Below are 57671 nucleotides of genomic sequence, written 5' to 3'. Positions count from 1 at the left end.
ACCGCAGCTTCGCCGGCGGCATCGTGCTGGACGCCGACGGCGCCATGGGCCAGATCGCCGGGCCGCACGCGGTGCAGCTTGGTCTGGATGCGCTGGCATCGAGCGCGTCCGTACTGGTTGCCGTGCAGTCGTGCGGCCACCTCGGCGCACTGGGCATCCATGCCCTGCTGGCCGCCGAGGCGGGCGCGTTCTGCCTGGTCGGTCAGCGCACGCCGCCGGTGCTGGGCATGCAGGGCTTCGCCCGCCCGGCCATCGGCCACAACCCCATCGCCTTCGGCTGCCCCCTGCCCGGCCATGCACCCATCGTGTTCGACGTGGCCTGCAGCGTCGCCGCGCGCGGCCATATACTGCTGGCCGCCCGCGAGGGCAAGGCCATTCCCGAGGGCTGGGCGCTCGACGCCGAGGGCCAGCCAACCACCGATGCGCAGCGTGCGCTGGCCGGTTCGCTGCTGCCCACCGGGGGGCACAAGGGCATCGGCATCGCCATGATGGTGGAGTGCCTGGCAGGCGCCCTCACCGCCACCGCCGACTCGCTCGCCCCCGAGCGCAATCACGTCGGCAGTGCCGGCGCCGTCGGCCGCCAGGGCGGCTTTGTCTGGCTCGTCAGGCCCGATGCCTTCGCCGGCCCGGGCCTGTTCGCCGACTACATGGCCCATTGGAGCGGCAACTACCTTGCCGCCGGCGGCGGCGATGCAAGGCTTCCGGGCCATCGCGGCAACGCCCTCGAGCGTGAAGGGCGCGAGCACGGCATCGCGTTGCCCGACGCCATCGCCTGCGAGCTGACCGCGCTGGGCAGGCAGCTCGCCATCCCGTTCCCGGCCTAGCCGAATCCACGACAACATCACAGAGAACCGGGCCACCGGCAGGCGCCGGCCGCCCCTACGCAACCCCATACTGGCTGATTCCGTCCTATGAACGCTCCAATACTCCCCGACGCAGCCCGGCAGGCCATGGAAGCCGTGTCGATCGACGACAAGTACGCGCTGGAATCCGGCCGCGCCTACATGAGCGGCGTGCAGGCCCTGGTGCGGCTGCCACTGCTGCAGCGGCGGCGCGACACGATGGCGGGCCACAACACCGCTGCCTTCATTTCCGGCTACCGCGGCTCGCCGCTAGGCACCTATGACCAGGCCATGTGGCAGGCCAAGAAGTATCTCGCCGACAATCATGTGGTCTTCAAGCCCGGCGTCAACGAAGAGCTTGGCGTGACCGCCGTGTGGGGATCGCAGCAACTCGACTTCGATTCGGCCAGCAAGAAGTACGACGGCGTGTTCGGCATCTGGTACGGCAAGGGCCCCGGCGTCGACCGCAGCGGCGACGCGCTCAAGCACGCCAACCTGGCTGGCACCTCGCGGCTGGGCGGCGTGATCGCGCTGGCCGGCGACGACCACGTGTCCAAGAGCAGCACGCTGGCGCACCAGAGCGACCACACCCTGATCGCCTGCGGCCTGCCGGTGTTCTTTCCGTCCAACGTGCAGGACATCCTGGACCTGGGCGTGCATGCCTTCGCCATGAGCCGGTTCAGCGGCCTGTGGTCCGGCATGAAGACCGTGCAGGAGGTGGTGGAGTCTGGCGCATCGGTGGTCACCGATTCGGACCGGGTCCGCATCCTGCTGCCAGAAGACTTCGCGATGCCCGCGGGCGGCCTGCATATCCGCTGGCCGGACGATCCGCTCGCGGCCGAGGCGCGCATGATGGAGTTCAAGTGGCCGGCGGCACTCGCCTACGTGCGCAGCAACCGCCTGAACCGCAACGTGGTCGAGGGTCCCAACGACCGGCTGGGCATCATTGCCAGCGGCAAGGCCTACAGCGATACGCGCCAGGCCCTGCTTGACCTCGGGCTCGATGACGCCGCCTGTCGCGCGCTCGGCATCCGGGTCCACAAGGTCAGCGTGGTGTGGCCGCTGGAATCGCTCAGCGTGCGCGAGTTCGCGCACGGCCTGCGCGAAGTGCTGGTGGTGGAGGAAAAGCGCCCGCTGATCGAGCAGCAGCTCAAGGACGAGCTGTACCACTATCCCCCAGACGCTCGCCCGGCCGTCTTTGGCAAGTACCACCACACCGACGGCGTGGGTGGCGAATGGAGCCATCCACGGCCGGCCGACGACTGGCTGCTGCGCGCCAAGGCCGACCTGTCGCCGGCGCTGGTGGCCAAGGCCATCGCCCAGCGCCTCAGGCTGCTCGGCGTGCCAGCCGATGTGGCGGCGCGCATGGACGTGCGTCTGAAGGAAATCGAGGCCAGGGAACGCGCCACCGCCCAGGGCGACTCGCGCGGCACCGACCGACTGCCATGGTTCTGCCCGGGCTGCCCGCACAACACCAGCACCCGCGTGCCGGAAGGCTCGGCCGCGACAGCCGGCATCGGCTGCCACGGCATGGTGGTGTGGATGGACCGTTCTACCACCTCGTGGTCGCAGATGGGCGGAGAAGGCGTGCACTGGATGGGCCAGGCACCCTTCAGCAAGCGCAACCACATGTTCGCCAACCTGGGCGACGGCACCTACAACCACTCCGGCCTGCTGGCGGTGCGCCAGTCCATCCATGCCGGCGTGAACATGACCTACAAGATCCTGTTCAACAGCGCCGTGGCGATGACCGGTGGCCAGCCGGTGGACGGGCAGCTTGACGTGCCGGCGATGTCGCGCGAGCTGGCCGCCGAGGGCGCCAGGCAGATCGTGGTGGTCACGGATGAACCGGACAAGTACAAAGGTGTCGCCAACCTGGCAACCGGGGTCACGGTGCGCCACCGCGACGAACTCGATGCCGTACAGCGCGAACTGCGCGACGTCAACGGCGTCACGGCGATCATCTACGACCAGGCCTGCGCCACCAAGAAGCGCCGCGAGCGCAAGCGCGGCACCATGGCCGATCCTGCGAAGCGCGTGGTCATCAATGAACTGGTGTGCGAAGGCTGCGGCGACTGCTCGGTAGAGAGCAACTGCCTGGCAGTGCAGCCGGTGGAAACGGAGTTTGGCCGCAAGCGCAAGATCAACCAGGATACCTGCAACAAGGATTTCTCCTGTACCAAGGGCTTTTGTCCCAGCTTCGTCACCGTCGAGGGCGGCCAGCTCAGGCAGCCGTCGACAGCAGCCAGGCGCCATCCGGCGCCGGGCGACATCCCGATGCCCGCCCTGCCCGACGCGGCGACGCCGCGACGCATCGTCGTGGCGGGCATTGGCGGTACCGGCATCGTGACGATCGGCGGCGTGCTTGGCATGGCCGCGCACCTCGAAGGCAAAGGCGTCATCACCCAGGACGCCACCGGCATGGCTCAGATGGGAGGTTCCACCTGGAGCCACATCCAGATCGCTGCCAGCCCGGATGCCCTGCATGCCAGCCGCGTGGATATCGCGATGGCCGACCTGGTGATTGGCTGCGACACGGTGGTGGCAGCCAGCAAGGCGACGCTTGCCGCCATGTCGCCTGAGCGCACCTATGTCGTGCTCAACAGCCATGTCACCCCCACCGCCGCCTTTGTCCGCAATCCGGACTGGGACGCACAGACCGCGGAGGCCGTGGGCCGCATTGCGCAGGTGGTCGGCGACGGCCAGCTTGGCAGCTTTGACGCCGAACAGGTGGCAAAGGGCGTGATGGGTCAGTCCATCTACGCCAACCTGATGATGCTGGGCTACGCCTGGCAGAAGGGCCGCGTGCCGCTGTCGCATGCCGCGCTGATGCGGGCCATCGAGCTCAACGGCGTGCAGGTGGACAGCAACCAGGCCGCCTTCGAATGGGGCCGGATGTGCGCGCACGACATGTCACGCGTCCCGGTGCGCGCCGCCGACGCACAAGTGATCCAGTTTGTGCGCAAGCTGCCCGTCGAGGAACTGTTGAAGCAGCACGCCGAGTTTCTGACCGGCTACCAGAACCGGGCTTATGCGGCGCAATACGAGTCGTTTGTCGGCCGCGTGAAAATGGTGGAATCGGTTGTGGGCGGCACCCGCATGACCGAAGCCGTGGCGCGCTCGCTGTTCAAGCTGATGGCCTACAAGGACGAGTACGAGGTAGCCCGCCTGCACACCGGGGCCGCATTCCGCAAGCAGATCGAGTCGATGTTCGAAGGCAAGGTCCGCCTGGTGCACCACCTCGCGCCGCCCCTGTTCGCCAAAAAGAACCAGGATGGGCAACCCGTCAAGGGCGCCTACGGCCCCTGGATGCGCACGGCCTTCGGGGTACTGGCACGCTTGCGCGGCCTGCGCGGCACGGCACTCGACCCGTTCGGCTATACCGCCGAGCGCAAGGCAGAGCGTGCGCTGATCGCCGAATACCGCCGTTGCATCGAGGGACTGCTGCAGAAACTGTCCGAGCAGAATCTGGACCTGGCGCTCGAGATCGCGCGCCTGCCGATGGAGATCCGCGGCTATGGCCACGTCAAGGTACGCAACCTGGCCGCCGTGCGCACCCGCTGGGACCGGCTGATGGGGCAATGGGAGAGCGGCGAGGTCGGGCACGAGGCAAGCGGGCCCGCCGTGGCTGCCTGAAGATAAATGGTGTAGAGGCCCCGCCCGTGGCGGCGCGGGGACCATCAGAGAAAACAAGGAGACAAACCATGAAATCCACACTGCATCGCGTCGGACACGCCCTGGGTGCCATTGCTCTTGCCGCCTGCGCCGCCAGCGCCCTGGCCCAGGGTGGCTACCCGAACCGCCCCGTGCGCATCATCGTGCCGTGGCCGGCTGGCGGTGGCGTCGATACCGTGACCCGGACCGTGGCCGAGAAGATGACCGCGAGCCTCGGCCAGCAGTTCGTGGTCGACAACCGGCCGGGCGCCACCGGGAACATCGGCGCCGGCATGGGTGCCAAGGCCGTGCCGGACGGCTACACGCTGCTGGTGGCCAGCGCGCCCATGGCCATCAATGCCAGCCTGCAGAAGAACCTGCCGTTCGACCTGGGCAGGGATTTCGCCCCGCTGGGACTGATGGCGAGCTCGCCCTACATGCTGGTGGTCAATCCATCGGTCGCCGGCTCGGTCAAGGAACTGGTGGCACGGGCGAAAGCCGAGCCCGGCAAGCTGAGCTATGCATCGGTCGGCCCCGGGACCCAGCAGAACGTGGTGAGCGAGGTCTTCAAGGAGATGGCCCACGTCAGCATCGTCCATGCTCCCTACAAGGGCGGCCCGCAGGCCTTGACCGACATGGTCGGCGGCCACATCCAGATGATGTTCCACGGCGTGCCGGCGGTAATGCCCTTCGTGAAGGGCGGCCAGCTCAGGGGGATTGCCGTGGCGAGCAAGCAGCGCCTGCCACTGTTCCCTGACATCCCGACCATGGCCGAGGCCGGCTTCCCGGGCATCGAGGCAAGCGAGTGGTACGGCCTGGTGGCGCCCGCCGGCACGCCGAAGGAGATCGTCGCGCTGCTGGGCAAGGAAATCGAGAAGGCACTGAATGCACCCGGCGTGCGCCAGCAACTCGCCAGCAAGGGCTACGACCCGGCCGGCAGCAGCTCTCCGGACCAGTTTGCTACCTTCATGGCCGCCGAGCAGAAGAAATGGGCGCTGGCCATCAAGCAGACCGGCTTCCGCCTGGAATAAGGCAGTGGGGATGGCGTGTGGCCTTTCGGATTGGCATCCTGGTGATCCCGGCCAGGTCATTCGGCGCCGCCCGGAGGAGCCGTTGGAACCGCCCCCGCCAACCCGCTCCGATGGACAACCGGCCCCGGATTGCCGGAGACTTCAGGCCTGATTCATGCGACGCCCCCTGGGATATGGACAAGCCTCCGCTGTCACCACACCCCTTGCTCGATACGACGCTGCGCGCCGTTCCGCGCCGCTATCGCTTACCGGAACTCGACGATGCCTTTTCGCCAGCCCTGGATGCCAGTCCGGCAACGACGCTCGCGCTGGTGATCGAACAAGCCCGCGCCGCGCTGGCGCGTCGCGAGACGCCGGATGCAGCCTTGAAAGATCGCTTCACCGGCGCGCTTGCGCGCATGGTGCGGGAAGCGATGCGCGCGGATGGCGGCGATCCGGTGTTCCAGGCGATGGTGCTGCGGCATCGGGCCGCGCCGGTGCGGGAGTATGCGTCGCTGTCCGCGCGCGCGGACCAGGACCGCCGCGCCATCCATGCAGCCGTCAATGCGGTCGCCCATCCCGGCAAGCAGCAACGCCTCGGCCCCGGCCCGCAACGCGAGGCGCTGGCGCGGCTGCATGCCTGCGCGGGGGCCGCCGCCTGGAACAAGCTACGCGACGCCGTGCAGCAGTTGCTGGAGATGCCACAGATGCCTGCACCGGCGGGCGAACCGCAGGCAGCACACGCCCTGACCCAACTGCTGGAGCATCCGGCCCTTGCACGTCTGCGGCGCCTGGATGCGCTGGCGTCGAACGCGCTCGTCGTGGAATACCGGACGCTCTGGGAACGATACGGTCCCCGATCAGGCAGCGCTTCCGCCGTCGCGCAGGGACGGTCCTCACGGCAGCGTGGCGATGCCGCGGAGGCGCAGGCCGCGCTGGCGCTCGAGGCGTTGGCGCAGCGGCTTAACGCCGCGCCGGATGCATCGGCACCCTACCGCGTGGTGACGTCGTTGCGCGTACCGGCTGCGATCCCGGCCGCGCATAAACACGCCAAGAGCGAATGGGATGTGGTGCTGCTCAGGCAATCTGCCGCGGCAAGCGACACCGCCGGCGGCACTCCGGCCTGGGACGTGTGCCTGCTGGTCGAGGTCAAGGCCTCCGTCGATGCTGCGACTACGGATTTTCCGCGGCTGCTGCGCGGCTTGCGGCTGCTTGCGCATGCGGACAAGGACGTCGTTTATCCGTTTGCGACCCGGCAAGGCACGGTGCCGCTGCGCGGCGCCGCGCTGTGCGCCCTGCCCTCGGCATCCGCGGCGCTGTCCCGCACGGTGCTCTATTGCTGCGACGCGCCTGCCGAGCCGACACCACGCCTGCTCAGCGCCGCCAGCCGGATGCAGTTGCTGTCGGCAACGCCGACGCTGGATTTCGCCGCCGCGCTGACGGCGGCACGGCCGGCGGATGAGCGCGAGCTCGAGCCGGTCTGGCATGCGTTGCTGGAAGCGCCCGGCTGGCGTGCCGTGCTCGACCAGTACGCGACGCTGCGGGAGGTCCGTGAACTGATGGTGCATACGGACGACTTGCTGGCTGCGGTGTAGGCAAGACCTGGCCAAGCCAGGCGCGCCAGCGTGATCGACCTACGATCCACTACCGGGACGCGGCGCCAACAGGTCTTCGAAGAAAAACGCCGCCAGCTGGTGACGTCCGTTGACCTTGGCCTTGGCATAAAGATTGGCGGCGTGCTGCCGCACGGTCTTCGCCCCGGTCTCGCGCACGCCGGCGATTTCTTCCAGCGACAAGCCCTTGACCAGCAGTAGCGCGACGTCCCTTTCGGCCGGAGTCAGGCCCCAGCGCTCGAACTGCTCCTGCATCGACTGCAAGAAGTCGCGTGTGGACCGTTGTGCGACCGCGTCGCGTTCGGCAGCTGCGCGCACTGCGGCATCGGCCGAATGCTTGAGCGTTTCGAACGCATGCAAGGCGCGTCGGCGCTCGCCGATCACGATCCCCAGGATCACCAGGAACGCAAACGTCGCCGCTGTTTCGGCATAAAAGTGGAACGACGGCCCGCTGCTGACCAGCTGGTACAGGTCCCATGCCTGATAGAGCGGGAAGACGGCAAGCATGAGCAGGAACTTTGGGGGCATAGGCGTTCGGTCTCGGGCCAGCCATGACAGGCCGGCCGGGAAAAAACGAGCATCACGGCGGACGCGTAATGTAACTGATTCTCAATAACAGGCCAAGACCCGTGGCGGCGAAATCGCGGCCATGAGTGCTCCAGCTAGCACAAAACCCGTATCGGACATATGTCCCGGCTGCGAAAATGTGCCTTAAAGGGCGCCTATATACGGGACAAACGGCCCGCTTGCCCGTGGCAAATGCCACTGACGGGCCGTTATCGCGTTGAGCCTGAGAATGAGTCGCATTAGCATGATTCAGCTGCTTCGTATCCCCCGCATTGCTCACTGCGCTCCCCCGCACTCCACCTGAGGCCCGACTCATGCAAGAGATTTTCGTACTCGCTCACGTACCGACCCCCGCCGTCAACGACGGATTCCTGCCAGCAGCGCGCGCGCTCGGGCGCTCCGTCGTCTTATTGACGGATTGTGCCGATGCCCATCGCGCACACTTTGCCGGCGCCGGCCTGCCCGCCTACCCGGACGACATCGTCCCGTGCGATGTCTTCAACCCGCTGGCGGTGATCGATGCCATCACGCGCCGCGGCGGCAGGCCCGCGGCCGTGTTTTCCAACAGCGATCACCTGCAGGCGGCCACGGCGATCGCCTCGGCGTACTTTGGCCTGCCTGGCAAGGACTGGCGCACCGCCTACGCCGCCAAGAACAAGGCAGAGATGCGGCGGCGCCTGCAACAGTCGGGCATCGACACACTCTGGCACGCGGTCGTTTGCGACAGCGCCGGCCTGGCCGCGCTGGCCGATGTGCCGATGCCGTGCATCGTCAAGCCGCGCGAAGGCGTGGCCAGCCAGCAGGTCAGCCTGGCGCGCAGCCACGCCGAGCTGGCCGAGCATTGCGGCGCGATCTGGGCGCGGCACCCGGGCCAGGTATTGCTGCTCGAAGAATACCTGGAGGGCCCCCTGTACACGCTCGAAACGCTGGGCGATGGCAAGGAGTTGCGCGCGCTGGGCGGCTTCCGCGTGACCCTGTCGCCGCCGCCGTACTTTGTTGAGCTGGAAGCGGTATGGGGCACCGGCCTGCCGGCCTCGGTCGAAGCCGAAGTCCTGGACACCATCCGCCGCTTCGGCATCGGCTTCGGCGCCTGTCATACCGAGTACGTCCTGACCGCGAAAGGCCCGCGGCTTATCGAGATCAACTACCGCAGCATCGGGGACTACCGCGAGTTCCTGCTGTCCGACACCCTGCAGTTCCCGCTGTTCGAGCAGGTCTTGCGCCTGCACCTGGGCGAGGCGCTGCCGGCGCTCGAGGTGCCGAGGCGGGCGGCGTGGATCCGCTACTTCACCGCGCAGGCGGAAGGCACGCTGCGGCACGCGCCGGCACACAGCCAGCATGAAGGCGACGGGCTCCGGCTGACCTACCAGCCCCTGCGCAAGGTGGGCGACGCCATCCAGCTGACCAACTCCAACAAGGATTACCTGGGCGTGCTGCGCGGCAGCGGTCCGGACAGCGCGGGTCTTGCCGCCGCGGTCGAACTGGCCAGCAGCAAGCTCGCGTGGGAGATCGCGCAATGAGCGCCCGCATGCAAGAGCAGCCGTCCCGGTCCGCCACTGCTGCCGAAGCCGATGTCGACTACATCTGCGTGCGCGTCGTCGACGCCCTGCTGCGCGAGGACGTGCGCGCCTGCGCCAGCCGCGGCGAGTTGTACGGCGCTGATGCGGTACCGGGTGCCGCGCATGGTTTCGACGCGGGCCAGCAGTGGCTGCGTGTCCCGCGCCTTGGCGCCGGCACGCTGTGGCTTCCGGTAACACCAACGCGCTACATGCAGGAATGGCGCCTGACCCGCCTGCCCGTGCTGCACGAAGCCGACGGCGCGTTCTCCGCGCTGCTTCGGGTCGACACCATCCTGGCCGCCTTTGCGGACGGATTGCCCGAGGCAGATGCGCGCCTGTTCACCGCCTACGCCGAGGAGTGCCGTGCCGCGGCCGAGCATCGCGCCGTCTCGATGGCCGAGCGCGCACGCTGGTTCGCGCAGGCCGACAGCGCTGGCGGACACGCGCTGCCCGCCTGGAACCAGCGCATGCTGCACTACGATCGCGTGGCGGGCTTTCTCGACCACCCCTACTACCCCACCGCACGCGCCAAGCTGGGCTTTGCCGCCGATGACCTGGCCCGCTACGCGCCCGAGTTCCAGCCAGCATTCGCGCTGAACTGGCTCGCGGTCCCGCGCCAGCGCCATCACGCCAGCGGCGACGCGCTGCCGCCGCACTGGCCGGATTTCGCCGAAGTCGGCCTCGATCCCGCGCTGGCCCGCTCGCATGCGCTGGTGCCGGTGCATCCCTTCGTCTGGCAGCATCATCTCGATGGCTTCCTGGCCGATGCCGGGCTTGAGGGCCAGGTCATACGCGCGCCGCGCGCCTGCCTGCGCGTGTCGCCGACCTTGTCGGTGCGCTCGCTGGTCGTACTCGACACGCCCGCGTGGCACATCAAGCTGCCGCTGACGATCCGCACGCTGGGCGCCAAGAACATCCGCACCATCAAGCCCAGCACCATCGGCGACGGCCATCGCATCCAGACACTGCTTGGCGACATAGTCCGCCAGGAACCCGGCCTGCACGGGCAGGTGCTGCTGACCGACGAAGCCAACGGCGCCCATGTCGACCAGCGCCCGTTCCTGGGCTATATCCTGCGCCGCTACTCCGAGCCGCAGCTGGCGGACAAGACGGTGGTCCCGGTCGCGGGCCTGCTGGCGGAAACCGCCGGTGGCCAGTGCGTGGCCGAGGAACTGGCCGGCCGCTATCACGGCGGGGATCTCGATGCCTGGCTCGATGCCTACCTGGCGCTGACCCTGCAGCTGCACCTGACGCTGTGGCTGCGTTATGGCGTGGCGCTGGAATCGAACCAGCAGAACTCGATGCTGGTCTACGGCGACGACGGCCTGCGCCTGATGCTCAAGGACAACGATGCCGCGCGCATCGACCGCGCCATGCTCGCGCGCCGCTGGCCGGAACTGGCGGCCCGCCTCGACGGGCTGGAAGACCAGCGCATCGGCGTCGACGCGGCGTTGCCGCTGGCGCAGATGTTCGTCACCATCACGCTGCAGCTGAATATCGCAGCGCTGGTGGAGGGCCTGGCGCAGCGTCGCGGCACCGACCCTGCGGTTGGCTACGCGCGCGTGCGGCGCCACGTGGAGGCCGTCCTTGCCGACCTGGCCGCCGCGGGCGAAGACACCGCCTTCGCCCGCCAGGTGCTGCTCGACGACGAGCGGCTGCACCTGAAGTACCTGCTGACCGCCGCGTCGCTCGCGGAAAAGGCGCGGACCGGCGCCACCGACGTCAACAAGTTCTACGGCAAGCGGGCCCCCAATTTCCTCAGGGTGGCCGCATGAGCGCCGGCACGCGGCGGGTGGTCGCGGTGGTGATGCTGTGCCATTTCATCGCCGCATTTGCGGCGCTGGGCATGCCGCCGTTCTTCGCCCTGATTCTGCAGCGCTCGCTGCACAACGACGTGCCGTGGCTTGCGGGCGCGTTCTACGTGGTGCCAACCCTGCTGGCGGCGATCTCGGCGCCATGGTGGGGCCGGCTCGCCGACCGCTTCGGCAAGAAGCCGCTGCTGATGCGTGCGCAACTGGGGCTGGCGGCAAGCTTCCTGCTCGCCGGCTACGCGACCAGCTCGTTTGCCTTCCTGGCGGCGCTGGTGCTGCAAGGCGTGCTGGGCGGGACCTTCTCGGCCTCCAACGCCTACCTGGCCACGGTCGCCAGCGGTACCACGCTCACGCGCAGCCTGACGGCGATGCAGTGGTCGGCGCGCGCCGCGCTGGTGGCGGCGCCGGCCTGCCTCGGCCTGTGGATGGCCGCCGAATCGCCGATCGTGCTGTACCGCTGGCTGGCGCTGCTGCCGCTGGCCGCCGCGGCGCTGATCGCGTGGCTGCCCGCGGGCGACGCCAACGGCACGGCGCAGCGGCCGGCGGCACGCCCCACCGGCGCCGGCACGGCGGCACCGGCGACGCCGCGGCAGATCTATGTGCTGCAGTTCGCGTTCGTGTTTGCCACCGTGGCGACGTTCCCCTACTTCATCCCGGACCTGCAGCAGCGCATGCCGGCCCTGTCCGCGGCCACCGCCGGGCTGCTGTTCGGCCTGCCGCACCTGGTGTACCTGGCGGCGGCGCCGCTGCTGTCGCGGCGGCTCGGGCTGGCACCTTCGCTGACGCTGCTGGCCTCCGCCTACGGCACGCTGGCGGTCGCGCTGCTGGCCCAGGCCGCGCCGCTCGAACTGCCCGCGCTGGTGGCCTGGCGCCTGCTGATGGGCATCGCCATGACGGTCGGCTTTATCGCGCTGCATGCGCTGGTGGCCAGCGTGGTGCACGCGGGCAACGCCGGCCGCACCTTCGGCTGGTTCGAAAGCAGTTCCAAATGGGGTGGCGTCGCGGCCGGGCTTGGCGCCGGCGCTGCGGCCAGCGTGGCCGGCCAGCGCGCGCCCTACCTGCTTGGCGCGGCGTTGCTGGCGCCGGCCGTCGCCTACCTGGTCCTTACCGCCCGCCAGCGGATGAGCCCGCTCTGATCCCTCCCGAGAACGAGGTCACAAGACAATGCAAACGCAAAACAAGTTGGAACCTGCCGGCACGCGCCGCCCCCTGGCTGAACTGGCCGCCGCGCGGCGCTGCCAGGAAACGCTGCTGAACTGCTACTGTCGCGAAGTCGCGGCTCCCGCCGGCCAGTTGCGCGTTGGCCCGCCCGCCGGGCAGAACGACTGGCCCGCCGCCATCGCCATGACCCTGCAGCGCGAGCCGGCGCAGGTGCTGGAAGTGCAACTGCCGCATATCCACGACCGCTTGCTGGCCGTGGTCGGAGGTGCCTGGCTGACCGGCAACTACCGCTATCTGTCGCAGGTATTCCACAAGGCCGAGAACAAGCCGTGGGCGCTGCTCGGCTGGGAAGCGCTGGCTGCGCTGCTGTTGCGCGAGATGGCGCAGCAGCATGAGCTGCCGCCCAACACCGAGCTGATGGAGCAGATCCGCAACAGCGTCGCCGTCAGCACCGAAGTCCTGTCGGTGCCGGTATCCGAGACCATCCCGGCCGATCCGGTCGACGCCTATATCGACTCCGAACAATCGCTGACCTTCGGCCACCCCTTCCATCCCACGCCCAAAAGCCGTCAGGGCTTTTCCGACGAGGACCTGCTGCGCTACTCGCCGGAACTGCGTACGCGCTTTGCGCTGGCCTGGTTCGCGTTGGCGCGCGATGACATCGCGCAGCAGTCGCTGCTCGACGCCAGCTGCGACCAGCTGATCGCGGCGAATGCCCCGTCAGTGTCTGCCGACCGCGTCGCGGTGCCGGTCCATCCGTGGCAGGCGGGCTACCTGCGCGAGCATCCGCTGGTGCGCGCTGCCCTGGCAAGCGGACGCATGCAGGACCTGGGGACGCAGGGCGCAGACTTTTTCCCGACTTCGTCGATCCGGACTCTGTACCAGCCCGGCAATCCGTACTTCTACAAGCTGTCGCTGAACATCCGCATTACCAACTGCGTGCGCAAGAACGCATGGTATGAACTGGAGAGCGCGATGCATGTCAACCGCGTGCTGCGACCGCTGCTGCCGGAGCTGGCGCGGGAGTTCCCCGGCCTGGCGCTGATGGAGGAGCCGGCGTTCCTGTCGGTCGACCTCCGGCACGCCGACATCGAGCAGAACCGCCAGGTCATCGAAGGCTTCGGCCTGATCCTGCGCCAGAGCGTGGATACGCTGCGCGCGCCCGACTGCGTGCCGCTGCTGGCCGGCTCGCTGTTCGGCAACCACTATTACGGCGATGCGCGCATGCAGCGTCTGCTCACGGCGCTCGCCGCGCAGGAAAGGACCACGGTGGATGCCATGACCGAGCGCTGGTTTTCCGCCTATGTCGAGCAGTTGATTTACCCGGTGTTCCACCTCTTCTTCGCGCACGGCATCATCTTCGAGCCGCACCTGCAGAACGTGGTGGTGGGGCTGCGCCAGGACATGCCGGCGCAGCTGTTCCTGCGCGACTTCGAGGGGGTCAAGCTGACGCCTTCGCGCCATCCCGCGTGGTCGATGCCCGGGCTCAGCGAGCGCGCCCGGTCGTCGCTATGGTATGACGAAGAGCAGGGCTGGAACCGCGTCGCCTATTGCCTGTTCGTCAATAACCTGTGCGAAGTGATCGCACAGCTCGGTGCCGGCAGGCAGGCCCTGAGCGCGCGGCTGTGGTCGGTGGTGCGCCATCACCTGCATACCTACCAGCATCGCCACGGCAATGCCGCGTCGGCGCGCCGCATCAACGGCCTGCTGGCCGGCAGCCCGTTTCCGGCCAAGACCAATTTCAGCAACCGCTTCTTCCAGCGCGCCGACCGCGCCTCGACCTACGTGCCGGTCGCCAATCCGATTCCGTTCGCCGGCATGGAGGCGGCATGGCAATGACCGCCCCCGTACTGCGCTGGTCGAACGTCACCGACCACCTGCACCAGGCGCTCGCCGATGCGGGCGCCCCGCTCAGCGCCTACGTCTACGACCTCGAGGCGCTGCGGGCGCACGCCGCCACCATTGCTGGCAGCCTGCCGCCGGGTTTCGAGCTGTTCTACGCCATCAAGGCCAACTCCGACCTGCCGATCCTGCAGACCCTGGCGCCGCTGGCGCATGGCTTCGAGATTTCATCCGGCGGCGAGCTGGCCTGGGTGCGCGAGCACTTCGCCGAGGTGCCGCTGATCTTCAGCGGCCCCGGCAAGACCGATGCGGAACTGGCCGGCGCGCTGGAACTCGGGGTCGAGGCGCTGCATGTGGAAAGCCTGCATGAGCTGGAACGGCTGGCCTGGCTCGCGCGTGAGCGCGGCACCACTGCGCCGGTCCTGCTGCGCGTCAACCTGGCGGTCGACGGGCTGCAGGCTACCACGCTGATGATGGGCGGCAAGCCCACGCCGTTCGGCATCGCCGGCGACCAGCTTCCCGCATGCCTGGCATGGCTGCGCGCGCACCCCGAAATCCGGCTGCGCGGCTTCCATTTCCACCTGATGTCCCACCAGCTCGACGCCGCCGCCCACCTGCGCCTGCTCGATGCCTACCTGCAGCAGGTCAGGCGCTGGCGCACGGAATACGGGCTCGACACGCTGGACCAGGTCAACGTCGGCGGCGGCATCGGCGTCAACTACCGCGAGCCCGAACGGCAGTTCGACTGGGCCCGCTTTGCCGAAGGCCTGCCGGCGCTGTCGGCACAGCGCGACGGGCAGACCGTGCGCTTCGAATGCGGGCGCTATATCACCGCGTTCTGCGGCTACTACGCCATGGAGGTGATCGACGTCAAGCACGCCTTCGACCAGACCTTCGCCGTGGCCAGCGGCGGCACGCACCACTTCCGCACGCCCTATGCGCAGGGGCACAGCCACCCGTTCCGGGTGCTGCCGGTGGCGTCCTGGCGCTACCCGTTCGCCCGCCCCGGCGTGCAGGAGGCGCGCGTCAGCGTGGTCGGGCAGCTTTGCACGCCCAAGGACATCCTGGCGCGGGACGCGTACGTCGACAGCGTGCGCGCCGGCGACCTGATGGTGTTCCCGTATGCCGGCGCCTATGCCTGGCATATCTCGCACCACGACTTCCTGCGCCACCCGCACCCGCGGCACTGCTATCTGCCGGTGGAGGATGCCAATGCTGCAGGCTAACCGTCTCAAGGCCGCGCTCGCGGACGGGTGCGATGTGTTCGGGCTGATCAACTCGCTGCCGTTGCCGCTGATGACAGAGATGATCGGCTACGCCGGCTTCGACTTCGTGATCCTGGATCTCGAGCATGTCGGCGTGAATCCGCAAACGCTCGAGAACATGATCCGCGCGGCGGAGTGCGCCGGCACCACGGCGCTGGTGAGGGTGCCGGGGGCAGCGCCTGACATCATCCTGCGGGTGCTGGATGCCGGCGCGCAGGGCATCGTGGTGCCGCACGTATGCAGCCGTGCGACCGCTGAACTGGCGGTCCACAGCGCGCGCTACCACCCGCTCGGCAAGCGCGGCATCGCCGGAGGCCGGACCACCGGCTTCGGTACGCTGACATTGCCCGAGTACATGGACCGGGCCAATCGCGAGCTGATGGTGGTGGCCATGATCGAGGACCGCGCCGGCGTCGACGCGATCGAAGAGATTGTGGCCGTGCCGGGCATCGACATGGTGCTGGAGGGGGCGATCGACCTGTCGCAAAGCCTGGGCGTTCCCGCCGACGCGCAGCATCCGGCCGTGCAGGCTGCGATCCGCCGCATCGCGCAGGCCTGCCAGGCCCGCGGCGTGCCGTTCTGCGCCATCCCGCGCGCGGCCGGACAATGCGAGCAATGGCGCGAACAAGGCGTGCACGCCTTCCTGCTGGGAGACGATCGCGCCACGGCCTTCCGCGCGATGAAGCAGCTGGTGGCGGGCTATCGGCGTGAGCGTCAGCCCGAATAACAGGGACAGCCGACATCGCCGGGATAGCGGGCGCACGGCAGAAAACCCGACGCCCCGGTGTGGTGGCATCGGCACGCCGGGTTTGCGGCAGCATCCGGTATTCCCCACCTCTTCTTGCAGTCCTGCGCGTAATTTCTGCACCGGCCCCGCCCCCATCGCTCTGGCTGGGGCCGGCGCCGCGCCATGCGTCTGGAACGGGATTTGCACCGGTTCGCCCGCCTTTTGAAAAAAGGAGGTGCTATGTCAACCATCGAAGAGTCGATTGACGTCCGAGTGCCGGTGCAAGTCGCGTATCAGCAATGGTGCCGGTTTGAGGAGTTTCCGCGGTTCATGGAGGGCGTCGAGGAGGTCAGGCAGCTCGATGACCGCCGTCTGCACTGGCGCGCCGAGATCGGCGGCAAGCAGAAGGAGTGGGATGCCGAGATAACGCAGAATGTCGCCGACCAGTGCATCGCTTGGCGCAGCGTCGCCGGGGCGGAGAACTCGGGCCAGGTGAATTTTTCTCCGCTGGATGCGGGCGCCACCCGGGTGTCGGTGCGCATGAATTACGAAACCGAAGGCGTGGTCGAGGCGGTCGGCGATGCCGCCGGCGTGCTGAAACGCAAGGTCGAGGGCGACCTGAAGCGCTTCAAGGACTTCATCGAGGCGCGGGCGTGAGGGCGTCGGTCTGACCTCGCGACCTTTCATGGTGCGCGACGCCTGCATCCATTGCCGCGCCAGGCTGACGCGGCAACAGGCGATCTGAACGCGATGCGCCGGTTTTGCCGCTACGCAGCCACTGCGAACCGCTCGGCCAGGAACGCTGCGCATGCCGCCCACGAGCGCCGGTCGGCCGCGGCGTCATAGACAATGCCGCGCTCCGGGAAGTTGGCGCCCTCGAACGTAAACGCATGCCGCGCATGACCATAGGCATGCAGTTGCCAATCGGCGCCGGCCTGCGTCAGCTCCGTGGCAATGCCGAGCACGTCCGCGGGCGGTGCCACGGGATCTTGCCAGCCATGCAGCAGCAGCACGCTGGCGTCGATGGGGACCTGCGTGCCGATGCGCGGCGGCTGCAACACGCCGTGGAAGCTGACCGCGGCTACCAGGCCCGGGGCGGCGGCGCGCGCCAGGTCCAGCGCGCACAGGCCACCGAAGCAGTACCCCACCGCGGCCATCCGCAGCGGATCCACGCCAGGCAACCGCGTGGCCGCTGCAAACCCGGCCAGCAGCCGCCGGCGCAGCAAGCGGCGGTCGGCCAGCATCGGGTTCATCAGGTGCGCGTTGTCGCCCTGCTCGTCGCCGCGCACGCCCTTGCCGTACACGTCGGCGGCAAAGCAGGAGTAGCCCAGAGCCGCGAAGCGATCGGCGCAGCGGCGCATCGCCGCGTTCAGGCCGCTCCACTCATGGGCCAGCACCACGCACGGCGTGCGTGACGCGGCCATACCGGCAGGCCTGGCGAGGTAGCCCTCGAAGACCGTGGTGCCATCCGTGTAGGAGATAAAGCCGCGCTCCGGCGGCAGGCTTGCAGCGTTCATGGTTCCCTCCGTTCAGGCCGCCAGCATGCGGCGGCGCGGGAACGCTGTATTGAACGTTTGGGACGTGCGTGGCCCACTCACAGGTAGAAGGCCGGCGCGCCGGCCGGACGCTGCCCGAAGGACACCGCCAGCGCTGACTGGCCGCTGCGCGCATACGTGCCCGGCGTCTGCGCCACGCGGCGGCGCCATGCGCGGATCTGGTGGGCCTGGTCGCTGTAGCCGTCCAGCGCATCGCCCGTGCCGCGCTGCAGTGCCTGGATGCTGTGCTGCAGGCGTTCCAGCTCCATCAGCTGCTTTGGCCCCAGCCCCAGCTGCTGCGCGAACCAGCGGTTCAGCTGGCGCCGGCTGACCGCCATCAGGCTGGCGACTTCCTGTACCTGCCGCCCCTCGCGCAACAGCGCGTGGGCCGTGCGCATCGATTGCAGCACCGCCGGCTCCCGCAGCGCCGCGAGCCGCCGCAGCAGCCACGCATCGAGCCGGGCAACGATCCGTGCCGGCATCCAGGCGGCGCTAAGGTCGGCGCTGAGCGCATGGCTGGCCCGGTCGCCCAGGTACCCCGCGAGGTCCAGCAACTGGTCCTTGCACTCAGGCCCGACGCCGGGAAACAGCCGCGCCAGCCCGGCGCCGCTGAGCATGGCCATGACGAAATACGTATCGGACCACGACCGCCAGCGCCGGCTAGCCGACTGCAAGCCCAGCAGCGACACCGTCGGCACGGCAGGGCCGCCCACCATCGCGTTCGGACGGCCGAAGTTGACCGACAGCACCGCACCCGGGTACGGACAGGTGGTGATATCGCTGCCGGCGCAGGCGCCTTCCAGGTCCTGTACGAACCAGTAGCCGTCGACATAGGGCGTCAGGGATGGGCACGGGGCGAGGATCTGGAACATGACGGCGGCGCGTATGGGAGGCGCTGGGGTGGGCACGGGCATACCTTTATCACAGGCGCCCCGCTCCCGTCGCAAACACCCGGCCCCATGAAAAAAGCGGGCTTCCGAAAAAGCCCGCCTTTTGTTGCTGCGAAAGCCCTGCAATGACTGGCGTCGCCGCCGTCATCCCCGCTCAGGCCGGTACCTGCGATCCGGCTGCCGCCGCCTCCTTCGAGAACAGGCTTCTGGCGGTGGCAACGTGGCTCTTCAGCACCGGCCGCAGCACCATGATCGCCAGGAAGGCCGCGGTCAGGTCCATCGCGGCCACCGTGTAGAGCACGGTGGACCAGGTGCCGGTCGCTTCCATCATCAGGTTGCCGATCGGCACGAACAGCGCGCCGATGCCCTTGGCGGTGTAGAGCACGCCGTAGATCTTGCCGATGTGCTTGGTGCCGAAGGCGTCGCCGGCGAGCGCCGAGAACAGCGAGTAGACCTCGCCCCAGGCCAGGAACACCACGCCGGACAGGATCAGGAACGCGTACGGGTTGCTGCCGAAGTAGCCCAGCGCGATGATGCCCAGCCCTTCCAGCGTGAAGGCGATCACCATGGTCTTTTCGCGGCCGATATTGTCCGAGATCCAGCCGAACAGCGGGCGCGAGATCCCGTTCATGATCCGGTCCAGCATCAGCGCCAGCGGCAGCGCGGCCATCACGAAGAAGTGCAGGTCGACCTTGAACTCCTTCACGCCAAGGTCCTTGGCGATCACGCCCAGCTGCGCCACGGCCATCATGCCGCCGGTGACGACCAGCACGAACATGACCAGCATCAGCCAGAACAGCTTGGTGCACAGCGCTTCCTTGAGCGTGTAGTCGCGCGTGGCCTGGACCAGCTTGGCCGACGCCTTGACTTCATGCGATTTGGGCGAACGCAGGAACCACGCTGCGACGAAGGCGAGCGAACCCTGCAGCAGGCCAAAGAACAGGAAGGTGTGCTGGAAGCCCTGCGACTCGATCATCGCCGCGATCGGCAGGATGGTCGCCGCCGAGCCCGCGCCATAGCCGCCGGCGGTCAGGCCCACGGCCAGGCCGCGGCGGTCCGGGAACCACTTGAGGGCGTTGTTGATGCAGGTGGCGTAGATCGAGCCCACGCCCAGCCCGCCCACCGCCGCGCCGACGTAGAAGCCCATCAGCGTGGTCGCCTGCGAGTTGATGCACCAGGCCGCGCCGATGAACACCGCGCCGAACGCCACCATCATGCGTGGCCCGAACTTGTCGATAAAGTAGCCTTCGATCGGTGCCAGCCAGGTCTGCACCAGCACGAACACGGTAAACGCGACCTGGATGCTGGCGCGGGACCAGCCGTAGGTGTCCTGGATCTCCGGGACGAACAGGGTCCATGCGTACTGGATGTTGGCGGTGGCGATCATGCAGACCACCCCCACGATCAGCTGCATCCAGCGTGTGCCTTCCGGGACCTGGTGATTGACGCCCATCCCCATTGCCGATGGATTACTCATTGCGCGCTCCTTGAATAGATTGGCCATTAACTCGCGACAGGGCGGAGGAATATACGGTCGCGCTGCGCCTCAGCTTAGGGGTGGCTGCTGGCATTTCATGTCTCCTAATGTCATTGGCATTTTTGCCTCTTATCTCGACGCGACCTGAGGTCTCCGCCCTCACCTCTCTCTCAAACTTAGGAGCGGCGATGGGATACACAGTATGTGATATATCAACGAAGTCAAGCGAAAGCCGGGGCAGGGTTTTCACTGAATTAATGCGAGCCCTGGCTGGGCGCCGGATATTCACGACAAAATCGCATCAGAAGCTGTATGCAAAATCACGCCGCGGTGCCGGCTGATGGTCGCAATCCGTTTGCTGGAGCGGAAATCCGGCGCCCGCTCCGGGATCGATGAGTACTTTTTCTGAATCCACCGCGATTACAATGGCGCATTATCATTACAATATTGTCATGATGACAGCGGCGTCATGATTACAGAATTGTCATGATTATCTAGCCGCCACCCCAGGCGAATCAGGCTAAATGCCTTTTATCAATCTCGCGCCGACATAAAAAAAATGCCCGCAGGCGGACCTGGCGGGCTGAGGCATGGTGCGTGACATCGGCCGCAACATGTAGCTGCAGTTATAGGCGATAAATGACGCCGGTCAAATACCGGAAATGGATTTTACGCGGGTTAATCCACAAACTCAGAGAAAACCCTGAGCATGTCCTTCAGCCGCGCCGTCGATTATGTGGAAAACCCAGCCGATTATGACAAGCCTGTCATTTTGAATCGGCGCACCGAACCCGCGGCGTTGGCGCGGCGCTGGCTGCCGCATGTAGACGAAAACGTCAGCGCCGGTGCCTGGAATAGACAAAACAGCAAGCGCAGTAGAGCGCCTCGTAAAGCCGACCTGCTGGCTGACCGGCCTGCCCCGTTGTGCGCGTGCATCATAGATGGAATGGATGAAATCCTGGTCGAAGTAGATGTTTTGGTAAGCCCGGTAGAAGCTATGGTAAGCTCCGCGGGCATCTGTCCCAGCTTTCACCCGTTCCCTGCATGGCTCATGCACCACTAGGCTACGATGCCCTGATCCGCCAGTTCGGCCTGCGCGTGCCGCCCTTGCGTTGCACCTCCGCGCTGGGCGACAAGACCGGCGTGCTCAGCACGCATACCGGCCCGGACGGCACCACGCGCACGGTCTACCCGCGCAACCGCTACCGCGGCGGCGACACCACGGTGGACCACCTCACCTTTGCGCTGAGGAAGGAACAGCTCGACCTGACCGTGCTGGCGGCGCTGTTCGAGCAGCCGCAGGCGGTGCAGGATGTGCGCGCGTGGCTGGCGGCCATGCCGACCTCGCGCTATGCCCGGCTGAGCGCCTTCTATGCCAAATGGCTGGCCGGGGCGCAGTTCGATTACAAGCTGCCGGCCGGCGCGCCGCGGGTGCTGGCGCTGGATGAGGCGGACTACGTGACCGGCCCGTCAACGCCAGACCTGCAATTTGGCATCCAGAACAATCACCTCGGGCCGGCGGCATTCTGCCCGGTGGTGCGCCGTACCGAGAAGCTCGCGCGCTGGATTGCCGCCGACCTGCCCGGCCGCGTGGGCAGTGCCATCCGGCGCCTGGAGCCGGAGTTGCTGGCGCGCGCGGTGGATTATCTCTACCTGGCCGAGACCCGCTCCACGTATTCGATCGAGCATGAGATTCCCGATAACCAGCGCGTCGCCAAGTTCCGGCGGCTGCTGGAATATGCCGGCCAGCGCGCGCCGCTGACCGAAGCGCAGCTGTGCGAATGGCAGAACGAGATCATCTCGGGCCTGCGCGCCGAATACAGCTTCCGCGACCAGCAGAACTGGCTGTCGCGCGGCGGGCGGCTGCGCAATATTGCGGACTATATTCCGCCGCCACCGGCGCAGCTGGGCGCAATGATGGACGGCATTGCCGCGGTCGCGGCACTGGTCGAACACCACGCGGCAAACCCGATCGTGGTGGCGGCCTGCGTCTCGTTCGGCTTTGTCTTTGCGCACCCGTTCTATGACGGCAACGGCCGTCTGCATCGTTTCCTGATCCACCACCTGCTGCGCCAGGCAGGCGTCACGCCCGAGGGCGTGGTGCTGCCGGTGTCGGCGCGCATGCTCAAGCAGATCGACGTCTACGCCGGCCTGCTCAAGGCCTATTCCGGGCCGCGTACCGCGCTGCTCAATTACGCGCTGGATGCCGACAGCGACACCATCCTGATCAAGTCGCCGCAGCCCTACTGGCTCTATGCCTCGTTCGACGCCACCGCGCTGTGCGAATTCGTGTTCGAGTGCATCGAGCAATGCGTCGAGCAGGACCTGGCGCAGGAAATCCAGTACTTGCGCGCCTACGACGCCAGCGTGACCCGGCTCGAAAGCTGGCTCGACCTGCGCCAGTCGCGGCTGTCGAACCTGATCGACCTGATCGTGCAGAACCACGGCGAGCTGTCGCGGCGCAAGCGCAGGCTGTTCGAGGACATCACCGACGACGAGCTCGCCCGCATCGAAACGGTGGTGCGCGACGAGTTCGCGGACTACCTGGAGCACCACGGGAGCCGCTGAAGCGCGGCGCGCCAGCTGCCCTATCGCGTCACGTCCAGCTCCCAGCCTGGCTCCAGGTGGTCCGGGTTGTCGGCCAGCCGATAGCGCGGATTCAGGTTGATCAGTTCGCGCAGCGCGAAGTTGGCCACCTGCTGGTCCGGCGTCATCGCCTGCGCCCGGGCCTCGGCCTTCTGGCCGTCGGACAGCAGCGTGTCGAGATGCGCGCCGGCGATGCCCCATAGCGTGGAACCGGCGACGTCGTCCGGGCTGTAGGGCTGCACCCGTACCGATCCGGATGCGGGGCGCTCCCTCGGGGTCTCGCTGGGCGGTTCTGGCGGGGTCTCTTTCGGTGGCTCCTGCGGCGCCGCCGGCGGGGTCGAGGGGCCGCCGCTGGGCGTCGGCGCTGGCGTTGGCCGCGGCGCGCCCTTGTCCTCGTCCTTGAGCAGCTCCACCAGGATCTTGGCGCCGAAGTTGACGATCACGCCGCCGCCCAGCAGCACCAGCCCCTTGGGCATGGCGCGGCCGAAGAAATCCCATTTCTGCGCCAGCCATGGCGTGACCGGCTTGTCCACGGCGTCGGGATCGGCGGCCTTCGCCAGCCGGTTTTTCTCGGCATTGATCAGCTTCTGCTCGTTGCGCGACTGCAGGTGCGCACCGATGCCGAACACCGCCAGGCTGCCCGCCTCGATCGCGCCGACCACGCCGCCGGTATGGACCATGTCAGCCACGGCCAGCGGCACCGCGCCGACCGAATAGGCATTCATCACGAACTTGCGCAGCCTCGCACCCAGCAGCGCGGGCTGGGCCAGGCCGGTGTGATAGCCCGCACGGGCGGCAAAGTTGGCCGTGCTCAGCACCGAATTGGCCGCCAGGAACACCGCGCTGCTGTAGGTCAGCGGCTCGCCGATCTGGGTCACGCCGTGCTCGCCGAACCACAGCATGGTGTTGCCGTTGTTGATCGCCAGCGTGGTCAGCTGCAGCGCGTCGTTGACCTGGCCGGCCCGGGTATCGGGCGTCAGCAGCGAGGCGCCGATGGTGCCGATCACCGCCTGCGCCTCGCGGATCTTGTCCGCGGCCTCGGGCAGGTCCTTCTTGTCGGCGTGGTGGGCGTAGGCATCGAGCTGGTCCAGCGCCCTGGCAAATTTCTGCTGGTTCGCATCGTTGATGCCCCACACCGCGGTGCCGGGCTTCTCGGTCAACGCGCGGCGCAGCCAGGCGATATCGGCCGGCGTGTGCGTCCCGGCGCGCCGGATCACCTTGCTGGCATGCACGGTGCGCCCCATCGCCACGCTGCCGCGGTAGATGAAGCAGCCGGCGCTGGTCAGCACCAGGTTGGCACCGGTCTGCGCCGAGATCGCCGCGGCGCCGGAGGCAGCGGCGAAGGTGCCGGCCGCCGATACCGCCAGCGCGGTGCGCACCTTCCACGGCCGCGGGCCATTGCTGCCGGGCGGCGGCGCGTTACCGGCCGGGCCGTGCGAGATGGTGGCGCGCACCACTGCGCCCTCGCCGCCCTCGCGGCTCTGAGTGCCGTCGCCACCCCGGGCACGCGCTGCCTGCTGCATCCGGTCCAGCATGCGGTACACCGCGCTCCCTTGCGACGCATCCGAGCCGGTCTCGACATGGGTCAGGTCGGCCACCTTGACCGTACCGTCCGGGAACAGCGCGAACTCCACGTCGCCCAGGTGCAGGCTGCGCGTCTTCATGGTGTCGACCAGCGCGGCGATATCGTGCGCCGAGCGGTCGTTGAGCAAGGCGGCATGCTGCGGCCGCAACTGGCCGGCGGCGTCGAACAGGTCCTTGGTGCTGGCCGCGTAGCGTTCGTAGCCGATGGCCGGGCGCCCGAACGCCTCGAACGACGCAGGCCCGAAGCTGCGCACGGTTTTGAGCCCGTGCGTGCCGGCGGCCTCGGCCATGGCGGCGCGCTCGCCGTGCACCATGTCGCCGAGCCAGGCCTCGTTGGCAATGCCAACCGCCAGGTCCTTGCCGAGCGCGAACACGGTCTTGGCGCCGCCGCTGCCCAGCCGTGGGCCGAGGTAGGTTTCCAGCTGCACCCGTTCGCGGGTGCCATCGGGCCGGCGCAGGAACACGTTGCCGTGGTGGTCGATCTTGAAGCTGTGGCCGGCGTAGGGATCGGGCTGCGGCGACAGGCGGCGCCAGCGGCCCGGCTGCGCCAGGTCGATCTGGCTCCTGGCCGGGTCCTGCGCGTAGGCGCCGCGGCGCAGCGCGAACTCCGGCACCAGCACCTCGGTGCCCATCACGTCGGCCACCTGCTGCGCCAGCATGCGTCCCTGCGGCGCATGCGCGCCGTCCAGCGCCAGCACGATGGGCTGGCCCGGCTCCCAGTCATGCGCCAGCTGGAAAGCGAGCTCGTGGGCGCCGACGCCCTCGCCCCCCTCGCCGCGCAGCCCGCCCTCGGGGCGCACGGCGCCGACCACCACCAGGTGGTCCCTGGGCGCGTTGACGCGCACCGCCGGTTCGCCCAGCGCCAGTTCGGCCCAGCGGTCCGGCGCCTGCCGCCAGCTGGCCGGCACCGGATCACCCGCGGCGCGCGCGCCATGCTGGCGCACCGGCTTGCCGCCGCCGGTGACCGCCACCACCGGCAGCGCCGGCATGGCGCCGTGGAAACGACCACCGTCCTGCACATGCACCGGGGCACCCGAAGCGGCCATGGTGGCGGGGTCGGCGGCCACGCGCAGGCGTGCGCCATAGGCCAGGTCGCTGCCCGGCGCGCGGAATGCTTCCACGTCGAGCCGGCCGTCGGCGCCGTAGACGCGCGCGTTCAGGCCGGTGGCCAGTTCCTGCACCAGCGACACCGCGCCGTCCTGCCCGTAGCAGCCGTACAGCACCACCGGCATGCCTTCCTGGTAATCCGGATGCGCGCGGATGCGGTCGATCACCGCCGGCGCATCGAGCAACGGCTGCCCTCCATCGACGCGGCCGCGCCCGGCCCGCATCGCGATACCGCCGAACAGCCCCTCGGCGCGCACGGTGAAGTGCCCGGGAATCTGCGGTACCGACACCGCCACCGCCTCGTCGCCAAAGGTTTTCTGCCCGGCCTGCTGCGCCAGGTCCAGGTCCGCGCGCCCGCGCGGAAACTGCTCCAACCGGGCCAGCACGTCGATGCGGCGGCCGTCCTGCTGGCGCACCAGCGGCTGGCCGGCGCGGAAGTCGTCGGGCAGCGCGGCGCGGATCTCGCCGTGGTAATCCGGATTCAGCGCAAACCCGTCCGCATGCGGCTGGTGCCCGCGCAGCGACAGCGGTACGGTGCCGATCACGCTGCGCGCGTCGACCGCGCCGTGCCGCGCCGCCTCGCGCTGCGAAACGATGGCGATGCGGAAGTTGCCGCCCGCCTGCAGCGCGGGGCCAAGGTCGCGCATGGCCTGCTGCAGCGACAGGAACGATGCTTCCGGCAGCCCCGCGCGCAGCGGCACCGACAGCCCATCGCCATGGGTCACCACGTAGTGCACGCCGGCCAGGCGCCCGCCGGAGGCATGGATGCCGTCGACCGTGGCCTCGATCGCGCCGCGACTTGGCGCGCCGTCGCGCACCGACCAGCTGCCGTCGCGGATCTCCGGCCGCGCCGCGGGCATCGCCGCCGGCTGGCGGCCCCCGTCGTCGGGGCGGCTTGCGGAAGCAGCCTTGCGCGGCAGCTGCCCGCCGTGCGCGACCACCGCTTCGGCGGCGTCGGCCAGCGGCGTGCGCGCCAGCGCCGGCCCGCCCGGCAGCGGTGCGCGCGCGGCACCCGGTGCGCGCGGCTCGCCGCCGGCGGCAGCACGTCCGTACAGCGTGATCACCGCCTGGTGCACCTCGGTCGAGAAGCCATCCACCGTTGCCACCCGCTCGCGCGAGACGCCGTCGACGGCGCCGGCATCGGCCGCGGCCTGCAGCACGCGGCCCAGTTCCTCGGGGCTCTGGAAGCGCTCCGCCATATTGCCCCGGCGCAGCAGCAGCGCCGACACCGCGTACGCGCCCCAGTTAGACACGCTGGCGGTGACCACATGGTCCACCGGCACCACCGCGGCGATATCGCTGCCGTCGAGCGCGCGCGGGATCAGCCCGCCGACGCCGCCCATGCCGGCCTCGTTGCCGCCGTCGCCCACGCCCAGGGTCTCGATGCCGTCGATGGCGTTGGCTTCCAGCACGAGCTGGTCCAGCGCCGGGTTGAAATCGTCGATGCCGATGCCGCGCATGTTGTGCTTGGTGCCGCGGGCGCTGCGCGATGGCAGCTCGATTGCCATCACACGGTCGGGGCCGATCTCGCGCAACAGCGCGCGCGCCGGTTCGGCCGCGCTGGCAATCGGTTCGTCGAACACGCGGATATTGTCCAGCGGCTCGCCCATCTCGCGCAGGATGCCTTCCAGGATCGGCCGGTTGGCCGAATCCACCACGTAGGTCACCTGCTTGCCGCGCAGCCGCAGCGCGCGGCCCAGTTCCGCGGTGCCCGGGGGCCCGTCGGTTTCCGGCATGTCCTTGGCCACCGAGAAGCCGGTCACCAGCATCACGTTGCTGGCATCTTCCAGCGACGACGCCGCGCGCTCGGCGCCGCCCGGCATGTAGAACTCGCGCAGGCCGCGGCCGATGTAGTTGAAGCTGACGCGGTCGACCGGCGACAGGTGGCGCCCGCCGTCGACCAGCGCCAGCGCTGGCGACACATCGGCGGCCTCGCCGAAGGCGGTCTTGAACACGCGGATGTCGGGGCGCCGCCCCATCGCGTGCGCCAGGCCGGACACCCGTGACGGCTGGCCGGTGGTGAAGACGATGGTCGGCAGGGTTTTGTCGTCGGGCACCGCCGACGGGTCCAGCGGCTGCTCCAGCAGTGCGCCGCGGTCGATCAGGCCCTGGTCGACCAGCATCTCCACGCCCTTGCGCGCCTGGTACTGCATCGGGTCGATCAGCCTGACGTCACTGCGGCCGATGGCATCGAGCTGCTGGCGCACCAGCGTCTCCAGCGCGGGATAGTGGGTGCAGCAGAACCACAAGGAGGTGGCGTCGGCCGGGATCTGCTCGGCGTTGATGTACTTGGCCACCAGCCCCTTGAGCTGTTCCAGCTGCTTGCCGTCGGCCAGGTGCATCAGGTTGTTGACTGCATCGGCCCACTCGGTCGCGCCGATTTCCTTGACCGTGACGCTGCCGCCGCTGGCCTCGGCCACCGCTTCCAGGTAGGCGTGCAGCTTGACCGTGCCGGGCGTGGCCACCACCACCGGCCGCGCGCCGCCCTCCGTAACGATCTTGGGCGCGGTCTGCATGATCAGGTTGACCACCTTGGCCTGGTGGGTGCCGGCCAGCGCCTCGGGAAACGCCGTGCAGGCGGTGTTGCAGGCAAACAGGTCGACCGCGCCCCTGGCCTTCTGCGCCGCGACCACGCCGGCATGGACCAGGTTCACCAGGTCACCGCGCTCGCGCCCGCCGTAGGTGCCGGCGGCATGGTCGGTAAAGGCCACCACCTGCACCGCCTTGCCGGTCATGGCATAGGTATGGCGCGCGATGTTCTGCGCGGCCAGCAGGCCGCCGTTGCTGGAATCGAAGGCGGTGATGACGATCGCATCGTCCTGCACGCGGATGCCGAAGTCGGCCGGGTCGATGCCTTCGGGCAGGAAGCGCCGCTGGATGCCCTCGAACAGCTGCGCCATGTCCAGGCCCGCGGGCAGGCGCTCGGACGCCTTCTGCAGCAGCTCGTAGACACCCTTCTGCACGGTCTTGTCGTAGCCGCGCACGCTGGTGGCGCCGACCTCCAGCGTGACGCCGTCGCGCGCCTTGTGGCGTGCCATGGTGTCGAGCAGCGCGCCCACGGTTTCCACGCTCGGCATGCCCCCGTCCCGGCCCAGCGCGCGCTGCACGCCGAAGCCGATCGCCTGCGCCGCCAGGTTGGAATTCATGCCCGTCACCAGGTGGTCGGCGCCGACGTCGGACCAGCTGTCGGCCAGCTGTTCGGTCACCGCCATGTCGCGCAGCAGGCGGTCGCGCGCGGCGCGCATGCCGGCCTCGTTGCCGTGGTCGCCCACGGCAATGGTGACCATGTCGGCGATGTCGTTGGCGTCGATCAGCAACTGGTCGAGCATGGCGTTGCCGCGCACCCGCTCGCCGTTCTGCAGCCGGTATTCGTTGTTGGTGTTGCGCCCGGCCACCTCTACCGCCACCACCGCCTGCGGCTTGTGCATCGCCAGCAGCGCGCGCGACTGGCGCCCGGCGCTGGCAAAATCCCGTGCCGAGAAGGTCTCGACGCGCGCATTGGGCTGGTTCAGGTCCTGGCGCAGCATCTTGCGCAGCGTGCGCGCATGGGCGCGGTCGGTGACATAGACCACGTCCTTGCCCAGCGAGGCCAGGTAGGCGCCCAGCGAGGCCGCGCCAACCGGGCCGTTGGTCTCGGCGCGGCCATGGGCGGTCAGCGGGCCGGTGACGATCATTACCGAGTCCAGGTCCGCCAGCGCGCGCGCGGCCATCTCGGCGCCGTAGGGCACGCCGATGTTCTCCATGCTGCCGTCGATCCACAGCACGTTGTCCAGCGGCGAGATCGCGTTCTGCCGCAGCGACATGCGCGCGGGCGCTTCGGGCCCGTCGGCATGCGCCACCGCCGCGGGGCCGTGGCTCACCGTGCGGCGCTGCACGCCGGCCTCGCCCTCGCCCATGGAGTGGCGCGGGGCGCGCGCCAGCGCCGGCGTGCCGTGCGTGCCACGGCGGCGCGAGGCCGGCACCGGCGCGTCGGTGCGGCCGCCGCCGCGCTCGCCCGACGGGTTGCGCGCGGCGGATTCCGTCACGTAGCGCGCCATGGCGCGGCTCATGGCGCGGTCCATCATGCCGTGGATCACGCGTTCCTGCAGCATCGCGCCGCGCGTGACCGCCATGTCGAAGGCCGCGGCGGTGCTGAGCCTGGCCGATTGCCAGGGCGTAAGGCGGTGCGGGGTGCGCAGGTCGCGCGCCGGCGTGGCAGCGCCGTCGGTGGCCGGCCGGGCGCCGTTGCTGCGCGCCGGCGTCGCGGGCCTGGCCGCGCCCGGGGCGGGTTCACCGTCGGCCTGCCTGCCGGAGCGGCCGGACTGGCCGTCGGCATCGGTGCGCGCGAGCGGCTGGCCCTCGGCGTCGCGGCCGGCCGGGCCCCGGCGCGTGGTCGGCCGCGTCGCGGCGGGCACGCCATCGCCGTCGCGGAACGCGCCCAGCGCTTCCGGTGCCACGCCACGCGCCGGTCCGCCGATGCCGGCCGGATCGCCCGCGCCGCGCCCGCGCATGGTCTGGTAGCCGTCGCGCACCGACTCGCCGATGCGCTTCTGCACCGCCATCGGCAGCATCTGCGTGGCGCCCATCAGCAGCATGGCGCCGTTCTGCAGCTTCTCCGACACGCTCATCTCGCTGCCATGCTCGGCGAACATGGCGGCCTGCTGCAGCGTCTGCACGCCACCGATGCCGAAGCCCACGCCATTGAGCACGCGGCTGGCGCTGCCGTAGTGGCCGGCGCTGTGGGTCAGCATGCCGCCCGCCATCTGGCGCAGCGGGTTGGTGCCGCCGGCCAGCCGGGTGCCGGCGTTCATCGCCAGCGCGCCGGTCTTGGCCAGGCCCATGCCACCCATGCCGGCCAGCGAGCCGGCGACGTTGAGCCACTGCGCCATCGCTTCCTGGCTGGCGAAGGGATTGACCGAGCGGCCATGGTCCGAGATATTGTCCAGCGCGGCCCACGAGGTGCCGACGCCGTAGCCCATGCTGCCCACCATGCCAACCCAAGCCGCGGCCACCAGCGGCGTCAGCGTGCCGCCCGAGGCCACCGCCAGCACCCCGCCCGCGACCGCGCCGACGGCGGCCACGCCGAGGTTGACCCAGCCCCACACCTTCTCGCTGGTGGTGACGATATGGGCGTCCATCGCGGCGTAGTCGACGTGGCCGTCACGGCCAAGATCCAGGTTTTCGGCGAAGTAGACCGTGCCCTTGTCGGAGAGCAGGTTGTTTTCCTGGAAATCGCGCTTTGCGTCCAGCTCCTCCTTGCCGTAGACCGCGCCCTGGTCGTCCACCCACAGGGTCTTGCCGTCCTTGCCCTCGAACTCGAACACCGCGGTCTGGTACGGCACCCCGCCGGGGCCGGCCACGTACATCGGGATGGCCCTGACGGTGGTACCCGGCTTCGCATCGTCGGCGATCTGTTCTCGGATCGCGCTGGCGTCGCCCTGCGGCGCGCCCAGCGCAATGGCTTCGGACAGCCCCTTCTCGTCCGAGGCCTTGGCGCTGAGCTCTTCCTTGCGCATCGCCAGGCTGTCGAAGGTCTGCCGCAGGATCTCGTCCTTGTCGAGCTCGAAACGCTGGTTGGCTTCCTTCGCCTCGTCGGTGCCGGCGTAGTCCTCGCTGCCGCGCTGCACCGCGTTGCGCAGGTAGACGTCGGACATCACCGGCGCCTCCTTGCTCGATTTCAGCGACTGCTCGAAAGCGGCCGACAGGCCGATGTGGCCCTTGGCGGCGGCGTCCTGGGCCCCGCCGTAGATGCGTCCCTGGCGCGACGAGCCGCCCTGGTTCATCATCATCAGCATGCTGACCTCGTTGTCGCGGTCGGTCAGCCAGCTGGCCGTGCTGGTCGCGGCGGGGGCCGTGCCGGCCTGGGCCTGCGGATTGCGCGCGTAATACCCGGCATCGGCCGCATCGACCACCGCCGACAGGCCATGATAGAAGTCGTCCCAGTCGTTGTAGCCCGGCGACTGGCTGTTGTTGCGCCCGGTCCAGTCGTTGCTGTACTCGGTCTTCACCGTATCGAGCAGCGTGCCGGCGTCTTCCTCGATCAGGTGCGGTGCCACTTCCTGCAGGTAGACACCGACCTTGTCGGCATACATCTTCTCCTGGCCGATGATGGGCCGACCCTGGTCGTCGTGGGTCTTGTTCTTCAGGTCCTGGTCCATCGACGCTTCGATCTGCGCCTTGAACAGGTCGCCGCTGAAGCGGTCGTTGTGCACGTCGACGTAGAGCTGCCGCTCCTCGGGCGTCTGCGCGGCATCGGCGCCGGCCTTGCGCATCTGCAGCGCGCCGGTGACGTCGCCACGGTCCAGCTTCTGCGCGATGCCGCGGGTCATGGCGTCCACGCGCAGCGGCACCGAGCCCTCCATGAAGCCGAGCATCCGGTTCAGGCCGCTGGCGGCCTGGTCACGTTGCGCCTGGCTCAGCCTGGGGTCTTCGCTGCGCGCCTTGAGCTGCTCGACGGTGTAGCCGAGCAGGCCTTTCTCGGCGACGCCCTTGTCGTAGGCGATCCGGGCCGGATCGGTGGCGGGCAGCTCGGGGGCCGGCACCAGGCTGTCCGCGCCCAGCGCCTTGTACATGACGTAGCCAGCCGGGTTGTGTTCCATCAGCGCGCGCTCGGCCTGCGGCAGGTCGCGCGGCGTGGCGGAGTTGGGATCGGTCTTGGCCTGGGGATCCAGCGTCAGCCCCTGCGCCTGCGCCATCGCCAGCGTGGTGGGGTCGTTCTGCGCCAGCTTGCGCTCGAACTCGGTGGACGGCGTCAGGTGCTCCATCTCGCCGGCGATGCGGCCGCGCAGGTCGATCCGGTCGATCAGCTGGCCCATGCCGCCGTCGGTGCCGTAGCGTGCCTTCAGATCCTGCACCGCCTGCTGGCGATAGCTGTCCGGCACCTTGACGCCCTGGCCCGATGCCAGCGCCTGCAGCTGCGCGTCGGCGTCGCCGACCTTGCCGTTGGCCAGGGTCAGGTCGTACGAGCGGTCCGCCATCGAGAGGGTGCGGTCGTGCGGCTCGTTGCGCAGATCCTTCAGCGCCTGGTCGGCGCCCTGCTTGTAGCCGTTCGCCGCAATCGTGTCGATCTCTTTCTGCATGGCGGCGAGGAAGGTATCCTCGGCCTTTACCCGTTCCTGCTGTGCTTGCTCGTGGGCGTCGCGCGCGGCCACCAGCTGGTCGTCGGCCTCGAGCTCGAAGCGCCGGATGCCGCCCGGAATCTTCAGGTACGCGGCCTGTTCCTCGTCGACCCTGGTGGCGGCCTGCTGCTCTTTTTCCTGCGCCAGCACCACGTTGAAGCGCGCGCCCTGGGTGTCGCGCGCCGCCTGGGTGCTCTCGTTCTTCAGGAATTGCGTCTTGGTCTCTTCGATATTCAGCGCGACGTTGGGATCGTCATAGCGCTTGCGGATCTCCTCGGCCTTGGCCTCGACCGCGGCCTTGACATCCCCGCCGGTGGCCGCGGCGTTGTTGGCGGCCACGCGCAGCTCGTTCTGCGCGCCGCCCATCACGTTGCCGTACTTCAGGCCCAGCGGCTGCCACTGCTTGTCGGTCATGGCGCGGCCGTCGAGGTCGGCCACCACCTTGTCATAGGCGTCCTGCGCTTGCTGCTGCCAGCCATCGGTCAGCGCCTTCGCATCGTTTTCCTTCTTCTTGCGCGCTTCCTCGGCGGGGTCGGTCTTGGGCTTCTCGGGCGCCGGCGCATCGACCTGCGTCGCCTTGGGCGACTGTGCGCCGGGGGCGTTGGCGGTGTAGAGCGCCGGCGTCACCACCACCGCCTGCGGCTTGTCGGGCTGGTCCGCGGGCCTGGCCTGCTGATTTTGCTGGGTTTGTTGCGACTGTTGCGCCTGCTGCGTGTTCTGGGTGTCTTGCTGGCGCTGGGTCTCGCGCGCCTCGGCGGCGCGCTGGGCGCGTTCGGCGGCTTCGCGGGCGGCGCGTTCGGCCGCCTCGCGCGCGGCTTCGGCGGCGGCGCGGGCCGCGGCCTCGGCGGCCGCGCGCGCGGCAGCCCGGATGGCATCCATGAAATCCAGCATGACGCAAGTCTCCTGGCGACGCCGGCGCGTGCCGGCAGGTCAGACGGTTGCCGATGCCCTGGCACGCGGCCGCGGCCACGCGCCAGCAGCGGGCAAGCCGCGGGCATCATGCGCGCCGATTCTGCGCGCGTCTGCGGCGCAGGCCAACTATGGGAATTCGTAGGGCCTGCGCGGGGCAGGTTGGCTACAGGCGGTTGTTGTCCAGGTCGGTCACCAGCATGCAGCCGGGCGCATGGGTGATGCAGATCTCGGGCCGCGCCTCGCGGATCACCGCCTGGGGCGTGACCCCGCAGGCCCAGAACACCGGGATTTCATCGGCGTCGAGCGGCACCGCGTCGCCGTAGTCGGGCGATTCGATATCCTCGATGCCGATCAGCCGCGGGTCGCCGATATGCACGGGCGCGCCGTGCACGTCGGGGTAGCGCGCGGTGATCTCGGTGGCCAGGATCGCATCGGCGGCCTTGAGCGGGCGCATCGACACCACCAGCTTGCCCGACAGCCGGCCGGCCGGGCGGGTCTCGATGGCGGTGCGGTACATGGCGACGTTGCGGCCCAGGTTGATATGCTTGAGCGGCACGTTGGCCGCCAGCAACGCCTGCTCGAACGAGAATGAGCAGCCGATGGCAAAGGCGACGAAGTCGTCGCGCCACAGCTCGGTGATGCCGGTGGTCTCGTGGTAGGCGCTGCCGTTGCGATAGACCCGGTACATCGGCACGTCGGTGCGGATGTCGACGTCGCGCCCGAGGTTGCGGAACACCGGGTCGCCCGGGTCGGTCACGTCGATCAGCGGGCAGGCCTTGCGGTTGAGCGCGCAGAACTGCAGGAAATCATAGGCCCAGTCGCGCGTCAGGATCACGATATTGGCCTGCACGTGGCCGCGCGCCAGGCCGCTGGTATGGCCGTGGTAGCGGCCCGCGCGGATCAGCTGGCGCAATGCGGCGGGGTCTTCGGGCAGGAGCGAGGCGGCGTGCTGGAGCGGCTGGTTCATGGTCGGCAGGCAGGCGCCGGGCGGCGCGCAAAGTCGGGTTGACCTGCCGATTCTGGGCGCCCGCCGGCGCCGGCGTCCAACAAATCTTTCGGATCGAGCGCGATAAAGGAATCCGATGACTACGAGCCCGCGTGGGGCCCCGCGGCTTGCGGCTGCGCCGCCACCGCCATGTCTTCGCCCACCTCGGCACAGAACTCCGCCACCACGCCGGTGGCCAGCCCGACGATCGACTCGTTGACCTCCAGCCCCGCGCCGATGCGCCACGAGGCGACGATGTCGAGCGCGGGCGGATGGTTCTCCACGTCCACCACCGACAGCGTGCCGTCGGCCAGCTCCTTGCGCACCAGTGCCGGCGGCACCGCGCCGATGCCGAAGCCGTCGCCGATCAGCCGGGTCATCGCCGCCACCGAGTTCACGCAGTTGATGCGCGGCGAGGCCACGCCGTTCAGGTGGAACAGGCTCAGGATGTCCTGGTGCGGGCGCGAGTTCTTGACGAAGGTGATGACGCGTTCGGCGGCGAGCTGCTCGAGCGAGGCATAGGGCCGGTCGCAGGCGGAGCCGGTGGCGACGATCCAGCGGATCGGGTAGCGCGCCAGTTCGATATTGCGCACCGTCTCCAGCCGCAGCAGGTCGGTCTGGAAGATCACGTCGAGATAGCCCTTCTGCAGCTGGTCGCACAGGTTCAGTGCGGCGTCGGCGGTCAGTTCGATCTCCAGCGCCGGGTAGGCCTGCATCGCGCGCTTGACCACGGTCGAGAGCCAGGTATGGATCACGGAATCCATCGCGCCGATGCGCACCCGCCCAGCGATGGCGCGCGAACGGTCCAGCGACTGGCGCATATGGTGCATGGTGTTCACCATCTTCTCGGCATACTCCAGCACGCGCTGGCCTTCCGGCGTCAGCGTGACGCCGCGCGAATCGCGCAGGAACAGCTTGACCCCCAGGTCTTCCTCCAGCACGGCGATGCGGCTGGAGATCGAGGCCTGCGTGCTGAACAGCTTCTCCGCGGTCAGGCGGAAGCTGCGCAGGCGTGCCACCCAGACGAAGGTTTCGAGAAAGCGCAGGTTCATGGGCGATGGGAGGCGGGACAATCGCTGCGGCGGCGCATCAGGACAGAATCCAAGCCACAGAATCTACGCGATGGCACGGAGGCAAACAAGCGTTTGATAGCAGCGCTCGGGAGCATGCCATGCTGCCGCGCCGCATGGCCGGCGCGCCGCGCTCACGCCCCCAGCGGCGACGGCTGCGACGGCGTCGGCGGCTGGCGCGGCGGGATCAGTGCCGGACCGCGCGCGGCCTCCTCTTCGGCCTCATGCTGCGCCGCTTCGGCCTGCGCCTTCAGGCGCTGCAGCGCGGCCAGCATGTCGTCGCCCAGCGCCGCCGGATACTCGGCGCGCGCGCCGTCGGGTACGGCCGACGGGTCCAGCCACATCTGCCAGGTCACGTGCGTGGTGCCCACGTCCTGCCCCGGCGCTGCCTGCAGCCGCCCGCGCGTATGGCTGGAGAGCTTGCGGTAGCTGTAGGAGAACGGGCCCCTGTCGGTCAGCACGTCGACCGCAGGCAGGCCGCCGGCCTTGTGGGCCATGCGGCGTACCGTGCCCGGGCTGCCGCTGCCCAGCACCACGCGGCAGTCCTTGTAGAGGCTGTCCCAGTCCGGCACCGCGCAGTAGCCGCCGGCCAGGTCCCAGACGCGCGCCGGATCGGCCAGCACCTCGACCGAGCGCTCCACGGGGATCAGCTGCGCGTGCGCCGGCGCCTGCCACGCCAGCAGCAGCGCAGGCACGGCGAGCCGGAGCGTGGACAGGGTCAGGCGGGCAAGCATTGACATAGGCTAGGCGGCACGCGCACGGTCGGGGCAATGGGTGCAAGCCTAGCCGAGCCCGGCGGCATGTGCCATTACCGAAGGCTCGTAGCGGCCGCGCCGCGCACCGACCGGCCCTACGTGTTTCCGTAGGGCCGCGGCCAACCCGTGCGCGCTGGCGCGCCGTATGCTTATGCCCTCGCGGCTGCGCCCCGCGCACGCCGCCCCGGCATCGGGGAAAACCCGCGGGCCGTGGCGATGGCGCCACGGGACGAAACGGCGCCAGCCGCGCATTCACGGGCGTTCAGCACAGGAATCAATTTTTCTTATCGGTTGCCGCCCGAAAAACTAGTTGGACGCGGGCCGCCGTGCCTTTCAAGAATGCTGTCAGCGGGCGCACCGCAGGAGACGCTGCAACCGCGCACTGCCGCGCCATCGATGCGCGCCGGCGGCAAGCCGGCAGCGCACGCCGGGACATCAAGGCTGGCGCCGCGCCCAGCGCGCCCCGCCAGGGCCGAGCCAGACATAGCACGAGAGGAATGCATGGAAACGCAGATCGGCAGTATCCAGAGCCCCCCACCATCATCGCCCGCCAGCGCCGAGGCCGCCCCGTCGCGCGGCTTTTTCTCCTGGTACCGCGACATCACCGCCAACGAGCGCCGCACCTTCTGGAGCTGCAAGGTCGGCTATGCGCTCGACGCCATGGACACGCAGTTCCTGAGCTTCGTCATCCCCACGCTGATCGCCACCTGGGGCATCAGCCGTGCCGACGCAGGCTTTATCGGCACCGCCACGCTGCTGACCTCGGCCGCGGGCGGCTGGGTCGCCGGCATCCTGTCCGACCGCATCGGCCGCGTGCGCACGCTGCAGCTGACCATCCTGTGGTTCGCCTTCTTCACCTTCCTGTGCGGGCTGGCGCAGACCTATGAACAACTGCTGGTCGCGCGCGCGCTGATGGGCTTCGGCTTCGGCGGCGAATGGACCGCCGGCGCGGTGCTGATCGGCGAAGCCATCCGCGCGCAGGACCGCGGCAAGGCGGTGGGCATGGTGCAGGCTGGCTGGGCGGTGGGCTGGGGGCTGGCGGCGCTGCTCTATGCGCTGGTGTTCTCGCTGCTGCCCGCCGAGACCGCGTGGCGCGTGCTGTTCCTGATCGGGCTGCTGCCGGCGGTTTTCGTGATCGTGCTGCGCCGGCTGGTCAAGGAGCCCGAGGTCTATACCGAGCACAAGGCACGCGAGGCCCAGGCCAGCGAGAAAACCTCGTTCGCCGCGATCTTCTCGCCGCGCCTGCTCAGCATCACGCTGCGCGCGGCGCTGCTGACCACCGGCGCGCAGGGCGGCTACTACGCCATCACCACCTGGCTGCCGACCTTCCTCAAGACCGAGCGCGGCCTGACCGTGCTCGGCACCGGCGGCTACCTGGCGATGGTGATCGTCGGCTCCTATATCGGCTACGTCACCAGCGCCTACCTGACCGACCGCATCGGCCGCAAGCGCAATTTCATCCTGTTCGCGCTGGGCTCGATGACGATCGCGCTGGCCTATACGCACATCCCCGTCAACGACACCGTGATGCTGCTGCTGGGCTTTCCGCTGGGCTTCTTTGCCTCGGGCATCTTCGCCGGCATGGGCGCGTTCCTGACCGAGCTGTTCCCGACCAGCGTGCGCGGCTCGGGCCAGGGCTTCTGCTACAACGTGGGCCGTGCCATCGGCGCATTCTTTCCGTTCCTGATCGGCCATGTCAGCCAGCAGATGTCGCTGGGCCATGCAATCGGCATCTTTGCCGCGGCCGCGTATGGCGTGCTGATCCTGGCGGCGCTGACATTACCGGAAACGCGCGGCAAGGCACTGGAGGCGTAGGGCGCAAAATGACACCGCCGCGGCCCGGCGCCGCGGCGCGCGCAGAACACAATAACAATCACGGCAGCCCCCACGCTGGGCCTGCCCAGTTTTCTTCCGACGGGAATCGGGTCAGCAGTATGTCGGGCTTGCCAGCTCGACGGCAGTGCAGCGCAGCCGCGATACGCGCTGGCGATGGCCAGGCTCCGTGCAGCATCCGGCGGACCGCCACGACCGGCACGACGCACCGCGCCCCGCAGTGCCGCCGCGCAGGCCAGCCCCATTTGCGCGCGTGGACCGGCTCACAAGGCCGTGGTCGCACGCCAAGACTCGTTGTCGGAGGCCTACATGATCAAAGATGTGGAAGTCGTGCCGTACCGTGACGCGGGGGCGTCCGGGCATGGCACCGCAGCAACCACCGCACGCCCCACGGCCCGCCCGGCCACCGCGCCGGGCACCGCCCCGGCGCTGGTGGCCAACAACGGCATCAAGGTATTCGGCGAGCGCCACCTGGTGCCGGTCAGGCAGCGCGTGCGCCACGGCGCTACCCCCGGCCTGGTGACCGCGCTGCAGGCCGAGCCGACCCACGAAGGCCGCAGCGCCGTGATGCAGTCCGCCATTCGCGCCATCGGCTTCGACTGGCTGGGCTACGCCACCGCCGCCCATGTCGGCGGCCAGATGCAGCCGCGCACCTTCTTTGAAAGCTATTCGCCGCCGGGCTGGCGCGAGCGCTATTTCCGCGAGCGCTACTACGAGATCGACCCGCGCACGCCGCAGCCGGGCACGTTCTGCCTGCCCACCGTGTGGGATGCGGACGACCTGGCGCAGACGCCGCTGGGCAACGTGCCGCCGCTGCGCCGCCGCCGCTTCCTGGAAGACCTGCGCGACGCCGGCGTGCGTAGCGGCATCTTCCTCAACCTGCCGATGCCGGGCAACAGCGAGTTCGTGCTGATCAGCTTTATGTCGGGCATCGAAAGCCGGCGCTGGATCGGCGATTCCGTGGTGGGCCAGGCGCTGGCGATGGGGCTGGCGCTGCATGAATTCCTGACCTGCCACGTCGAGATCCCCGCATTTGCCGGCCGCCATCGCGAAGGTCTGTCGGAGGTGCAGCGCGATATCCTCGCCTGCCTGGCGCAGGGCCTGTCGGACAAGGAGATCGCGCGGCGCATGGACATGTCGATCTTTAACGTCGACTACCATATGCGCCGGCTGCGCAGCCACTTCGGCGTGCGCAACCGCGTGCAGCTGGCCAGCGCGGCGACATTGCTGCGGCCGCCGGGGGCACCGCTGTCGGTGGACAGGGAGAAGGATGCGGCGGGGGTGATCGCGGCTTAGTTTGCTGGTGTTGGCTTGAGTTTCGGCTTGGCTTTGGCTATCGCGTCAGCTTTTGGCTCGACCGACGGTGTGCTCCCTCTCCCGCTTGCGGGAGAGGGTTGGGGTGAGGGCCGGAGCATCAACGAAGTGAAGGCCGTCGCTATTGCACGCGCCCGCCCTCACCCCCGCCCCTCTCCCGCAAGCGGGAGAGGGGAGCAAACCCGCAGAGCGGCAGGCATCCTTCCCTTCCCGCCCCGCCTCTCACTCCCCCTTCGCCCACCGCATCAACTCCGCCACCCGCTCGAACAACGTCCGGTCGATAAACCGGTCCAGCGGAACATTCAAATACAACCGCTGCGCCAGGTCCGAATCGAAGGCCGACGGTACCAGGTAGTCCGCCGCGGCCTGGCGGATGCGCGCCGCCACCTGGCCGCTGCCCTTGGCCACCACGCGCGGCAACGTGCCGGGGCCGTCGTAGCGCAGCGCCACCGCGTACTGGGTGGAATACACCACCGCGGTCGACACCCGCACCCGCTCGCTGACGCCGAAGAAGGCGGCCTCGAAGAACGCCGCGCGGCGGCGCCCGGCCATGATCGGGTCGCCCTGGGTCTCCTTGTATTCGCGGCGGTACTCGTCGACGCTCATGCGCTGGCGCTTCATGAACTGGTGGCGCTCGTGCACGTAGTCCACCACCGCCATCACCAGGTAGATCACCGCGGCCCAGCAGCACATGCGCAGGATGATGTACGCGACCAGCAGCAGGATTTCCGCCGGGCGCGCGTAGCCGGTGCGCACGCCGTCCTCGATCGCGCCCAGCGCCAGCACGTAGACCAGCCCGGCCAGCAGCAGGATCTTGACCAGGATCTTGGCCAGGTTCACCAGGTTGCGCACGGCGAACATGCGTTTCAGGCCCTCGGCCGGGTTCAGCCGCGCCAGGTCCGGCTTGATCTGCTCGAACGCCACCAGCGGGCCCACCTGCAGGAACGCGCCGACGATGCCGCACACCAGTGCCAGCGCAACGATTGGCAGCACGCCCATCAGCAGGAAGCGAGCCGCGGCCTCGCCCAGCACCAGCATCTGCTGGTCCGCCAGGTGCTGCGGCACGCTGCCCATGGCGCTGTGCCACAAGGCCTGGAACAGCCGCACGAAATAACGGCCCAGCAACCACAGGCCCGCCAGCACGCCGAGGAACACCACCGCCGAGGTGACGTCGCTGCTGCGCGGCACCTCGCCGCGCTTGCGCGCCTCGTCCAGCTTGCGCCGGGTTGCCTCGAGGTTCTTTTCGCTGTCGCTCATCGGGTATCGATATGCCGCCGCCGGTGCTAGCGTGCCGCGCCCCGGCGCAGCATCTCGATCAGGATATTGTCCGGGCGCAGGAAGCCCTGCAGCGTATCCACCATCACCGCCAGCATCAGCACCAGCATCAGGAACGCCACCGAGATCTTGACCGGCTGCGCGAACTGGAACACGTCGAACTGCGGCACGAAGCGCGCGATCAGCGCAAAGCCCAGCTCGACGATCACCAGCAGCAGCAGGATCGGCGCGGCCAGCTTGACCACCCACGAGAACAGCGTGCCGGCGTAGAGGTTGGCAAAGCCCATCGACGCCAGCGACATTTCCGGCCCGAACGACATCACCGGCCAGAACGCAAACGACTCGACGATCACCCCGGTCATGGCGATAAAGCCGCCCAGCGCCGCGAACAGCGCGATGCCGAAGTGCGACAGCAGGTTCTCCATGGGCCCGTCCTCCTGCTGCGTCACGGGATCGAAGAAGGTGGCGTTGCCCGAGCCGGTCTGGAAGTCGATCAGCTCGCCGATCATCTGCAGCGCGACGAAGAACAGCCCGAACGCCATGCCCAGCAGCAGCCCGATAAAGGCCTCCTTGAAGATCAGCACCAGCCACAGGCCACCGGCGACGGCGTCCAGGTCGATGCGCGCGCCCGGCGACACGAACAGCGCGATGGCCAGCACGATGCCGTTGCGCGCCACCCCGGGGATGGCCTGCTGCGACAGGAACGGCAGCACCGTAAACGCCGTCAGCAGGCGCGGCATCACCATCACGATCGGCATGATGACCTCGCGTCCCCACTGGAACAGCAAGGCGGGATCGAGCAGTTCGCCCTGCATCTCAGGCATGCCGCGCGTCGTGCCGATCAGCGTGCCGATCAGCGTGCCAAGCGCGCGCCGCGGCTTCGTCGATGGCCTCGTCCTCGCGCCGCCCGGCGCCGGCGCGCAGCGCGCGGCGCTCGCGCAGTGCCAGTTCGCGCGCGCCGTCCAGCCGCGCCTGCGCGCGCAGCAGCGCGCGGCGGGCCTCGTCGAAGGCGGCGCGCCGCTGCGCCACGTCGTCCAGCACGGTGGCCAGGTTGGCATTGGCACGGGCAATGCGGGCGTCGAACGCACTCTGCCAGCCCTGCGCATCGAGCAACCCCGATACCGACACCCCGCCCTGCGACGCGCCCTGGCGCAGGCGTTCGATAAAGTCCGCGCGCTCGGCCAGCGCGCCCTGGACCGCCTGCTGCGCGGCTTCGGCCTGCCGCAGCGCCGCCATCACTTGCGCGCGGTGCTGCTGCAGCGCGCGCAGTGCGTCTTCCTGGCGGCGCTGCCGCACCGCCTCCAGCTGGCCCAGGCGCGGGTCGGCGCGGCCGCCCGTCATCGCGCTTCTCCCGCAGCGGGTGCGGGCTCCGGCACGCGCAGTGCCTGCGCCAGCTTGTCGACGGCGCCGGCAAAGGTATCGAGCCGCGCCGCCGGCTGCGCCAGGTAGGCGCGGATAGCTGGCATCGCCGCCACGGCGGCGTCGGCGACGGGGTCGGCGCCGGGCCGGTATTCGCCGATCTGCAGCAGCAGCTCCAGCTCCTGGAACCGGGCCAGCAGCTGGCGCAGCCGCGCCGCGTCGCGCGCGTGCGCGCCGGCCACCACCTGCGGCATCACCCGGCTGACCGACTGCAGCACGTCCACCGGCGGATATTGGCCGGCGCTGGCCAGCTTGCGCGACAGCACGATATGGCCATCTAGGATGGAGCGCACCTCTTCGGCGATGGGGTCACTGTCGTCCTCGCCTTCGGTCAGCACGGTATACGCCGCGGTGATCGAGCCCTGCACGCCGGTGCCGGCGCGCTCCAGCAGCTGCGGCAGCATCGAGAACACGGACGGCGGATAGCTGCGCCGCGTGGGCGGCTCGCCGCTGGCCAGGCCGATCTCGCGCTGCGCGCGCGCCAGCCGCGTCAGCGAGTCGACCAGCAGCAGCACGCGCCGGCCCTGGTCGCGGAAATGCTCGGCGATAGCGGTAGCGGTATAGGCGCAGCGCACACGCTCCATCGGCGAGCGGTCGGAGGTGGACACCACCAGCACCGTGCGCGCCATGCCGTCGGAGCCCAGGTTGTATTCGATGAACTCGCGCACCTCGCGGCCGCGCTCGCCCACCAGCGCGACCACGTTGACATCGCTGGACGCGCCCCGCGCCAGCATCCCCAGCAAGGTGCTCTTGCCCACGCCCGGCGGCGCGAAGATGCCCACCCGCTGGCCCTCGCCCAGCGTCAGCAGGCCATCGATGGCGCGCACCCCGGTGGCCAGCGGCTCACGGATCAGCCGGCGCGTGAGCGGGTCGGGCGGCTCGTTGTCCACCGGCACGCGCGCCACGCCGTCGAGCGCGCCCTTGCCGTCGATGGGTTCGCCCAGCGCGTCGAGCACGCGGCCCAGCAGCGCGGCGCCGGCCGGGCACTGGTGGCCGTGGGCGGACGGGATCACCTCGGTCAGCGCCGACACCCCGGTGGTGCGCCCCAGCGGCGTCAGCAGCGCGGTCTGCTGCACGAAACCGACCACCTCGGCCAGCAGCGGCGGCTCGCCGGGCGTGACCAGCTGGCACAGCTCGCCCACATGGGCCTGGATGCCGGTGGCGTTGATCAGCATGCCCACCGCCTTGCTGACGCGCCCGCGCATCGCCACCGGCGTGAAATGCTCGAACGCGCGTTCCAGGTCGGCCGCGGCATGCTGCAGCGCGGCTTCGATATCGGAGGCAGGGAGTTCGCTGGACATGGGTATCAACGTAGGAATCAGCCCGCCCGCAGCCGGCGCGCAAAGGCTTCGAGCTGGGCCTGCAGGCCTACTTCCATGGTGCCCGAGGGGGTCTGGATGCGGCAGGCATCGGGTTCCAGCCCCGGCTCGACCACCACGTTGGCGCGGCGCGGCCACTCCTGGGTCTCGGCGAGCCGGTCGAGCAGGCTGCGCACGGCCTGCTCGCGGCCAAGCGGAATCTGGATGGTGATGAAGGGCTCGGCGCGCACCAGCGCCTCGACGCGCTGCAGTGCCACCTCCAGGATGATGTCGGGGTCGAGCTCGCCGGCAATCTGCTGCACCGCCTTCATCACGATCTCGGCCATGGTGCGGCGCATCGCGCCCAGCTGGCGCTCGGCCTCGGCGGCGGTGCTGACCTGCGCCGCGGCGTGGTCGGCGTGCGCGCGCGCCCAGCCTTCGCGGTAGCCGTGCTGGCGGCGCTCCTCGGCCTCGCGCTGGGCTTCGGTGCGGATATGCATGGCCTCGCTGCGCGCGGACTCGATCACCGCGGCAGCGTCGAGCAAGGCCGCATACTCGGCCTCCTTGAGGACCTTGCGCTCTGACAGCAGTTGCAGGTTTTCGCTGGTGATCAGAAAAGCCAGTGCCATGCCGGGAACCGTTCGGGGATCAGGTTGAGCAGCAGCAGCTCGCGCAGCTGCGCGGCCTGCGCCGGGGTCAGCGGTGCCGGCGCCAACGCCGCCAGGCGCCGGGGAAACTTGCGCCGCAGCGCCTGCAGCAGCGGCGCCGCGTCTTCTTCGTGCCGCGCCTCGGCGGCCAGCAGCCCGCACAACAGCCGATAGCCGCGCTCGGCCATCAGCCGGCCGGCGCCGGCCGGATGCGCGCGCAGCGGCGCCAGGTTCATCGGCAGCGCCGGCAGCGCCGGCACGCGCTTCAGGATAAAGGCCACGGCGTGGCGGTCGAGCCGGCGCGCGGCACGGCGCATCGCGCGCGGCGCGCTGCCGATCAGCGGCGCCGCCAGGGCCCCGGGCAGCGGCGCGATGCTGTCGGCCAGCTGCGCCGGCAGCATGCGGCGCTCACTGGCAAAGCCCGCCTGGTGCACCGCCAGGCCCAGCCACCACGCCAGCAGGCGCAGGTCGCTGCGCGGCATCAGCATCAGCCGCGCCAGCGAAGGCGGTGCCCCGAGCAGGCGGTGGATCACGGCGTCACGGGCGGCGTTGGCGCCGGCCAGGCCCAGCGGCTGCGCCAGCACGTCGGCGGCGGCGGGGCCGAAGCGGTCCGCCCGGCGCCAGGCCAGCGGCCAGTCGGCCGGCAGCCAGCTGGGATGCAGATGCGCCAGCGGCCGCTGCGCCAGGTCGGCCACCGCGCGCGCCAGCGCCGGATCCGGCAATGCCGGCGGCGCGGGTGCCAACGCGGCGGCCAGCGCGCCGGGCAGGTAGGCGCCAGGCGCGGCCTCGGCGGCGGCAACGGTCGATAGCGGCGTCAATTTGCGCTCCGCGGCGCACCGCGCCGCTGCGGCCAGCGCAGCGCACCGCGCTGCCACGCCACCACGGCCGCCAGGGCCAGTGCAATCGCCACCGCCGCGCCAACCGCGATCGCGGCGAAGCGTCCGACTGCGAAGCCGGCCGCCGGCCCCGGTGCGCCCGCCTGCGGCGCGAACGGGCGCGCCTCGACCAGCGACAGCGACACGTTGTCGTGGGTAACGCCTTCGATGCTGTGCGCCACCATGTCCTTGACGGTCGGCACCAGCAGGCGCAGGTCGGTATCGGCGCGGTGCTTGATGAACACCGCCGCCGACGACGGCCGGATCTTGTCCGAGAGCGGATCGGTGGCGGGGATCACCACATGCACGCGCGCGGTGACCACGCCGTCGATATTGCGCAGCGTCTCCGACAGCTCCTGCGACAGCGCGAAGATGTAGCGCATGCGCTCTTCGGTCGGCGTCGCCACCAGCCCCTGCTTCTGGAACACCTGCCCCAGCGACGCAAAGCGTTCGCCCGGCAGGCCCTCGCTGCGCAGGATCTCAAGCGCGGCGGGCAATTGCGATTCCTCGACGCGCACGCGCCACTGGCCCTCGCCGGTGCCGCCGCTGGTGTCGGCGCGCGCCTTTTCCGCGTCGATGCCCTCGGCGGTCAGCGCGGCCAGCACCTGGTTGGCCTCGGGTTCGTTCAGCGACGCGTACAGGTCGACCTTGCACGCGGCCAGCGCCAGCGCCATCAGCGCCGGCGCCAGCCGGGCCGCGCGCGCAAGGCGCCGGCACAGCGGTGGCGTGGACATCATTGCTGGTTCTTCAGCAGGCTGTTGAACAGGTTGGTGCCGGCGCTGCCGATGCTGGAGGTCACGTGGATCGACGAGAACAGCTCCAGCGACTGCGTCTGCAGCAGCATGGCCTGGTAGACCACCTCGCTGGTGCTGCCCTCGTAGATCGACGCGAACATGCCGTCGCGCAGCTCCTGCAGGCGCGCGGCCTGGCGCGCCGATTCCTCGCCGGCCGAGACATAGCTGGCGCGGATGGCGTTGCCAAGCGTGGTGGAAGTCGGGTCTGCCGCCTGGGTCACGTGCGCGGTGCGCGAGCCATCGGCGGCGCGGCCCTGCTGGACCATCTGCGCGAACTGCCGGGCATCGGCCGGGTCGGGCTGCGCGGCGGGGGCCGCTGCCGGCGACTGGTGCGCGGCGACGGTGGCGCTGTCGGGCGCGGCGCCGGCGGCGGTGGCATTGGCTGCGGCAATGGCGGCGGTCGGTTCCATCATGGCTCTCCTTGCAAGGCGTTGGGCGCCCCGGCATGCCGGGGCGCGTGGCAGGGGCCTGCCGTCAGTTGGTGCGCGAGGTCTGCTTGACGTCCTGCATCGCGCCCTGGACCAGGTTGGCCTTCTGCGTGTTGTGGGCCATCTCGCTGCTGACCACCGCGTTCTGGCGCGTCAGCGTGTCCTGCAGGCCCAGGATGTTCACCGAGAACTCCTGCGCTTTCTGCTGGATTTCCTGCATCTTGGCATTGAGGTCGACTTCAGCCATGACAATCTCCTTCAGGTAGGTTGGCGTCAAACACCTGCCCTCCGGGGGCAAGCGGCATCTGCGCCCGCGGGCGCAAATCCAGTGGCACGGCGCCGGCGTGCGCCATCATCGCCGTGCCTGCGGCGGCACCGGGCTGTCCTTCAGCACCACGCCGTCCGCGTCGATCCGTTCAATCTCGGCGCCGTTCTTCAGCACCGCCCCTTCGAAATAGCGCGCACCGTTGGCCAGCTGCACCGAGCGCGTGCCGTTGCCGTCCTCGGTAATGCTCACCACGCGCGCCGGGAACACTCCCTGCCAGTTTTCCATGTGGCCGTCGCGCACCTGCCGGCGCCGGCTGTCGGCGCTCTCCCGGTAATCGATCTTGTCGGACACCAGCACGCCCGGGTGCAGGTCCTCGATCACGCGCCGCACCTTGTCGCGCCCGTGCACCGGGTCGGCGGTGCCGCTCAGCAGCACGCGGCCCTGGCCCTGGTAGGCAATGCCCACGCCGGGCTCGTCCAGATAGCGCTGGATATGCTCGATCAGGTCGTCGGCCGAGCGCACCTGCTGCTGCACGCCGCGGCCGAACGGCGCCAGCGCCTGCACGATGCGTTGCCGGTCCACGCGCGAATTGACGAAGCCCTTGACCGTGACCGTGCCGTTGGGCAGCGACACCACCTCCAGCTCCGGATAGGCCGCCACGGTCTTGCGCACCGCGGCGGGATCCGCCTGCTGCGTGCGCGGCGCGAGCCCGCCGTTGGCATAGGTGGCAGCAACCCAGCCGGCGCCGATGAGCCCCACCACGCCGGCCACGCCCAGCGCCGCCAGCAGCGCGCGCCCGGGCCGGCGCCCGCCCTGCTGCTGCGCATCGGCATCGCGCGCGGCGCGCCGGCCGGATTCGGCCCAGGCAAAGAGCGTGTCGGTGGCCTCCGACATGCCCGGCTGCGCCCGCAGCAATTCCACGTCGAGCGCGCCGATGGTGAGGATATCGCCGCCCGCCAGCGCAAACGCGCGCTGCGTGGTGGCACGGCCGTTGACGTCGACCGCGGCCTCGCCGACGCGCTCGGCCGACACCGCCAGCTCGCCCACGTTGAGCACCAGGTGGCGCGGCTGCACCTCGGCGCCGGGCACGCTGATGTCCACGTCCGCCGCCGTGCCCAGCACATTGGCGCCGCGCCGCAGCGTGACCTGGCGGCCGTAGACGTCGCCGCCGAGAAAGCGCAGCGTCCAGCCCGAAGCGTGAGAATCGCGCAGGTCTGCCATCAGCTCATCCCCGGAATCACCAGGCGCGGCGTCAGCAGGTAAAAGCGTTCCATGTTGTTCTGGCGCTTCTCCTGGTACTTGAACAGGTTGCCGATGATCGGCACGTCCTGCAGCAGCGGCACGCCCGACGAAGCGTTGATCTTCTCTTCGGTGGTGTAGCCGGCGATCAGCAGGCTCTTGCCCTCCTCCACCATTGCCTGCGTGGTGATGGAGCGGCGCCGCACCACCGGAATGCGGTCGACGGTCTCGCCGGACAGGTTGCCGTCGGCGATGTCGATGGTGAGCATCACCGCGCGGTTCTGCTGCTCGTCGACCACCAGCGGGGTCACGCGCACCGCCGTGCCGGCGGTGACGTTGAACAGGCCCGCATCCTGGAAGCCGTCGACGCGCACATAGAACTCCTGCAGGTTCTCCAGCGCGGCCTCGGTGTTGTCCAGCGTCAGCACCTTGGGCCGCGCCACGAAGTTGGCCTGCCCGCGCTCGGCCAGCGCCTTTACACGCGTGAGCAGGTAGCGGGTCACGTCGCTGCCGATGGCGCCGGTGAACTGCAGCCCGCTGCCGATGGTCGCCGCGGTGGTGCCGGCTTCATTGGCGAGATTGCCGAAGCTCAGCCCGGCGTTGCCGTTGCCGCCCCCCAGCTGCAGGTCGACATGGGGCGTATGCAGGCGCCAGTCGACACCCAGGCTGTCCAGGTCGGCCTGGCTGATGTCCATGATGGTGACCTCGATCTCCACCAGGCGCGGCTTGACGTCGAGCGATTCGATCAGGCGCCGGTACTGCGCCATCTTGTCCGGGGTGTCGCGCACGATCACCGCATTGAGGCGGGTATCGGCCTGGAACTGCGGCAACTGGCCGCTGCCCCAGTTGTTCTGCATGCCCAGGCCGACGCCACCGCCGCCCATGGCATCGAGCATCTGCGACGGGTCGGCGCTGGGGATGCCCATGCCGCCCCCGCCGCCCTCGCCCATGCGCAGCTTGGCCTGGCGCGTGGCGCCGCGGCTGGTGCTCAGGCTGGGACCGGTGCCAGTTGCCAGCGTGCGGTTGCGGCCGTACAGGTTGCGCAGCACCGTGACCACGCCGGGCACGGTCATCTCCTTGCCGGCGCGGTTGATGCGGAAGTCCGAGGCCCATGAGTACTTGAGCGAGAACAGCTGGATCTCGGCGCGCTCGTCGGCGATGGAGCGGTCGTCCACCGCGCGCACCGCGGCGCGCACGGTCTCGACGTAGCGCTTGGGCCCCGACACCATCAGCGTGCCTTCCGCGTCGTTGATGGTGATGGGGTAGCGCGAGTCGGGCACCTGCATGCGTTCCAGCGAATCGCGCAGGCGCGCGCCGGAGCCGCGCGCGATTGGCAGCACCTCGCTGCGCGCCTCGCTGGCGACGTCGATATAGAGCAGCGAGCCGTCGTAGTAGTAGGTCAGCCCGAACATCGAGCACACGCTCTTGAGCACGTGCTGCGCGGATTCATTGAATTTGCCGCTGATGGTCCCTTCGACCTTGGGATCGATCACCGCGGTGGTGCCCTGCGAGGCAGTCAGCTCGCGCAGGAAGTCCGCCAGCCGCTTGTCGCTGGCCGAGGCCTGGAACGGCTTGTTGGGCCAGCGCAGGTCCGCTGCGCGCGCCGCCTGCGTGCCGCACAGCAGCGCGCCCGCCAGGCACAGCAGCGCCGCGGCGGCGCGCCATGGCCGCCGTGGCGCGCCTTGCCGCCATGCCGGCCGGCGCATGGCGCGGCCCGTCGATCCGTGTTCCCCGTGGTGCCCCAGCATCATGTCAGTTTGCTTGTCCGTTGTTCCTGCGTGGTTGCCTGCATGGATCCGCCCCTTACAGGAAGGTCAGCATGGTCTGCAGCGCGCGCTGCGCGAAGCGCATCACCTCGCCGCCCAGCCAGCCGCCCAGCAGCACCAGCGACACCAGCACCGCGATCAGCCGCGCCGAGGTGCCGATGCTCTGGTCCTGGATCTGCGTCACTGCCTGCAGCACCGCCACCACCAGCGCCACCAGCGTGCCGATCAGCACCACCGGCAGCGTGACCCACAGCACCACCAGCAGCGCCTGGCGCGTGATGTCGAGGATGGTGTCGGCGCCCATCTCACTCTCCGGCCGGGTTCTGGATCCAGCCCACCGGCACCAGCGTCACGTCTTCATCGACCTCCTGGTATGACAGCACCGGGATGCGCGGCGCGACCGGCTCGATCAGCCGCTTGATATAGCGGCGCACGTCGACGCTGACCACCACCACCACGCGGGCGGCGCCGGCACCGCCCGCCGCACCGGCCTTCTCTGCAGCCTTCTCCAGCAGCACGCGCAGCTGCTCGCGGATATCGCGGGTGACGTCGTGGCTGAGCAGCAGCAGATTGCCGCGCGCCGCCTTCTCGATCGCGCCCTGCACGCGCGCTTCCAGCGCGGGCTCGAACAGCACCGCGTCCAGCGAGCGGTTGGCGCCGACATGGCGGCTGGTGATCAGGCGCCCCAGGTCCACGCGCACCAGCTCGGTCAGCGCGATCGCATCGGTTTCCTTGGGCGCCCAGGTGACCAGGCTTTCGAAGATGGTGCGCAGGTTGCGGATCGGCACGCCCTCCTGCAGCAGCCGGCGCAGCACGTCGGTGACGCGCTGCAGCGGCACCACGCGCGCCAGTTCCATCACCAGGTCCGGCGCCTCGGCCTGGATCACGTGGATCATCGACTGCACGTCCTGAATCCCCAGCAGCGGCGCCGCATGCTGCTTGATCACCGCACCCACGTGCACCGCCAGCACTTCCTCGCACGACAGCGTGCGCACGCCGTCGGCGGCGCCAGCCTCGGCCGGCACCCACACCACTTCCGCAAACGGGCCGAACGGCGCGCCGGGCTCGGCCACGCCCTGGTCCACCCGCGCGCGGGCACCGGGCTCCAGCAGCCGCTTGCCGGGGCGCAGCACGCCGCCGGAAGCCACCACGTCCTGCACGCGGATGGCATACGCATCGGGCTCGCCCAGCGCGCGGTGCTGGATGCGCAGCCGCGGGAACACCATGCCCAGTTCGGCCTCGACCTCGCCCTTGGCGGTGGTCATGCGCTGCTCGAACAGCCGCAGGTCGATGCGCCCGCGCAGCGCTTGGTCCAGCTCCAGCGCCAGCGCCGGCGCCACCGCGGCCTGGGTGCCGGCCGCCGCCGCGCCTTCATCCGCGTCGGCCATCTCGATCCAGGTGACGGTGCCGGTGCTGCGCTGCGCGCGGCGCAGCAGCAGGTAGCCGCCGCCGGCCACCACCAGCGCCATCAGCCCGAAGGTCCACTTGGGAAAGCCCGGCACCACCAGGAACACCGCAATGGCCAGGCCCGACACCACCAGCGCCTTGGGCTGGGCCAGGATCTGCTTGCCGATGACCTCACCAAGGTTGGGTGAGCGGGTGCGCTCTTCATCGGACGAGACCCGGGTGATCACCACCCCGGCCGCGATCGACACCAGCAGCGACGGGATCTGCGACACCATGCCATCGCCGATGGTCAGGATGGCGTAGCGCTGCAGCGCCTCGCCGATGCTCATGTCCTTCATCAGCGTGCCGATGGCGATGCCCGCCAGGATATTGACCAGCGCAATCACCACGCCGGCGATGGCATCGCCCTTGACGAACTTCATCGCCCCATCCATGGCGCCGTGCAGCTGGCATTCCTGCTCGAGCGCGCGGCGGCGCTCCTGCGCCTGCGCGGCGCTGATGGTGCCGGCGCGCACGTCGGCGTCGATGCTCATCTGCTTGCCCGGCATCGCATCCAGCGCAAAGCGCGCGCCTACCTCGGCCACGCGCTCCGAGCCCTTGGCGATGACGATGAACTGCACGATGGCGATGATCAGGAACACCACCCCGCCGACCACCACGTTGTTGCCGACGATCAGCTTGCCGAAGGTATCGATGATGTGGCCCGCGTCCGCGTGCAGCAGGATCAGCTTGGTCGAGGCGATGTTCAGCGACAGCCGGAACAGCGTGGTGAACAGCAACAGCGACGGGAACGTCGACAGCGACAGTGCCGACGGGATATAGGTGGCGACGATCAGCAGGGTCAGGCTCATGCCCAGGTTGATCGTCAGCAGAAGGTCCAGCAGGAAGGTCGGCAGCGGCAGCACGAACAGCGCGATCACGGCAAACAGCAGCAGCGTCAGCGCCAGGTCTGACTGGCGCGACGCCGCCGCCGCCATCTGCTGCAGCCCCGGCGCACCCGGGCCGAGGCCGCGCGGGAACGCTGGGAGGTTTGCCGGGAGTTTCGCCATCGTCCTTGCCGGTGGGATCAGTGGGCGCAGTGTATGGCCGGCCCCGCACAGCGACCAGTACCGAGGATTCGTAGCGCGTGCCGCACATCCGGCCTGCGCGGCCGATGCGCGGCGGCGTCTCGCGCCGGCCTACAAGGCTTCGTAGTGGACGCAGCTGCACCCCGCTGCTTATCGTTGCGTCTCGAGCAACCGAGCCTCCCAACATGTCTTCCGTCCTGCCTCGCCCCGGCCGCGGCCCGTCCGCCCAGGCGCCCGCCGCGGCGCCGCCCGGTGACGCGCGCGTGCTGGTGCACAGCGCCGCGGCGGCGGCTCGGCTGGCCACCGCGGGGCTCGATGCCACCCCGGCGCTGCCGCATATGGAGCCCGATACCGCCCGGCTGTCCGGCTGGCTGGCCTGCCGCGCGGCCGCCGTGCCAGTGCGAGCGGGCGGCCAGGACTGGCAATTGCGTTTTGTCCCCGCCGACCCGGAGATCGCGGCGCGGCCCGGTGCCGGCTATGCCTTGACCTTTGGCGCCAGCCACGGCGTGCTGCGCTGGGATGTGGCCAGCGAACGCCTGCTGCTTGCGGCGCCCGGTGCCGCCGAAGCGCTGCCCGCGCTGCTGCGCTACGCGCTGATGGCGGACGCGCTGGCCGAAGCGGTGGCGGCACTGGGCCATGCCTTGCCCGACGCCTTCAGCTGGCAGCCCGATGGCGCCCGGGCGCAGGCAGTGGCTGCGGCCCATGCCTTTGGCTTCGAGCTGCGGCGTGAGGCATCGCCGGCGCGGCTGCGCGGCACCCTGCAGCTGGACCAGCCCGAGCGCCTCGCGGCGCTGCCCGCAGGGTTGCCCGCGCCGGCACCGGCGTGGATGGAGCGCCTGCCGGTGCCGCTCGCGGTGCGCATCGGCACCACGCGGCTGGCGCTGGGCGAGATGCACGGCATCGAGCCCGGCGACATCGTCGGCATCGACGACTGGCATTCGCAGGGCAGCGCGCTGGTGGTGCGCTGTACCACCGGGCGCCACGGCCCGGGCTGGACCGCGCTGGCCGAAGGCCGGCGGCTGGTGGTACAGGCCGGCGCCGACAGTACGGACGTTTTAAACGGAGCGCATATGGAAGAGCAAGATCCCGCACGGCAGGCCCAGCCCGTGCCCCATCCCGACGCGGCGCAGCCGACGCTGTCGCGGCTGGACCGCCTGGAGGTGACGCTGCGCTTTGAAGTCGGCGACGTGGCAGTGCCGCTGGCCGAGCTGCGCGCCGTGGCCCCGGGCTATGTGTTCGAGCTGCCGCAGCCGCTCAAGCAGAGCGAGGTGCGCATCGTCGCCAACGGCAACCGCATCGGCACCGGCACCCTGATCGCGGTCGGCAACCGTCTGGGGGTGCGCATCACCACCTTTGCCGGCGGCGACGCATGAATCGCGGCAGGCCGCCTTCTTCTGTTCCGCCCGGGTGCATGCGATGAACAGCGGACTCTACAATCCGGTCCTGATCCTGACCATCATCCTGACGTTCGGCATTGCGCCCTTCGTCGCGCTGATGGTGACCAGCTACACCAAGCTGGTGATCGTGTTCGGCCTGCTGCGCGCCGCGCTGGGCCTGCAGCAGGTGCCGCCGAACATGGTCCTGAACGGCATCGCCATCATCCTGACCGCCTACATCATGGCGCCGATCGGCTCCGACGCCTTCGACGCCATCAAGCGCCGCGCCGACGCCAACGCCGCCTTCAACGTCAACGACGTGGTCACCGTCTACGACTCGGTCAGCGGCCCGCTCAAGGAATTCCTGGTCAAGCACACCGAGGAGCGCAACCGCACCTTCTTCGTCCAGTCCGCCAAGCGCATCTGGCCCGAAGGCCGCGCCGACGACCTCAAGTCCGACGACATGATGGTGCTGATCCCCAGCTTCACGCTGTCGGAGCTGACCCGGGCGTTCCAGATCGGCTTCGTGGTCTACCTGGTATTCGTGGTGGTCGACCTGATCGTCGCCGCCATCCTGCTGGCGCTGGGCATGTCGATGGTGGCACCGACCACGATCTCGGTGCCGTTCAAGCTGCTGCTGTTCGTGATGCTGGAGGGCTGGACGCAGCTGATCCAGGGGCTGGTGCTGTCGTACCGGTGAGGGTGGGTGCCGTCGCTCTCATCCCACTGCGACTGCGACAAGTCAGGGACGATGTGTACGAAGCCAGTCCTTCAGGGCGTCATTCATCCGCGTTTGCCAGCCGTCGCCACTGGCGCGGAAGGCGGCCAGGACTTCGGCGTCATAGCGGATGGTCACTGGCTCTTTAGGGTTGGCCAGCCTGGGTCGACCGCCTCGATTCTTGAGCGGCTGCATTTGCTTCATCTCCTCTGCGCTTATCTCGTAGGTATCAGGGTCGGCGGCAATGCCACGGTTGATCGCCGCGTCCTCTTCGGGCGTCGGCAGGATGACCGTGCGGCCTGACCGGGTCTTAATAGCTTGCGGCATAGTCCTGTACCTCTCGCGTGTTTGCCTTGCGCAGGCTGATTACGTGGAAAGTCTCGCCCCGCTGCGTGAACACCACGCAATAGGGGCGGTCCCCGATGAAGCCGAATCCGATCTCGCGCAACTCGCGGTAGTCGCTTCGGGTGTCCGGCCTGGCCATTACATCCGACCAGTCGATCTCGGCCGCCATGGCAAGCGAGATGCCGTGCTTGACGGTGTTGGCGACATCCTTGCCGGGGTCGAAGCTGATTCGCACGGTGTTATTGTAGTTACACAAACTAGCCTGGCGCAACAGCTTTTTGTGGTTACGGATTCATGGCCTTGGCCGAGTGGCCAGGTGCGCCGTCCAGGCATCTTTCCGGCGGTACCGTGCCGGTGTTGAACGTCGTGCTTGACTGAAGCACGGCGGCAAACCTGCATCGTTGCCGACATCCGCTCGGCCGTCGAGATTTGGTACCGCATTGTGTCTGGGCTATGCACCACCACCGCCCGTGGTCCGACCCCGACCCCGCCCCGTAGCTAGCCCTTCACCTCAAATGACTCGTGATACCTGACCACGCCCGAGGGCACGTGCGGGCCGAGCGCAATGGCTTGAAAGTACTCCGCCGGAACCCCGGGTAATACGAGCGTCGACTGTGCCGAAAATCCAAAGCGGGAATAGTAGGCCGGCTCCCCGAGTACTACGCAGCCTTGCGCGCCTGACTGTCTGAGGCGATCCAGGGCCGCACGTATGAGCTGCGAGCCCACCCCAATGCCTTGATGAGCAGGCAGCACCGATACCGGACCGAGTCCGTACCATTGTGCACTTCCGTCTGAGATGTCGACCGGGGAAATGGCGACATGGCCGACAACCTGGCCAGACAGCTCCGCGACAAGCGAGATCCGCAACTGTCCCGCGGCCCTTAGGGCCGTGATGATGAGTTGTTCCGTGCCACTGGAGTGGGTGGCGACTGCGAAGGCGGCCTGTGTCACCTCGGTAATCGCGTGTACGTCGTCCGGACGCTCGCTCCTGATCAGGAGCGCATCAGTCGTGGTCATTCAGTTTCCTAAAATCGATACGCATGGAAGCCCAACCGAAAGGCACCGAGTGTTGTGCCAAACGTTTATCGCCCTCGCGATCCCGCTTGGGGCCTGATACCGGGCGCAGTGTCATCAGCATGGGCGGCGCCCTGCATAAAGAAGTCCAGGGCTTTGCCAAGCTCGTCCTCCAGGTGCAGGGCCGGGTCGCTCAACCAGGCCATGACGGCCCCAAGGTATAGGAAATGCAGATAGTGCGCCAGGCGCTCGGCCGCAGTATCAGGCCGGAGCTCTCCGGCCTGTTGTGCCTGTTCGATGAGTTGCACGTACAAGGGGAGCATGTCCGAACTGGTCTGCTGCTCCATGCCATCGCGCACTTGCTGGAAGCGGAAGCGGATATACGGCGCCGCATACTGGCGATGGTGTTCCCACCAGTTGGCCGAGCCATGCCACAGCGTTGCCACACGTGCAACGAAGGACTCGCGACTCAGAACGTAGTCCTCCACCGCCGCTTGCAGGTCTTCCTCGAGTTCATTGTGCATCCAGTGCACCAGCACCGCCTCTTTGACGGGGAAGTGGTTATAGACCGTGCCTCTCGCAACATCCGCCTCTGCCGCGATCTGTTCCATCGTTACCACTTCATAACCGTCGCGTTCAAATAACGCATGCGCGGTGGCAGCGATGCGGTCACGCGTCTGCTTTCTCTTACGGGCAATCCGATCGTCTTCGCTCATGGCAGTTGCGACTTAATTGGACATTGTCTAGGATTGTACATTGTCCAATCTCGCAAGGGGAAGTCGTCGATGCGCGCAAGGAAAGAAGTGCCCACGGTGGTCATCGGGGCTGGGCTGTCAGGACTGGCCGCCGCGCTTTCGCTGTCTCGTCGTGGCATCCCGGTGATGGTCGTGGAGGCGCAGCAGAGCGCGGGCGGATGCTGTTCCACCGAGGTGTCCGACGGATATACCTTCAACAATGGCGCGGTATACGTGGCCGTGCCCTCATTGCTTCATGCAGCCTTCGGGCGCCTGGGCCTGAGCTTCGATGAAGAAGTCGAACTCGTCGGCATAACCAGGCCCCACGCGACTTATCTGGACAATGGCACTGCAGTGCACCTCTCGACAGCGGAACACTCGTACGTGGACGGCGCCGACCACCACCGCCGCACGCAGGCGCTGCGGGACGGGCTGGCCAAGCTACGAGACGATTGGCGTCCGATCTACGCAACCTTGGTCCGCGACGTGCTTCCGGAAGAACCGTCGCTGCTACGTACGATCGGCAAACTCTGGAGGCACCTGCTGCGAATGGGCGGGCACGTAAACGGCCTGATCGCGTCCTATTTTCCGGACCGGGATCTGCAGGCTGCTGTCGCGTCCACGTTGCTCTACACAGGCCTCGCACCCGACCGGCTACCGGCGACACAGATCATCGGCTTGCTGGCCTTGCTGGAGGAAGGCTTTCACCTGCCGCGCGGCGGCATGGGCGCCATTAGTGCTGCCCTGCTGCGAGCCCTGCAGGGTCAATCCGTCTCGGTGCGTTTCGGTACCAAGGTCAGGGAAATCGTCGTCAGCGACGGTCGGGTGCATGGCGTTGTGCTAACCGACGGAGAACACATCCCGGCCTCGCACGTCGTCGCCACGTGTTCGGGATTGGGTGTCGTGAAGAACCTGCTGCGTGCCGCCGATATCCCGCGAAGCCTGGCCGCAAAGGCGGATAAGGCTCCGTTGTCACACAGAGCCATCTCCATCCAGATCGGATATTCCGGTGCTGCGGCAGCCGACGCGTTCATCGTCAACCATGTACCGGCGATGGAAAATCAAGGTGCCATGCATGTTCCGAGATCCGACGTCCCGCCATGGATTGCGTACACGCAGCCTACGCGGGTGCTACCGGAACTGGCATCAGGAGGCAGGCATATCATCGAGCTGTACGCGCCCGCCAGCGATATTCGCTCGGTATCCGAATGGAATCCGGCATGGAGCGATTCGGCACTGGAGAGATACCTGGACGCGTTGCAGAAGCGAGTCCCCGGCATGGCCATCGAAAGGACCCGCGTGCTCGACCCGCAGGACTTTGCCCGGGAACGACAACTGTATGAGGGTGCGCTGTATGGAATTGCTCCGGGTTCTCCACCCCACCGCTTCCTTCCGCATCGGACACCGATCAGCGGGCTATACCTGGGCGGACAGACGACGTTCCCGGGCTATGGCGTGCCGTCGGCAATGCTGTCTGGCATTCAGTCCGCGGAGTCGCTGGTTGCGGACTTGTCTCGGTCGAGCTGACTTCATTGTCCAGGGTGCACCGGCCAGGCGCGCGGACGCCTGGGAAAGATGCGAGACGTCAGGGCGCTGCGCTGCTCGAGCGCTGCTCCCGGGTGTGCACAGCCGTTGCTAGGGGGATCCACTGCAGATCCCGCCCCACGATCACCTTCCCCGAAAAGCCCTTGCTGGCTGATTCCCACCGACTGGGATCGTTGTCCGCAGGCGCTAGATGGGACAGAACAAGCGTTTTGACGCCAGCGGCTTCCGCCACGGCGCCCACTTCGGTCGCCGCGGTATGG

General features: G+C 68.9%; 44 protein-coding genes (2 of these 44 only partly in view). 18 read left to right on the top strand and 26 right to left on the bottom strand.

The annotated features are described in order from the left end of the window. The 4 genes from MKD50_RS20000 to MKD50_RS19985 form a co-directional block, all read left to right on the top strand. A protein-coding gene (locus tag MKD50_RS20000; protein ID WP_252668383.1) for an Ldh family oxidoreductase crosses the window boundary here: on the top strand, positions 1–824 show its 3' portion. 211 nt of this gene lie to the left of the window's left edge; only the last 824 of its 1035 coding nucleotides appear in the window; its start codon lies off the left edge, out of view; the stop codon is at positions 822–824. Positions 825–911: 87 nt separating this feature from the next. After that, positions 912–4478 carry an indolepyruvate ferredoxin oxidoreductase family protein gene (locus tag MKD50_RS19995; protein ID WP_252668381.1) on the top strand — a complete coding sequence of 1189 codons (3567 nt, stop codon included), beginning with the start codon at positions 912–914 and terminating at the stop codon, positions 4476–4478. A gap of 68 nt (positions 4479–4546) precedes the next feature. Further along, positions 4547–5527: a tripartite tricarboxylate transporter substrate binding protein gene (locus tag MKD50_RS19990; protein ID WP_115700571.1), complete on the top strand. Its 981-nt coding sequence runs from the start codon at positions 4547–4549 to the stop codon at positions 5525–5527. 173 nt (positions 5528–5700) lie between these two features. Next, positions 5701–7101: a 3-deoxy-D-arabino-heptulosonate 7-phosphate synthase gene (locus MKD50_RS19985; RefSeq protein WP_252668379.1), complete on the top strand. Its 1401-nt coding sequence runs from the start codon at positions 5701–5703 to the stop codon at positions 7099–7101. A gap of 39 nt (positions 7102–7140) precedes the next feature. Here the strand turns inward: MKD50_RS19985 and MKD50_RS19980 are convergent, their stop codons facing one another. Beyond that, the gene (locus MKD50_RS19980; protein ID WP_252668377.1) at positions 7141–7626 is read right to left on the bottom strand and encodes a helix-turn-helix transcriptional regulator; all 486 of its coding nucleotides are present in this window, start codon (positions 7624–7626) and stop codon (positions 7141–7143) included. A gap of 374 nt (positions 7627–8000) precedes the next feature. On the opposite strand from MKD50_RS19980, the gene MKD50_RS19975 reads away from it, so the two are divergent. The 7 genes from MKD50_RS19975 to MKD50_RS19945 all read left to right on the top strand — a co-directional run bounded on the left by MKD50_RS19975 (position 8001) and on the right by MKD50_RS19945 (position 16708). Then, positions 8001–9206, top strand: a complete 1206-nt coding sequence (locus tag MKD50_RS19975) for an ATP-grasp domain-containing protein (protein WP_115700579.1) — start codon at positions 8001–8003, stop codon at positions 9204–9206. Next, complete coding sequence (locus MKD50_RS19970; protein ID WP_252668375.1) at positions 9203–11020, top strand: IucA/IucC family protein; 1818 nt, start codon at positions 9203–9205, stop codon at positions 11018–11020. Before MKD50_RS19975 ends, MKD50_RS19970 begins: the two co-directional genes overlap by 4 nt. Continuing rightward, positions 11017–12192 (top strand): MFS transporter, encoded by a 1176-nt coding sequence (locus MKD50_RS19965; RefSeq protein WP_252668374.1) that lies wholly within the window; start codon positions 11017–11019, stop codon positions 12190–12192. Before MKD50_RS19970 ends, MKD50_RS19965 begins: the two co-directional genes overlap by 4 nt. 28 nt (positions 12193–12220) lie before the next feature. Beyond that, a complete protein-coding gene (locus MKD50_RS19960) occupies positions 12221–14056 on the top strand; it encodes an IucA/IucC family protein (RefSeq protein WP_252668373.1) in 1836 nt (611 codons plus the stop codon). Continuing rightward, positions 14053–15285, top strand: a complete 1233-nt coding sequence (locus tag MKD50_RS19955; protein WP_252668372.1) for a type III PLP-dependent enzyme — start codon at positions 14053–14055, stop codon at positions 15283–15285. The genes MKD50_RS19960 and MKD50_RS19955 overlap by 4 nt, the downstream gene beginning before the upstream one ends. Beyond that, positions 15272–16051, top strand: coding sequence for an HpcH/HpaI aldolase family protein (locus MKD50_RS19950; RefSeq protein ID WP_252668371.1), 780 nt, complete (start codon positions 15272–15274; stop codon positions 16049–16051). Before MKD50_RS19955 ends, MKD50_RS19950 begins: the two co-directional genes overlap by 14 nt. 240 nt (positions 16052–16291) lie before the next feature. Beyond that, positions 16292–16708, top strand: coding sequence for an SRPBCC family protein (locus MKD50_RS19945; RefSeq protein WP_115700594.1), 417 nt, complete (start codon positions 16292–16294; stop codon positions 16706–16708). A gap of 110 nt (positions 16709–16818) precedes the next feature. Here the strand turns inward: MKD50_RS19945 and MKD50_RS19940 are convergent, their stop codons facing one another. From MKD50_RS19940 to oxlT, 3 genes are all read right to left on the bottom strand, one after another. Then, a complete protein-coding gene (locus MKD50_RS19940; protein WP_252668370.1) occupies positions 16819–17568 on the bottom strand; it encodes a dienelactone hydrolase family protein in 750 nt (249 codons plus the stop codon). Positions 17569–17645: 77 nt separating this feature from the next. Then, positions 17646–18458 (bottom strand): helix-turn-helix domain-containing protein, encoded by an 813-nt coding sequence (locus MKD50_RS19935; RefSeq protein ID WP_115700600.1) that lies wholly within the window; start codon positions 18456–18458, stop codon positions 17646–17648. A 172-nt stretch (positions 18459–18630) separates the two neighbouring features. Further along, positions 18631–19953: an oxalate/formate MFS antiporter gene (gene oxlT / locus MKD50_RS19930; protein ID WP_115700602.1), complete on the bottom strand. Its 1323-nt coding sequence runs from the start codon at positions 19951–19953 to the stop codon at positions 18631–18633. Positions 19954–20662: 709 nt separating this feature from the next. Between oxlT and MKD50_RS19925 the strand changes: the two genes are divergently transcribed. Beyond that, complete coding sequence (locus MKD50_RS19925; RefSeq protein WP_240070682.1) at positions 20663–21016, top strand: hypothetical protein; 354 nt, start codon at positions 20663–20665, stop codon at positions 21014–21016. Continuing rightward, a complete protein-coding gene (locus MKD50_RS19920) occupies positions 20998–22521 on the top strand; it encodes a Fic family protein (RefSeq protein WP_252668369.1) in 1524 nt (507 codons plus the stop codon). The genes MKD50_RS19925 and MKD50_RS19920 overlap by 19 nt, the downstream gene beginning before the upstream one ends. 20 nt (positions 22522–22541) lie before the next feature. Here the strand turns inward: MKD50_RS19920 and MKD50_RS30710 are convergent, their stop codons facing one another. The 4 genes from MKD50_RS30710 to MKD50_RS19895 form a co-directional block, all read right to left on the bottom strand. Next, positions 22542–33218: an LWXIA domain-containing protein gene (locus tag MKD50_RS30710; protein WP_305882079.1), complete on the bottom strand. Its 10677-nt coding sequence runs from the start codon at positions 33216–33218 to the stop codon at positions 22542–22544. 184 nt (positions 33219–33402) lie between these two features. Beyond that, positions 33403–34206, bottom strand: coding sequence for a putative hydro-lyase (locus MKD50_RS19905; protein WP_115682471.1), 804 nt, complete (start codon positions 34204–34206; stop codon positions 33403–33405). 119 nt (positions 34207–34325) lie between these two features. Next, positions 34326–35276, bottom strand: a complete 951-nt coding sequence (locus MKD50_RS19900) for a LysR family transcriptional regulator (RefSeq protein ID WP_252668367.1) — start codon at positions 35274–35276, stop codon at positions 34326–34328. Positions 35277–35428: 152 nt separating this feature from the next. Beyond that, positions 35429–36034: an SRPBCC family protein gene (locus MKD50_RS19895; RefSeq protein WP_252668366.1), complete on the bottom strand. Its 606-nt coding sequence runs from the start codon at positions 36032–36034 to the stop codon at positions 35429–35431. Positions 36035–36571: 537 nt separating this feature from the next. Between MKD50_RS19895 and MKD50_RS19890 the strand changes: the two genes are divergently transcribed. Both MKD50_RS19890 and MKD50_RS19885 read left to right on the top strand, forming a co-directional pair. Beyond that, positions 36572–37864 carry an MFS transporter gene (locus tag MKD50_RS19890; RefSeq protein WP_240072123.1) on the top strand — a complete coding sequence of 431 codons (1293 nt, stop codon included), beginning with the start codon at positions 36572–36574 and terminating at the stop codon, positions 37862–37864. A 327-nt stretch (positions 37865–38191) separates the two neighbouring features. Further along, entirely contained in the window at positions 38192–39178 is a 987-nt protein-coding gene (locus tag MKD50_RS19885; RefSeq protein ID WP_252668365.1) for a helix-turn-helix transcriptional regulator, read from the top strand. Between the two features lie 240 nt (positions 39179–39418). On the opposite strand, the gene MKD50_RS19880 is transcribed toward MKD50_RS19885, so the two are convergent. The 13 genes from MKD50_RS19880 to sctV all read right to left on the bottom strand — a co-directional run bounded on the left by MKD50_RS19880 (position 39419) and on the right by sctV (position 51661). Beyond that, positions 39419–40453 carry an EscU/YscU/HrcU family type III secretion system export apparatus switch protein gene (locus MKD50_RS19880; protein ID WP_252668364.1) on the bottom strand — a complete coding sequence of 345 codons (1035 nt, stop codon included), beginning with the start codon at positions 40451–40453 and terminating at the stop codon, positions 39419–39421. 26 nt (positions 40454–40479) lie between these two features. Beyond that, positions 40480–41295: a type III secretion system export apparatus subunit SctT gene (gene sctT, locus MKD50_RS19875; protein WP_025584980.1), complete on the bottom strand. Its 816-nt coding sequence runs from the start codon at positions 41293–41295 to the stop codon at positions 40480–40482. Further along, complete coding sequence (locus MKD50_RS19870; RefSeq protein WP_240070688.1) at positions 41288–41812, bottom strand: flagellar FliJ family protein; 525 nt, start codon at positions 41810–41812, stop codon at positions 41288–41290. Before MKD50_RS19870 ends, sctT begins: the two co-directional genes overlap by 8 nt. Next, complete coding sequence (locus tag MKD50_RS19865) at positions 41809–43191, bottom strand: FliI/YscN family ATPase (protein WP_240070689.1); 1383 nt, start codon at positions 43189–43191, stop codon at positions 41809–41811. The genes MKD50_RS19870 and MKD50_RS19865 overlap by 4 nt, the downstream gene beginning before the upstream one ends. A gap of 17 nt (positions 43192–43208) precedes the next feature. Then, positions 43209–43817, bottom strand: a complete 609-nt coding sequence (locus MKD50_RS19860; RefSeq protein WP_116385079.1) for a FliH/SctL family protein — start codon at positions 43815–43817, stop codon at positions 43209–43211. Continuing rightward, positions 43799–44653 carry a type III secretion system protein SctK gene (locus MKD50_RS19855; protein ID WP_240070690.1) on the bottom strand — a complete coding sequence of 285 codons (855 nt, stop codon included), beginning with the start codon at positions 44651–44653 and terminating at the stop codon, positions 43799–43801. The genes MKD50_RS19860 and MKD50_RS19855 overlap by 19 nt, the downstream gene beginning before the upstream one ends. Further along, positions 44650–45447 (bottom strand): type III secretion system inner membrane ring lipoprotein SctJ, encoded by a 798-nt coding sequence (sctJ, locus tag MKD50_RS19850; RefSeq protein WP_115700635.1) that lies wholly within the window; start codon positions 45445–45447, stop codon positions 44650–44652. Before sctJ ends, MKD50_RS19855 begins: the two co-directional genes overlap by 4 nt. Beyond that, positions 45444–45917, bottom strand: coding sequence for a hypothetical protein (locus MKD50_RS19845; protein ID WP_115700637.1), 474 nt, complete (start codon positions 45915–45917; stop codon positions 45444–45446). The genes sctJ and MKD50_RS19845 overlap by 4 nt, the downstream gene beginning before the upstream one ends. A gap of 61 nt (positions 45918–45978) precedes the next feature. Continuing rightward, a complete protein-coding gene (locus MKD50_RS19840; protein ID WP_018007336.1) occupies positions 45979–46179 on the bottom strand; it encodes a hypothetical protein in 201 nt (66 codons plus the stop codon). A 105-nt stretch (positions 46180–46284) separates the two neighbouring features. Beyond that, entirely contained in the window at positions 46285–47421 is a 1137-nt protein-coding gene (locus MKD50_RS19835) for a type III secretion system protein SctD (protein WP_252668363.1), read from the bottom strand. Continuing rightward, a complete protein-coding gene (sctC, locus tag MKD50_RS19830; protein WP_252668362.1) occupies positions 47421–49190 on the bottom strand; it encodes a type III secretion system outer membrane ring subunit SctC in 1770 nt (589 codons plus the stop codon). Before sctC ends, MKD50_RS19835 begins: the two co-directional genes overlap by 1 nt. A gap of 52 nt (positions 49191–49242) precedes the next feature. Continuing rightward, a complete protein-coding gene (locus MKD50_RS19825; RefSeq protein WP_018007333.1) occupies positions 49243–49509 on the bottom strand; it encodes an EscS/YscS/HrcS family type III secretion system export apparatus protein in 267 nt (88 codons plus the stop codon). Between the two features lies 1 nt (position 49510). After that, positions 49511–51661, bottom strand: coding sequence for a type III secretion system export apparatus subunit SctV (sctV, locus tag MKD50_RS19820; RefSeq protein WP_252668361.1), 2151 nt, complete (start codon positions 51659–51661; stop codon positions 49511–49513). A gap of 203 nt (positions 51662–51864) precedes the next feature. Here sctV and sctQ point away from each other — a divergent pair, with 203 nt between their 5' ends. Both sctQ and sctR read left to right on the top strand, forming a co-directional pair. Beyond that, positions 51865–53052: a type III secretion system cytoplasmic ring protein SctQ gene (gene sctQ, locus MKD50_RS19815; RefSeq protein ID WP_252668359.1), complete on the top strand. Its 1188-nt coding sequence runs from the start codon at positions 51865–51867 to the stop codon at positions 53050–53052. A gap of 43 nt (positions 53053–53095) precedes the next feature. Continuing rightward, on the top strand, positions 53096–53755 hold the full coding sequence (sctR, locus tag MKD50_RS19810; protein WP_115682486.1) for a type III secretion system export apparatus subunit SctR: 660 nt from the start codon (positions 53096–53098) through the stop codon (positions 53753–53755). A 42-nt stretch (positions 53756–53797) separates the two neighbouring features. On the opposite strand, the gene MKD50_RS19805 is transcribed toward sctR, so the two are convergent. The 4 genes from MKD50_RS19805 to MKD50_RS19790 form a co-directional block, all read right to left on the bottom strand. Next, positions 53798–54100 carry a BrnA antitoxin family protein gene (locus tag MKD50_RS19805; protein WP_115700647.1) on the bottom strand — a complete coding sequence of 101 codons (303 nt, stop codon included), beginning with the start codon at positions 54098–54100 and terminating at the stop codon, positions 53798–53800. After that, the gene (locus tag MKD50_RS19800; protein ID WP_115700650.1) at positions 54084–54353 is read right to left on the bottom strand and encodes a BrnT family toxin; all 270 of its coding nucleotides are present in this window, start codon (positions 54351–54353) and stop codon (positions 54084–54086) included. The genes MKD50_RS19805 and MKD50_RS19800 overlap by 17 nt, the downstream gene beginning before the upstream one ends. Positions 54354–54616: 263 nt before the next feature. Next, on the bottom strand, positions 54617–55135 hold the full coding sequence (locus MKD50_RS19795; protein WP_252668357.1) for a GNAT family N-acetyltransferase: 519 nt from the start codon (positions 55133–55135) through the stop codon (positions 54617–54619). A 65-nt stretch (positions 55136–55200) separates the two neighbouring features. Next, positions 55201–55848, bottom strand: a complete 648-nt coding sequence (locus MKD50_RS19790; RefSeq protein ID WP_252668355.1) for a TetR/AcrR family transcriptional regulator — start codon at positions 55846–55848, stop codon at positions 55201–55203. 69 nt (positions 55849–55917) lie between these two features. Between MKD50_RS19790 and MKD50_RS19785 the strand changes: the two genes are divergently transcribed. Then, positions 55918–57393: a phytoene desaturase family protein gene (locus MKD50_RS19785; protein ID WP_252668353.1), complete on the top strand. Its 1476-nt coding sequence runs from the start codon at positions 55918–55920 to the stop codon at positions 57391–57393. Between the two features lie 58 nt (positions 57394–57451). Here MKD50_RS19785 and MKD50_RS19780 read toward each other — a convergent pair whose 3' ends face one another. Beyond that, positions 57452–57671, bottom strand: the final stretch of a protein-coding gene (locus tag MKD50_RS19780; RefSeq protein WP_252668351.1) for an MBL fold metallo-hydrolase. The gene runs 986 nt beyond the window's last position; the window shows 220 of its 1206 coding nt (coding positions 987–1206); its start codon lies beyond the right edge, outside the window — the gene reads right to left on this strand; the stop codon is at positions 57452–57454.

Origin of the sequence: Cupriavidus mimosae (assembly GCF_023952485.1) — a bacterium.
In the GTDB taxonomy this organism is placed as follows: domain Bacteria; phylum Pseudomonadota; class Gammaproteobacteria; order Burkholderiales; family Burkholderiaceae; genus Cupriavidus; species Cupriavidus taiwanensis_C.
Note: the sequence above shows the minus strand (reverse complement) of the source record. Positions and strands in the feature narration are given on the sequence as shown.

Coding starts and splice junctions, on each gene's coding strand:
- MKD50_RS19805 (WP_115700647.1), bottom strand. CDS start 54,100: ATGCCGCAAGCTATTAAGACCCGGTCAGGCCGCACGGTCATCCTGCCG.
- sctJ (WP_115700635.1), bottom strand. CDS start 45,447: ATGATGTCCACGCCACCGCTGTGCCGGCGCCTTGCGCGCGCGGCCCGG.
- MKD50_RS30710 (WP_305882079.1), bottom strand. CDS start 33,218: ATGCTGGATTTCATGGATGCCATCCGGGCTGCCGCGCGCGCGGCCGCC.
- MKD50_RS19885 (WP_252668365.1), top strand. CDS start 38,192: ATGATCAAAGATGTGGAAGTCGTGCCGTACCGTGACGCGGGGGCGTCC.
- oxlT (WP_115700602.1), bottom strand. CDS start 19,953: ATGAGTAATCCATCGGCAATGGGGATGGGCGTCAATCACCAGGTCCCG.
- MKD50_RS19880 (WP_252668364.1), bottom strand. CDS start 40,453: ATGAGCGACAGCGAAAAGAACCTCGAGGCAACCCGGCGCAAGCTGGAC.
- MKD50_RS19795 (WP_252668357.1), bottom strand. CDS start 55,135: ATGACCACGACTGATGCGCTCCTGATCAGGAGCGAGCGTCCGGACGAC.
- MKD50_RS19825 (WP_018007333.1), bottom strand. CDS start 49,509: ATGGGCGCCGACACCATCCTCGACATCACGCGCCAGGCGCTGCTGGTG.
- MKD50_RS19955 (WP_252668372.1), top strand. CDS start 14,053: ATGACCGCCCCCGTACTGCGCTGGTCGAACGTCACCGACCACCTGCAC.
- MKD50_RS19840 (WP_018007336.1), bottom strand. CDS start 46,179: ATGGCTGAAGTCGACCTCAATGCCAAGATGCAGGAAATCCAGCAGAAA.
- MKD50_RS19960 (WP_252668373.1), top strand. CDS start 12,221: ATGCAAACGCAAAACAAGTTGGAACCTGCCGGCACGCGCCGCCCCCTG.
- MKD50_RS19940 (WP_252668370.1), bottom strand. CDS start 17,568: ATGAACGCTGCAAGCCTGCCGCCGGAGCGCGGCTTTATCTCCTACACG.
- MKD50_RS19835 (WP_252668363.1), bottom strand. CDS start 47,421: ATGGCAGACCTGCGCGATTCTCACGCTTCGGGCTGGACGCTGCGCTTT.
- MKD50_RS19990 (WP_115700571.1), top strand. CDS start 4,547: ATGAAATCCACACTGCATCGCGTCGGACACGCCCTGGGTGCCATTGCT.
- MKD50_RS19870 (WP_240070688.1), bottom strand. CDS start 41,812: ATGACGGGCGGCCGCGCCGACCCGCGCCTGGGCCAGCTGGAGGCGGTG.
- MKD50_RS19785 (WP_252668353.1), top strand. CDS start 55,918: ATGCGCGCAAGGAAAGAAGTGCCCACGGTGGTCATCGGGGCTGGGCTG.
- MKD50_RS19995 (WP_252668381.1), top strand. CDS start 912: ATGAACGCTCCAATACTCCCCGACGCAGCCCGGCAGGCCATGGAAGCC.
- MKD50_RS19865 (WP_240070689.1), bottom strand. CDS start 43,191: ATGTCCAGCGAACTCCCTGCCTCCGATATCGAAGCCGCGCTGCAGCAT.
- MKD50_RS19950 (WP_252668371.1), top strand. CDS start 15,272: ATGCTGCAGGCTAACCGTCTCAAGGCCGCGCTCGCGGACGGGTGCGAT.
- MKD50_RS19945 (WP_115700594.1), top strand. CDS start 16,292: ATGTCAACCATCGAAGAGTCGATTGACGTCCGAGTGCCGGTGCAAGTC.
- sctV (WP_252668361.1), bottom strand. CDS start 51,661: ATGGCGAAACTCCCGGCAAACCTCCCAGCGTTCCCGCGCGGCCTCGGC.
- MKD50_RS19975 (WP_115700579.1), top strand. CDS start 8,001: ATGCAAGAGATTTTCGTACTCGCTCACGTACCGACCCCCGCCGTCAAC.
- sctC (WP_252668362.1), bottom strand. CDS start 49,190: ATGATGCTGGGGCACCACGGGGAACACGGATCGACGGGCCGCGCCATG.
- MKD50_RS19980 (WP_252668377.1), bottom strand. CDS start 7,626: ATGCTTGCCGTCTTCCCGCTCTATCAGGCATGGGACCTGTACCAGCTG.
- MKD50_RS19905 (WP_115682471.1), bottom strand. CDS start 34,206: ATGAACCAGCCGCTCCAGCACGCCGCCTCGCTCCTGCCCGAAGACCCC.
- MKD50_RS19985 (WP_252668379.1), top strand. CDS start 5,701: ATGGACAAGCCTCCGCTGTCACCACACCCCTTGCTCGATACGACGCTG.
- sctT (WP_025584980.1), bottom strand. CDS start 41,295: ATGCCTGAGATGCAGGGCGAACTGCTCGATCCCGCCTTGCTGTTCCAG.
- MKD50_RS19845 (WP_115700637.1), bottom strand. CDS start 45,917: ATGATGGAACCGACCGCCGCCATTGCCGCAGCCAATGCCACCGCCGCC.
- MKD50_RS19970 (WP_252668375.1), top strand. CDS start 9,203: ATGAGCGCCCGCATGCAAGAGCAGCCGTCCCGGTCCGCCACTGCTGCC.
- MKD50_RS19935 (WP_115700600.1), bottom strand. CDS start 18,458: ATGTTCCAGATCCTCGCCCCGTGCCCATCCCTGACGCCCTATGTCGAC.
- MKD50_RS19860 (WP_116385079.1), bottom strand. CDS start 43,817: ATGGCACTGGCTTTTCTGATCACCAGCGAAAACCTGCAACTGCTGTCA.
- sctR (WP_115682486.1), top strand. CDS start 53,096: ATGAACAGCGGACTCTACAATCCGGTCCTGATCCTGACCATCATCCTG.
- MKD50_RS19920 (WP_252668369.1), top strand. CDS start 20,998: ATGGCTCATGCACCACTAGGCTACGATGCCCTGATCCGCCAGTTCGGC.
- MKD50_RS19790 (WP_252668355.1), bottom strand. CDS start 55,848: ATGAGCGAAGACGATCGGATTGCCCGTAAGAGAAAGCAGACGCGTGAC.
- MKD50_RS19895 (WP_252668366.1), bottom strand. CDS start 36,034: ATGTCAATGCTTGCCCGCCTGACCCTGTCCACGCTCCGGCTCGCCGTG.
- MKD50_RS19965 (WP_252668374.1), top strand. CDS start 11,017: ATGAGCGCCGGCACGCGGCGGGTGGTCGCGGTGGTGATGCTGTGCCAT.
- MKD50_RS19925 (WP_240070682.1), top strand. CDS start 20,663: ATGTCCTTCAGCCGCGCCGTCGATTATGTGGAAAACCCAGCCGATTAT.
- MKD50_RS19900 (WP_252668367.1), bottom strand. CDS start 35,276: ATGAACCTGCGCTTTCTCGAAACCTTCGTCTGGGTGGCACGCCTGCGC.
- sctQ (WP_252668359.1), top strand. CDS start 51,865: ATGTCTTCCGTCCTGCCTCGCCCCGGCCGCGGCCCGTCCGCCCAGGCG.